Raw genomic sequence first — 56,369 nt, 5'->3', positions numbered from 1 at the left:
AACGAGCGCCATCAGCGCCAGGCCGATCGAGGTAGACCTGCTTCAGTTCCCGCCTTTGAGCACCCACAGAGCGACCATGGTGTTCGCGAGGGCCCGCAGGGCTCGTACTGGGGCACGAGCACCCATGCGAACCGACCCAGGGTCTCCTCGTCGGTGCCGGCGCAGCGGACGGTCGGCAACGCGGCGGCGAAGGAGCACATCTCGACACCGGCCACGGGTGCGTCGGCCGCCGGAATTCAGCCGGACGGGCACACGGCGTCGGCCGCGTGGCCCGGAGGGCAGGCAGAGCGTTCCTGCGGGTGAGTCTCGGCCCACGGGTCGGCACATGTCCGTGATGGCTGCGGCGGCGCGGCGGTGTGGCGTTCCACAGTCGGGTCGTCGGCTCAGCCCGTGGCGAGGTGCGCCCGTCGGGGCTGAATGCTACTTCCTGCGCGCTTCCTGGTGTGGCACCCGCAGGCCGACGCCCTCCCCGTCGGGCATACCGTCCCTCTTTCCCGCGACGACCGCGCAGCGCGGTCGACGCGGGAAACCCGCTCCCTTGCCCGCCACGGACCGGTGATAAGCGTCGGCCTCCCGCCCGCTTGGCGAGCCGAACCGACCGGCTCAGGGCCAGTCGACGGCGAAGGCCCGCCCGGGGTTCCGCGTGAGGATGTGATTCACCAGCTCCGCACCCAGGGTAGCGACCAGCCGGGGTCGCACCCGGCGCAGCAGGTACGGCATCCCAGGGCCGCCGTCGACCGACCGCGCCCCGGAGACAACGGTGTCCCCGCCGAGCAGCAGCTGATGCCCGAATCCCGCGTCGGCCAGCGCCTTTACCGCGTCGGGCATCCGCCAGTCCGTGGCGTGATGGGCGAGTGAGGGCCCGTCGAACGCCAGATAGCAGCCTGCCTCCGCGGCCTGGCGCTGCACCACGCCGTCGGGGGAGCGGTTGAGGTGCCCGAGGACTATCCGGTGAGGTGGGACCTCCAGCTCGTCACACAGCAGGTCGAGTACGTCGAGTGCGCCCGTGCCGTGCTCCAGGTGGACGGCTATGGGCGCCCCGGTCTCGTGGTGGGCCTCGGCCGCGGCGGCCATCGTCCAGTGTGCGTGCGCATCGAGGGCGTGGAAGCCGCCCGCGACCTTGATGAGCCCGGCGCGGACGCCCGATGCGCCGATGCCTGTGGTCAGTTCGGAGACGAAGAGGTCGGCGAGCCCGCCGCGCAGCGCGTCGAGGCACTCCGGGTCGTAGTGGGCGGCTTGGTGGAGCCCGGTCGCGCACACCACGTGCACCCCGGCCGCGCGGGACAGCGGCGGCAGGTCCGCGGTCCGCCGTCCCATGCCGTACGGCGTCCACTGGACGACGCTCGCACCGCCCGCGGCGCGGAACGCGGCCAGTTCGGAGCGTGCGGCCGGGACGTCGTCCAGCTCCTGGCCCGGGAGCTTCGGGCTGCGGAGGAAGAGGTGGTCGTGGGCGTCGCACACGCCGAGGTCTTCGGGGCGCACGTCTCCGAGGACTGTGCGGACGCGGTTCACCACTGCCGTCCGCGCGGCAGTTCGAGCCTGCCGGGCGCCGACACGTGCAGCACCTCGAAGACTTCGCCCGAGGCCTTGGGCGTGTGGTGGTCCCAGAGCGAGAAATGGACCAGCTCCCAGCGGTGCGAGTCGACGACGGCCGCGGCGAGTACGGCGCCGTCCTGCGCGGCCAGTCGCCCTGCTTCGCGCACCGCGTCCTCCATGAACTCGGACAGCGGCACGGCGTCCGGGACCCGCTGTCGCCGGCGCACCGCGACGACGGCGGGGGAGTGGGCCGCGGAGCCCTCTTCGTAGGCCAGGCCTATCCACTGCCGCACCTCGGGCCGACCGAAGTCATCGACGGGCCGCTGGAAGGCGCCTCCCCACAGGAAGGCGTTCATCCCCTCCATGGTGTTCCAGAGGTAGAACGGCGCGTACTGGTTGACCGACGAACCGTGCACCCCGCGCTCGCGCATCAGATACATCTTGAAGCCGAGGCCGTCCCAGTCGTCGAGGGCGTGCCCGAGGCGGGAAACGCGGTCGCGGATGATGGTCATGTCGTAGTCGGCGGGCAGGGTCATCTCGTACTGCATGGCGTGCATCGTGAGCTCCTTCCTCAGGCGGGGTAGTGGCCCACGTGTTCGTGCCACTCGACGGTCGAGCCGTCCTCAGCCGCTTCCACGACGGCGAGATGCGTCATGAAGGTGCCGGGAGCGGCGCCGTGCCAGTGCCGTTCGCCGGGCTCGATCCACACGGTGTCGCCCGCCCGGATCGCCGCGACGTCACCGCCCTCGCGCTGGACCAGTCCCTCGCCCTCCAGGACGTGCAGGACCTGGCCGCGCGGATGGCGGTGCCAGGCGGTGTGCGCGCCGGGGGCGAAGTGCACGCTGAACATCCGCAACCGGGACGGTGATTCAGGGGCGGCCATCTCGTCCAGCCACACCGTGCCCGTGAAGTGCTCCGCAGGGCCCTGCAGGGTGTCGGGTCGCCTTGTCGTGATGTGCATACGGGAACTCCTCAGGATGCCGGTCGAAGAAGGGAGAGCAGACCGCGTACCCCTGCGTCGAAGGCCGCGGGCGAGCCCGACGCGCGGGCCAGGACGTAGCCCCCTTGCACCGTGGCGAGGACCGTCGCGGCGATCTCCCGCGCGTCGAGGGACCGGGCGAACTGGCCCTGTTCCTGACCCTCTTCGACAATGCGGGCGAGCTGCTCACGCAGCCAGCCGATCGTCTCGTCCACCGGGGCCCGCAGATCCTCGTTCGCGACCACGTCCGGGTCCATCGTCAGGCGGCCCACAGGGCAGCCGCGCAACACGTCGCGTTCGCGCTCCAGATAGGCCCGGATCCGCTCGTACGGCGTCCCGGGGCCGTCCAGCGCGCTCTGCGCGGAGGCGCGCAGTTCCTCGGCGGTGCGGCGGATCGCGGCCAGGGCGAGGTCCGGTTTGCCCTGGAAGTGGTGGTACATGCTGCCCTGGCCCGCGCCCGCGCGCTCCAGGATCGCCTTGGGGCTGGTGCCCACATAGCCGCGTTCCCACAGCAGTTCGCGGGTGGACTCGATCAGTCGGTCCTGAGTGCTCATGCAGGCAGTGTACATACTAGTAGGTACAGAATGCGAGCCGGGCATCGGTTTGGGGACAGTGGTGTGAGAGACAGTGAATCTCTGGTCTGTTGGCTTGGGTGAGTTCGTTGATACTTTCGGTGTTCCACGGCGCGAGGCCGGTACCCGGAGAGGGTGCCGGCCTCGGTCGTGTCCGCGGTGCCGGTGGGTGGTCAGCCGCGGCGGACCCGTACGAGCCGGAAGGCGGCGTAGAGGGCGGCGGCGGCCAGGGCCAGGACGATGGAGGTCTCGATGAGCTGCGTCGGCCAGTAGTGCGAGGCGGGGTGGAAATCCGTGTACCGGGCGACGATGTTCATGTCCGCCGGGCAGTCGCCGCCGCTCTGGGCTCGCCGGAAACAGGCGTCATAGGGCAGGCGCTCGCCCGAGGCGGTGAGGTATCCCGTGTCCATCAGGAAGGCGGAGTTCGGCATCAGGTGCACGGGGTTTCCGGGGTAGGGGGCAGTGCCGGTCTCCGTGGGGAGGAACGACCACCGCAGGGCGCCCAGGGCCAGCAGGGTCAGGCCGGTGAGGAGACCGGTGACCGCCATGGCGGCGAGGGTGCGCCGTACCAGCTGGCCGACGAGGACTCCGAGAGCCACGCCGAGCAGGCAGTATCCGACGAGGACGGGGCCGGTGGCCTCGTACGCTCCGCGGTCGGCCCAGTGGAACTGGTAGGTCATGGACACCCGGACCCAGCCGAGGCGGTAGACGCCGACCAGCGCAGCCGAGCCGAGCGCCACCGCCGTCGCGGACACGAGGACCTTCGCGCCGAGCCAGGCCTTCGGGGTGAATGACTGGGTGAGGGCGAGCCGCCATGTGCCGCTCTCCAGCTCCCGGGCGGTCATCGGGCCGGCCACGAAGGCCCCGACCAGCAGCGGCAGGAACACCAAGGCCTTGCCTGCGAACTCCATGAACAGGCGCAGGGCGCTGTAGGCGTGGTTCGAGTACAGAACGCCGTCGTGGGGGTCGGAGGCCCACGCGCGCAGGGCGAGCACCGCGGCGAGGCCGGCCACCACGAGGGCGGGCACGGTCCACAGTGCGAGCCGGTGCTGGCGGACGGTGACCCAGTACGGGCCCTTCAGGGTGAGCGCGCTCATATCTGCACCTCCGCGGTGGCCGGGGAGCCCTCGGCGTCGAACGGCGGGGCGTCGGGGGAACGCAGGTGGGCGAGCAAGAGCTCCTCCAGGGAGGGGTGCGTCGTCTGCCAGGTCCCGCTGTCGACGGGGCCCCGCAGCCGCACGAGTGCGGTGAGCTGGCGGCCCGTCGTACGGGACTCGACGACGGTGTGCGCGGCGAGTTCGGCGGAGGCGGTGGCGGGGCCGGTGAGCAGCCGGTGGGCCGCACTGACCTCGTCGATGGGGCCAGAGAGGCGGATCCGGCCGCCGTCGGCGAGGAGGAGGTGGTCGCAGGCGCCCTCCAGCTCGGTGAGGATGTGCGAGGACATCATCACCGAGGTGCCGTTCTCGGCGGCGTCGGCCATCAGCGTGCCCATGAGCTGGTGCCGGGCGAGCGGGTCGAGATCGGCCATCGGCTCGTCGAGAAGGAGCACGTCGGGGCGCTTGCCGAGGGCCAGGGCCAGGGCGACGCGGGTGCGCTGGCCGCCGGAGAGCGTTCGGACCTTCGCGTGCGGGTCGAGTGCCCCGGCGTCGACGATCCGCTGCGCCGTCTCGGCGTCCCAGCGGCCGGGGTTGAGCTCCTGGCCCATGCGCAGGGTCTCGCCGATGGTGAGCTGCGGGTAGAGGGCCTTGTCCTGGCCCACGTAGGCCAGCGTCTCGCGCGACGCCGCCGTGCGCAGGGTGCCCTCAGTGGGGAGCACGAGCCCGGCCGCGAGCATCAGCAGCGTCGATTTTCCGGCACCGTTGGGGCCGACGAGGGCGCACACCCGGCCTTCGGGCAGCCGGAAGGAGCAGTCGCGCAGCGCCCAGCCTCCCCGGCGTCCGTAGCGCAGGCCGAGGCCTTCCGCCTCTATCACGGTTTGCGTCATGCGTCGCCGTCCCCCTTGAAGTGTTGTTCCAGTACGGATGTGAAGAGCGCGGCCACGTCGTCCCGTTCCAGCCCGGCGTCGCGGGCCCGCCGTGCCCAGTCGGCGAGTTCGTCGCGCAGCGGGGAGTCGGCCGGGGCGCTGCCCAGCGACTTCCGGATGAAGGTGCCCAGGCCCCGCTTCGCCTCGACGAGCCCTTCGCGTTCCAGCTCGCGATAGGCCTTGAGGACGGTGTTCGGGTTGATGGCGGTGGCCTCCACGACCTCGCGTGCGGTCGGCAGTTTGTCGCCGGGCTCCAACAGGCCCAGGCGCAGGGCCTGTTTGGTCTGCTGGACGATCTGCAGGTACGTGGCGATGCCGCTACGCCGGTCGATGCGGTATTCCAGCACGCCAACACCACCCTTTCACTAGGTAAGTAGTGAAAGGGTGGTGCAAGGGTGGGTCGCCTGTCAACTCGTCCCGCTCGGCCCGGCCACATCCACCGGTCGGCGGAAGCAGGGTTCAACCCGGCGGGCCTGTCGGCGCGAGCACCACCGTCCGCGAGGTCGGCGACCGGACGGCCCGGCTCCCCTAGGTCGCGGCCGTCGGCGCCCGACGTGGCTCTGATCGACCTTCGGACGCCGGTCATGGACGGGGGCGCGGCCACCGCCGAGATCGTCGGCGGGCCGAGCGCGACAGGGGGGCTCGTCGTCACCGCGTACGACACGGACGTGGGGATCGAACGGGCCGTGGAGGGTGGCGCGATCGGCTACCTGGTGAAGGGCACCACGCGCGATCAGCTTGTGAGAGCCATCCGCTCGGCGGCCCGCGGCGAGACGGTCCTCGCCCCGCGGGTGGCGCACCGGCTGGCGGCCAGGATGCGGCAGCCCGCCCCGGTGGTGCTGACGGCCCGTGAGCGGGACGTGCTGTCCGATGCGACATCGGCGAACGGCTGGTGATCGCGGAGGCCACGGTCGAGACCAAGGAAAACGCGGAATCGACGGGCAAGGCGTCGAACAGGGCCGACGGGTGACCTCGCTACCGTGGCTGGTGGGCGGCGGGCAAGCTGTCAGTGTCTGTCTCTAGAGTCAGCCCCATGACAGAAGACCTGGTCCAGGATTCATGGAACCGCATCGACGCGTGGCTGCGCGAGCACGCGCCTCGTACCTTCGCCACGCTTGGGCCGCCCGCCGGACATGAGGAGATAGCGGCAGCGGAGGAGGAACTGGGCGTCACCTTCCCTCCCGACCTGGTCGCGTCACTGCTCCGGCATAACGGGGCTCTGGACGGGGCGGAAGCCTTCCGGTTCAGCACGCACGACCGGCTGCTCGCAGTGAGCGAGATCGTCGGGGATACCAGGTTCATGCGCAGCATCGCCGAGGACCTGGATGAGGAGGAAGCCGAGTACTACTGGATCGACGCCTACCTGAAGTTCGGTTCCTACGGGGCTACGGCTGACGGTCTCACGATCGACTGCCGCCGTGGGCAGGACTCCTACGGTGCGATCGGACGGTTCTTCGACGAGACTGGCACCGACTTCGGACGGGCGGACTCACTGGGTGAGTATCTGGCAGAGTTGGCCGACCAGCTTGAGAGCGGCCAGGGCGGGGGTGCCGTCACGTTCAACGGCCGCCTGTTCTGGGAGTGGGTCGGGCCGCCCGGCCCGGACTGGGGCAGTGCCGACGATCCCCTTCCCGAGCCGGATGAGCAGCTGCCGGAGCTGAACCTGTCCTGCAGTGCCACCGAAGTCCTCCATGTGGGGCTCCTGAACGGGCTCGAGGAACTCGGTGCGCTGCTCGCGGTCCTGCCGCGTGACCGGGTGGCTGAGGCCGCGCGGAAGCAGCTGCGCAGATTGGCCGTCGAAACGGGCTTGAACAAGTACCCGGAGATCAAGTCGGCCCTGGACGCGCTGGAGCGGGGCGAAGCCCCACCACGGCCGGAACAGGCCGGCCCGCTGGCCCTGCGACTGCGCACGGTGATCGTCCAGGCGAACACCCACCGAGACGCTCATCGCAGGTGGGCCGCGGAGAAGATGGTGCACGGGATCTGGGGCTCTCCCTACAGGTCCGTGTGTGAGAGCGCGAGTGTCCGCAGCCACCTCACTGTCGACTGGCGTGCAGATCTGCACGCGGACCTGGGCAACCCGCCACTGCCACCCATACCTGACGATCGCTTCTGGGGGACCCTGCGCAACCCCGCCATCGACTCCAGCTGGTACGCAGCTCAATACACCCGAGACCAGGGCTGACCCCAGGCGAATCCGGCCGATTGAGCGCTTCATCTGGCGGATCCCGCCAGATGAAGGGTTCTGACCGCGCGCTTCCGTGATGCCTACGGTCGAAGGAGGATGCGGGCTCTGAGCAGAGCGAATGAGGCTCGATCGTGCACTTGCCGCTTGATCGCGGACTTCGAGCCGCACTCCGACGTGCCACCTGCTCGTACCTGAGCAAACACGAGAGCAGCCTGTCGCGCTGCTACTGGGGTTCGGAAGGTGCTGCCGTCAGCCGCCTCAGACAGTTTGTTCGCTGCTTGGGGCCACCCGCGTCGGATTACGGCCAGCGTCAAGGGTGCGCCTCCGCCTCGCGCCGAGCATTTCCGAGTACCGGCATGGCCCCCGCGCAGTCCGGTGTTCGTACTTCTCTGTTTGCACCGGCAAGTGAAGAGATATGTGCACCGAAACAGCCCCCGTTCTGTGGGTCCGCTCGGTCCCGTAACGTCTGCTCTCTCGAGTGTTGGAGAACGGTGAGGGGGATCTTTTGGAGGAGAGCGAAGCACGGAGACGTGCGGAAGAGTTCGGCCGAACCCTGACCGACCGTTGGGAGGAGTGGGCCTTCGAACTCGGCTTGTGGGCGACGCCGGCTGGCACGGGCATATATGGCTTCACCTGGTATCCCACGGCGAAAGACGAACAGGGACGCCAGACCCGGGTCGGGGGACACTGGCCGATCCTCGTCGATCAGAACACTGGCGCATGCCGGCTCGTGCAGGGGCCGAAAGAGATGTCCGCACTCAGAGGCACGTCAGGTGTTCGCACCGCCCGCTGGCGCAACGCCGGCGCCCCTCGGCAGCCCCGCCCCAACGATCTCTGAGGCGCGCGTTGGTGCTCAGCGGCTGAGTTCGGCGGCTGGATCGCTGAGCGGTCGGTGGCGGAGCTGGCCGAACCGTTCACCTTTGTGGTCGGCACGGACGGTGTGCTTCGGCTGGTGCCGCGGCGAAGCGAGCACGTTGCCTGTGCTGGTGGAGCCGTGGTTCTGAGTGCTGGCGAGATCGGCTTCGTGCGTGAGGCGGACTGGTGGGCGGTGAGCGAGGTCAGCAACCAGGCCACTGGGTACTGCCCGGACGTCACCTCCTGGTCGGAGGTCGCCCGTGCTCTCGACGATGTGGGGCTCGGGCGGCCCTCCGGCTTCACCCACGAGGTGGTGTTCCGGCGGTGTCCTGGCTGCCAGGAGCACAACATCGTGCGCGAGGACGACTCCGTCTGCGTCTTCTGCGGCAGCGATCTGCCACAGACGTGGAACGTGGATCCCACCGGTGTGACGGCCGAGGATCACAGCCACTCGTTGATGGCTGCGACGAGAACGGTCGCCTCGTAACGGAGCGCGGGCCTGTCGTATCGCGCGGTAATGGCGCGGTGCCTCGTGAGGCGGTTGATCCCGCACTCGACCGCGTGGCGCTAAAGGTAGTCGGCCGGGTCGAAATGCGGCGGCCGGCCGCCGCGGGAGCCAAGCCTGCGCGGCGGTTGAGCGTCTGGTCGGCCTTGTCTGGGATGGTGCAGAGGATTTCGCGGCGGCGCAGGCAGATGCCTCCGGGAGGCGTACGCCATACGAACACAGGGCTAGGGTCTGTGTGATGTCGTGATCATTCGGCGGTCTTGAGTAGGTCATCGATCCAGATCATTGCGGCGCGGAGGTGGAGGCCGGCGAGGTAGCTGTCCGGGGTTTTGTCGTAGCGGGTGGCGATGCCTCGCCAGGCTTTCAGTTTGTTGATCAGGCGTTCGACCGTGTTCCGTTCCTTGTAGAGGTCGGCATCGTGGACGATGGGTCGGCCGCCTCGTGCGCCCTTCTTCTTGCGGTTGGCGGCCTGGTCCCGCTTTTCCGGGATGACGGCCTTGATTCCGCGTTTACGCAGGTAGGCGCGGTTTCCTCGGGACGAGTAGGCCTTGTCCGCGGCGACTGCGTCGGGCTTGGTGCGGGGACGGCCGACCGGCAGGCGGACTTTCACTTTCGCGAGCACGGGGATGAACTGCGGGCTGTCCCCGGCCTGTCCGGCGGTCAAGACCAGCGCAAGCGGACGGCACCTGCGGTCAGCGGCGAGGTGAATCTTGCTGGTGAGGCCGCCCCGGGACCTGCCGAGCAGGGCTTCGGTCAGACGGAGCTTGCGTCTGCGCCGGATGCACCGGCGCTCTGCCTGTCCGTTCTGTTCCTCCGGTCCGCCCCTTTTTGCCGGGCCGTCTCCTGCTCCTGTGCGGCTTCTTCCAGGGCCTTCATGAGGTGCTTGCTGACGCGCATCCCCGCGGCGTCGTGGTGGGCGCGGACCGTTGTGGAGTCCACGCTGACCAGCGACAAGTCTGTTCTGCCCACCCGGGCCCCCTCGGCGATCAGGCCTTCCAGCAGGGCGGTGAACACACCGGCGTCCCGCCAGACGCGGAAGCGTCCGTAGACGGTGGCCCAGGGGCCGAACTCGGCAGGCATCTCGCGCCACTGGGCACTGGACCTAAACCGCCAGATCACCCCCTCGAACTGCTCCCGCAACCGCTCCGGGTACGGGCCGTACCTACCGATCGGCAGATACGGCTCGATGAACTTCCACTGGGCATGGGTGAGTTGCCTGCGCGTCACGCCCCCAGTCCTACCGGATCCCACCCCGCGAACAGGACAGAACCCAGAAGCTGATCACGACATCACACAGGCCCTAGGGGGTGTCTGACGGATCAGAGCCGGGCCCGGCCCGCCTGGCACCGCGGCTTGCCGCGTTGTCGTCGGTCGCCAACGCTCCGCGTTGAGTCCCTCCTCCGCCTTGCAATCCATGGCACCAGCCGACCCGGGCCGTCCGACCCTGATCCGTCAGACACCCCCTAGCCGTAGGCCAGCAGCGCGGACGCGGCGATTTGTAGCGGATGCGGCCCCTCGTTGTTGATCAGCACATAGGTAGAGGGAGGAAGCTCTTTGAGGACGTCGCTCATCATCGCCTCGGACAGCCGGGCCCCTTCGACGAAGTCCAGTACCTCGGTTTGGGCGTACGCGCGCGAGGTGTAGACGAAGGCGGCGGAGCGTCCGTCGTACGTCTGCGCGATGGCGGGGTTGTGGCTGTCGTCACCTACGGTGATGTACCAGACGCGGCTTCTGCGCAGAGTGGCCGTGAGCTGGCTGAGGACCGGCTCACCGGCGGCGTGCCGGGCGCACAGCCGGGCAATCTCGTCGTCAGGGTTTGCGGGGGGCGGGGCAGGGTCAGAGGCTGCGGACATGGGCGGGGCCGGGGCCGGGGCCGGGGCCGGGGCCGGGGCCGGGGGCGGAGGGGGTGTCTTGGTGCGTGCGGGGGCTGCCGTGGTCTCGTCGGTCTTCTTGGTCCTGTCGAGCTGGTAGGCGATCGGGGAGGCTGGGTTGATGTGGATCACGGTCTGCGGTGGGAGGGCTGCGAGCAGTTCCGCGCCGGACATCCGGGTGGTCGTGACGCCATCGGGCACGTGGCTCGGCGAGGTGAAGACTGCCGTCTCCCGGGGCGAGTGCAGGGGTGGCGTCGCGGAAGGGGATGGCCCGGCCACTGCGATGGTGGCCGACTTGAGCGCCTGCACCACCGCTGCCTGGGGCCCGTAGCCGGTCAGGGCCAGCTGGGCGGCTTCGTCCACGGGATCCGTGGGCGGCGGGAAGCGCAGCGCGACGGGCGAGGGACGATAGTGATCATTGGCGATGTACCCGGAGATCTCGCCGGCGCCGTCGATGCGGAACGCGCCCGGGATGGCGTGCCCCGGTACCTCGCCGTGCGGGTCGAAGGCGGGGTCACTGGTGTACAGATGACCTCCGGGCATGCGCCGCGCGGCGGCCCTCATTTCCTCGGTCACCGGTGGGATCGCGGCCCTGACCTCCGCGACCGTCCGCACGGCGGGCATGGACGGCCCTTCCTCCCGAGAGTCCAGGTACCGGGTGCGGACCTCCCGTGCACATGCGTCGTCCCCCATGCTGCTCAGGGCCATCGACAAGTTGTACGCGGTAGCCCTGACATCGTCGATTGCCCCCTCGAGGCGCGACCCCCGGGCATCCTTGAGGGCCAGCGCCTCTTCGAGAAGGCTCACCGCCCGCGCTGCATCGCCGAACTCGCCGTACAGCGCCCCCAGGTTGGCCAGCGCTCCCGCCAGCTCCTTTCCGGTGCGAGGTTCGCCGCGCAGGCTGCGAAGCCTGCTGAGGGCCTCCTCCAGGTAGCGGCACGCCGCCTCCACGGAGCCGGTCTCCGCGAGGACCGTCCCCAGTCGGCTGAGCGTGGCCGCGAGGTCCACGACGGCGTCGGGGTCGAGCGCGGCCAGGCCGCGCTGCATTTCGACCGCCTTCTCCAGGTGTGGGATCGCCTGGTCCGCCTGCCCGAGATCGTGCAGGACCCCTCCGTACGCGCGCAGTGTCGATGCCAGGTCATACCGGGTGCCTGGCCGGTCGTCGACTGCGAGGTGCCGCCGGTAGGCGGCGAGCGCCTCGGCGAGATGTGGCGCCGCGTGACGCGGACGTCCCATCGCCCACAGCTTGATGCCGTAGTCGGCCGTTGCGCCGGTCAGCTCCAGGTCGTGGCGGCCGGGGTTGTGCAGGGCGGCGTCGTGGTACAGCTGCAGCGCCTCCCCGGAGCAGTTGGCGGCGGCGTTGGTCTGCCCGAGGGCGTACAGCCGCTGGGCGTGCCGGTTCAGGATGCCCGCACGCTCCGCGGTGGTCAGAGGGTCGGGAGAGGACAGCGTCGACCACGCGCTCTCCGCCGCCGCGGTGCTGGCTTCAAGTGCGGCGTCGTCGCTGCCGGCCGCGGCCAGATCACTGCTCGCCTGGGACAGCCGCTGGGCGATGCGTCCGTTGGCCGCCGCTGCACCGGACTCGCGCGTCTGGCGCACCAGTGACACTGCTTCGTCCGCGGCGCGGGAGGCGCCCTGGAGGTCACCGGTCCGCCTAAGGCGGTGGGCGTACCGGGCGAGTCTCGTCAGCCGGACACTCGTCTGCCAGGGCTCTGTGGCCAGCGATGCCTCCTGTTTCGTGCGCAGGAGTCTGCCGGAGATCGCGACGGCGATCCTTGCCCGGCTGTCGTTGCCTGCTGCGGAGCTTAGGAGGAGGTCGAGTGCCTCCAGTTCCGAGACTGCCAGGCCGGATGCGGAAGCGGTCGTGTCGCCATCAGTGACCGCTGCCAGGATCTGCTGCTCGAACCGGTCCGGGGCCATGTCCAGCACGGCAGACACAAAGCCCCGGGGGTGTTCGAGGACCAGGGTGCTCACAGCTCTGCCCACACGCCGGGACGCCTCCGCCGAAGCCCTTGGTTCCTCGTCCGCTGTCGCCAGTGCTCTGAGCAGGACGCGGGCGCTGTCCCTGCCCTCGAACCAGTCGTCCGTCGCGCACAGGGTGCGGAACAGCTGCTCGGCTTCACCGTCCGAATGGCTGTCGGCTGCCAGCGTGTGCAGCACCGAGTCGGCCAGGCGGTCCGGCCCGGGGGCCCGCCATAGCGAGCTGTCGCCGCCCGGGTAGAGGACCTGAAGTTGTCTCGCCATCCTGGCGAGATCCCCGTCAGCCGCCGTCTCGACGCGCCGCAGGGTCCGCAGCGCGGCCGGTTCGTCCAGTGGGGCGTGGAGGCAGACCAGTGCGAGAAGCAGACGTGCACGCTCATGGCCAGTGGGAACACCGGCGGCGGCGAATGCGCCTGCCATGTAACGTTGTTCGTGTTCGATCAGCCCGGTGATCGGGTGGGCTTGGTGGTCCAGCGCTGTGGTCCGGCCTTCCACGGCGTCGAGGACATGCTGCAGCGCCGCAGCATACAGCTGCAGCGTGGTGTGGACGACCGCGGGTCGGCCCTCGCTGATCGAGTGCGCCGATCCGGCAGCCAGGCTCATGCCTGCCTGCTCCGCGGCCCGCAGGAAACCGCCGGTCGCCTCGCACCAGACCGTGTCCAGCTCGGCGGCACCCATCCCCTCCGTGACCGGTGGCAGCCGTGTCACCCGCCGTTCAATCCAGTGATGCCGGTGGCTGCCGACAGACAGTTCCTCCCACCACTCTCCGGTGTCCCGGGCGAGCAAGAGCAGCTTGACGGGGGGCACGTCGTGCACGGTGGGGAGTTCGGTGATGGTGTGGAGCAGTTCCTCGATCCGTGACCGATGCACTTCGGCGGAGTCGACCACGAGGAGGGCCCGTCCCGACAGCCTCGGCAGCGCGGCGACGGCAGCGAGTTGCCGGTCCCAGCGGCGGGCCGACCGGGCAAGCGAGCCGGCCATCGCCTCCGCGCCGGCGGTGTTCAGGACGTGGGCGAGTTCGAGGTCGAGGACACCGGCCGTCCAGCCCAGGTCCCTGAGCCGGGCGCAAACCTCTCGGGCCAGGGTGGTCTTGCCCTGACCAGAGGGGGCGCAGACGAGCCGTAGCGCGGTGCCCCGGCCGTCGCGTGCCCACCCGACCAGGTCCGCTTCCTCGGGTCGGCTCACCAAGGGGTGCAGTGCGGCCTCGGGGGTGAGCCAGGTCCACGGCCGGGACGTCGGGGCGCCCGGCTCAGGGCCGAACAGAAGGCGTTCGGCGTCGGCACGGGACGCGGGCGCAGCGGGTTCGGCGTGGCCGCCGTCGGCGTAGTAGATGACGATGTTACCGTCACCTGTCACCACGACGGAGTCGATGATGCGTTCGGCAGCGACCCAGCGGCCGCCCGCAGCCGAGGCGTCGGAGGTCACTCGTTGATCCGGTTGTTGTCGCCGGTGACGACAGCGCCGCCGGTCATCTTCCCGACGTTCACGGCACGCTCGCGGAGCGCTGTGACACGGGCGCCCGACTGGGCGAGCAGCGCGGCGAGCTCGGCGGCCAGGCCGGGGTCGCCTTCGAGGATGCGGCGCAACTGGCCGCGCAGGGCCGCCTGGAAATCGGGGTCCTGAGGTTCGTCCGCTACGTCGCGGACCGCGGATTCGAGTTCCTGCCGGCGGCGGGTGCTCCGCGCGAACCGCTGCAGGATTTCCCGCCCAAGCGACACGGTGGCGTCCGCTGCCTGGTCTCTGACGCGGGTGAATACGGCGGTCCCGTAGGTACTGATCGCGGTGACGACGTAAGGCGTGATCTCCGCTGCGGTCAGACTGGCATCCATATGCGATACCCCGCTCCGCTCGGTCGGCGCGAGCCCGAGCGGGCGTACGCCGGTCCTCGTAATTCCACCGTAGCGGCAGCGGCGAGAGGCGGCACGCCCCAGCGCGCCACCGCGGTCGGAGGGTCCGCGTGTCCGGTCGTTGCCCTGCCGCGTTGTCGTCACTCGGATCCTCTGGGCGTCGTCGAGGCATTGGCGGGGGGGCCGGCTCCTTTGCTGTCCAGGGCCATGAACGTGTCGGCCAAGGCCCGTCTCGTCACCCCGTTTCGTCGCCTCGGGGCGGTCAGCGCTCGGTGGTGCGGGTTCGGGGGGTGGCCCAGGAGGGACGAATCGTGGACGACCGAGGAGTTCGGATAGTCGCACCGGGGCCGGGTGGGTGTGCTGCTCGAGGACGGGAGCGTTCCCGGGCCGGTGTACTTCGACGGGAGCTCCTCGGCCGGGCACACGAGCATGTTCTGGGCTGTCTACAGCGGGCGCCTGTTCCACGGGCCGCGGGCACGGCTGTTGCGCGCGGTGTGCGCGTGCGGCTGGACGGGTGCCGAGTACCCGCTGGACTGGGAGCGGATCGGCGACAAGCCGCTGCATGAGGACGAGCCGGCGTACCTGGACGCGGAGAGCTGCTGCGATGACTGGGACCGCCACATCGAGACCGTTGAGGCCTCGACGATCGCGCTCCCGGGGGAGATCGACGACCTGCTGACACAGATGAGCCAGGCCCTGGACAGCCTCGCTGGCCAGTCGCCCGCTGCGGCGTTGAAGGCCGCAACCCGCCTGGAGATCCTCGCCCGAACACCGGCCACGACGCCGCCCGCACCGCGCACCGTTCGATTCAGCCGGACGAACTCGGTACGGCGCTCGGGATCACCGGTGGGCAGGCCGAGGATCTCCTGGGCCGCTGCCAGCGGCTGTAGAACGGACGTCCACGCGGGTGCGGCCGCCTGAGAAGCGGCCTGGGGTGCGGGCCGCCACCGGCACGGTGGCGGCCCACAGGGGCGTACGGTTGCTTGGCGCGACTTCACACAGGTCGGCGACGTCGGTGAGGTCCGAAGGGGCGGGTGGGGTAGCTCCTTCGGAGGTGTCAGCGGTCAGTAGGCGTCGTACTGGCCGAGCCAGTCGTTGATGAAATCGGCTTCCCGGCTGCTCTGGTTCCAGAAGTCGACGAGGCCGTAGGGGCCCGGCTTCGCCTGGACCAGGTTGGGCACGTCTTTGCCCGCTGTCCAGTTCAGCGTGGAGGAGACGGGCCGCGGTGGCATCGGGGGACGCTCATATCGGTAGCGCTCCCACGGGTAGGGGTCCGGGGAGACGGAGAGGAACCCCGGACCGCTGGTGGTGGTGACGGTGAGGTTCAGTACGTGGGCTTCGATCGGGCGCGGGTTGTTCATCGGCGCCAGCGGTTCGTAGAAGTATCCGCCGGCGAGGGTGAGCCAGCTGTTGGCTCCGGTGAGTGTGCGTGAGTCCTCGATGCGCCACGGGGAGGTCATACCGCCGTCGCCCAGGGTGCTGAAGGCGGCCTTCCCGCCGGCGCCGTAGTAGCCGACGACGTCGACGATGACGTCGGTTCCGGCCCAGGCACCGTTGCGGATGTTGATCTTTCCGTCGGCGCCGACCGGCACGATGACCGAATTGGCGATGGTCTGGCCCGCGGTGTAGTTCAGGCTGGACGTGGACGGCGCGGCCTGTCCGGCCGGGAAGACGGTCAGGTGGCCGGCCTCCCGAGGGTTGGTGACCGTCACGTTCAAGGCGACCGCGCTGGCCCCGGCGGGGACTCCGCTCCGGCCGGTGATCTGGACGCCGATGGCGGACTGCCCGGCAACCTGGCTCCGCGCCGCGCCCAGGCCCTCGCGGGTGTCGACGAAACGGACCGGGGCTAGGGAGGTGTAGCCGTCGTTGGCGGAGCGGTGGAAGTAGTCCGTGAGGTCCGCGATCAGGTCGACGGCGTTCCAGCCGCCGTTGTACAGCTCGACGTGGCCGTCATTGCTGACCGGCACGATCACCTGGTTCGCCACCGTCTGCCCGGCGACGTAGTGCATGTTCGAGGACTCGGGCCGCTTGGCGCCCGCCGGGTAGGCGGAGATGTGTCCGGCGGCGGTTGTGTTGGTGACCGTCAGGTTCAGGACCACGGCAGCCGTCCCCGCCGGGACCTTCCCCATGCCAGCGATCTTCACCCACGCTGACGAGTACGCGCCGACCTTGGCCTTGCCCGCGCCGATGCCGGCCCGGGTGTCGAGCAGCCGGGTGGGCGCATGCGGGGAGAAGAACGAGCCCGACGTCGAGAACGCGAGCTGCTTGACGGCCTGCACCTTGCTGACGCTGTCCACCGCGGTCACCGTGACCGTGTAGTCACCGGGCCGGGGGTAGGTGTGCTTGACGAACCTCAGGACGTCGCCGCCGTTGGCGGTGGCCGTTTCCGTCGTGCCGTCGCCCCAGGCGATGGTGACGTCGTGCGGGACAGTCGCGCTCTGGTAGAGGTTGACGTTCAGGGCTCAGACTACAGATCGCCACGGACGTGCCACACCGCTGCCTCTCCCCGGCCACGAGGGTCAGGATTCGCACTGGACGGTCCTGGACGCAGCGGCTCCTGCGTCGGGGCGGCGACTGGTTCACCGGGAGGACGGAGCTCCGGGAGAGGGGCCGTACACGCGGGCGAGCTGAAGCGAGTCCGTACGGGCGCCGGGGCAGGCTGGGCGCCGGGTCCCGGCGCAGGCTGCAGTGGCGTTTCGCCGGTGAAAGGTGCGCCCCGGGAGGGTGAACCGGTCCGCGCGCTCCTGTTGCTGACGGTGTTGCAGCGGCTACAACCTCCCCATGATGATCATGATGCGGGCCGTCGTGGCGGCCGCTGCTCTCGCTCTGTCCCTTCCGACCTCGGCGTATGCCGCCGAACAGCCCGAGCCGGCGGCTGTGCCGCAGGTCCTGCCGATGGGGGCGGCGGTTTCCGCGCTTCCGCTCGATGTCGAGGACCGGACCGGCTACCAGCGCACGAGCTTCAAGCACTGGAACGCCGGCGACATCCCCACGGACGGCTGCAACACGAGGGCCGAGGTTTTGCTGTCCGAGGCGGTGGAGTACCCGGAGATCGGGCCGGGCTGCACGCTGACGGGGGTGTGTGGGTCTCGTACGAGACCACGGTCACCGACGCCTCCAAGGTAGTGGTCTGGTCGAGGCGCGCCAGCTCCGCCTGCTCCCGCTGGGCATCGCCCCGCCCGAACCCACGCGTAACCGCGCCCCGCAACCCGTCCCACGCATCGGTACCGACAGCCTGCACCACCGCGGTGCCGCCAGCCACAGCCGGCGCTACCAGGGTCTCCAGCATCGTCCGGCCTCCTCATCTGAGTGGCCTCTCTAAAACCGTATTGCCGCAGAAAAGGACCGCAGGCAGCGCCTTGTATCGGGACAGCCAGCCTCCTGCTTATCGTCCAACGCCTTCCACTAGTGGGCACCCGCAACTGCCACGCGGCGACGAACTCCACCACCTTGCTCGTTTGCGGCTGGTGACGATCCTGCTGGCTAATTCCGTTGCTGGTCGGTCGTGACGCTCGTTGGTCATGTAGCGGTCGTGCTCTTCCGTCTGCGGTCGCGGGGTGGGGTCTGGGGTGTCGATGCGGGCGCAGCCGTGGCCGCAGGTGCCGGAAACGACCGGGCGGGCAGCGCGGGCCGCGGCGGCGAAAGGGCCGTATCCGTTGGCGATGCGGGTCCGCGACGAGCTCGGCGAGTTGTTCGCGGATGTCGAGTTCGCCCATGAGTTCGGGGCACGAGGTCGGCAAGGGTGGTCGCCGGGGCAGCTGGCACTGGTGACGGTGCTGCAGTTCGCCGAAAACCTCACCGACCGGGCTGCGGCGCATCGGGTGCGGTTCGGGATGGACTTCAAGTACGCGCTGGGCCTGGACCTGGACGATCCAGGTTTCGACGCCTCGGTCCTGTCCGAGTTCCGCACTCGTCTGGTGGCGCACAACCTCGAGGAACGGGCCTTGGACCTGCTGCTGGCCGCATTGAAGAGCAAGGGCCTGGTGAAGGCCGGCGGGCATCAGCGGACGGACTCCACTCGCGTGCTTGCCGCGGTGCGCGACCTGAACCGCCTGGAGTTGGCTGGCGAAACCCTACGTGCCGCCCTGGAGGCTCTGGCCTGCGCGGCACCCGGCTGGCTATGCGAGGTGGTACCGATCCCACAGTGGACAGAGCGGTACGGGCCGCGAATCGACTCGTGGCAGCTGCCCTCTTCCCAAGCCAAGCGCACCGAGATGGCACTGGCCTACGGCCAGGACGGCTTCGCGCTTCTGGAAGCTGCGTATGCCGCAGACGCTCCGGTGTGGCTGCGAGAACTTCCCGCAGTGCAGATCCTGCGGATGGTGTGGGTGCAGAACTACACGCGAACGGTCACCGAGACCGGGCCGGAGGTGCAGCGGCGGGAGAGCGAGGATCTCCCGCCGAGCAGACTGCGTCTGACCTCACCGTATGACCTGGACGCGCTACGGCCTCAAACAGGGCTCATGGTGGACCGGCTACAAGGTTCACATCAGCGAGACCTGCGACCCGGAGGAGGAGATCCTCCCGGCTGTCGGCGGGACTGCTCTCGCCTCCGGATCGGGTGAGGTCGGCCCACTGCACATCATTACCAACATCGCGACCACCGACGCGACTGTGACGGACACGGAGATGACCGAGTCGATCCACCACATGCTCGCCGCCCGCGACCTGCTGCCCGCCGAGCATTATCTGGACTCCGGCTACCCCTCCGCCGAGCTGATCGTCGGCATGAAGGAGGGCTTTGGCGTCACCCTGGTCACCCCGGTCCTGTTGGACAGCTCACCCCAGGCCCGCTCCGGTGCCGGCTTCGGTCGCACCGCCTTCGCCATCGACTGGGACAACCGGCAGGCCACCTGCCCGCGCGGACACACCAGCACCTGGTGGAGTCCCGCCGTCCAACGCGGTACCAAGGCCATCGTGGTCAAGTTCGACAAGGAGACTTGCCAGCCATGCCCGGTCCGAGACAAGTGCACGCGGGCCAAAAACGGCGGCCGCACACTCTCCCTGCGCGCCCGCGAGCAGCAACAGGTCCTCGATGAGGCCCGCACCCAGCAGACCAGCCAAGAATGGCGGGCCAAGTACGCCACCCGCGCCGGCGTCGAGGGCACCATCCACCAGGCCATGGCCGTCACCGGCATGAGACGCGCCCGCTACCGCGGCCTGAAGAAGACTCACCTGGAACACGCGTTCTCAGCGGTCGCGCTCAACCTCATCCGTCTCGACGCCTGGTGGAACGGCCGTCCCCTCGACCGAACCCGCACCAGCCACCTCGCCCGACTCGACCAGCAGGACTTCAACCTCACCGCTTGATCACGGCCCTGCTTGCAGAGAGACTGCGACCCATGAGGTTCACAGGGTTGGCCGTTGACACACAGACCACCGGCGTCGAAGCGGACCTCTCCATGCAACGGCAGGCTCACCAGTGAGTACCAACCTGCCCCACTTCCGCTACCACCCCGACCCCGTCGCAAGCGAGTCCATCCGCGAGAGTGCCGAGACCTGCGCCTGCTGCAACCGCAACACCGGATGGATCTACACCGCTACTTTCTTCACGGCCCAGGATGTCAGCGGGAGGTTCTGCCCCTGGTGCATCGCAGACGGCAGTGCCGCTGAACGATTCGAAGGTGAATTCACCGACGCATACGGGCTCGACGGCGTCAGCGAGGAGACCCTGGTGCAGGTCACCCGCCGCACCCCCGGTTTCCACGCCTGGCAGGATCCGCACTGGCTTGTCCACTGCAACGACGCGGCCGCCTTCATCGGCGAGGTCGGATACACCGAACTGGCAGCCCACCCCGAGGCCCTCGACCAGCTTCGACTCGACCTTCGGATGAGTGGTTGGCACGACGCGTCCCAGCTCGACACCTTCCTGACCCACCTCGGGCAGGGGGCGAGCGCCATGCTCTTCCGCTGCACCGTCTGCGGCACCCATCTCGCCTACGCCGACGCTTCATAGCCACGGCTCAACTCAGCAGGTGCCCTTTTCCTTCAAAGGATCCGCACCCACCGGAATTGGCCAGCAGGATCGGTGACGATCCTGCTGCCCGATTCCGTCGGCTTCGAGACGGAGGTGGTGATGGCCCAGGCCATGGTCCGCCAGGCCATCGCGGACCGGATTCCGTTCCGGTGGGTGACCGGGGACGCCGACTACAGCTTCAGCAATGGCTGACGGTCCGAGCTAGAGCGGGCCGACAAATGGAAACGTCGTTCCCGCGGGAATGGAGCCCACGGACCGCGCGTCTACGACCGGGCCCCGGTCGAGGGCCGTCCCGGGGACCACTGAGGAACGCCAACCTTGTGGTGATCGCTCGCCGCAGCGTCCGTCGGCCGACGAGATCTCGTACTACATCGCGCGCTGCCCCCGACACCACACTGGACGAGCTCATACGAATCGCTGGCAGCCGGTGGGCGCCAGCCGAGGCGGGAGGTCGATGGTCACGACAACGGGAGGCAGCGCGCCCCAGCAGGCCGTGAGACGGCGTCGGAAATGCGCTACCGGTCACCTGGCTCCGTAGCAGCGCTTTTGTCCTCAGCGAACCCGGCTTCCGAGGATGCCCAGACCCGCCAGCACCTCTTCCCGGCGTCGGGCGGTGCCGCCCGGCGTCATGAACAACGGCGCGGCGCCGACGGCCACGGTGACTCCCGAACTGCTGTCAAAACGCTGCTCCTCGACAGGTTCTGGCTCAGGTTCTGTGGTCTGGCCACGTTGAGTGACGGCGGGAGTGTCGAGTCGGGTCCGCGAGGTTGCCCGAAAATGGCTCTCCGTTCGGGTGGTTGGGCTGACAGTTCGGAGCCGTGGACGACCTGAAGGTTCGGCTGAAGGACATCTTGTTCCCGTCGATCGCGGACGTGGTGGTGCTGTCGTTGGACGTGGACATCTCGATAGTGCGCGTTGATGTCCGGTGCACGAAGGCAGGCGCATCATGTCCGTTGTGCGGGACGTGGTCGGACCGTGTTCATGGCTCCTACCTGCGCTTTCCTGCTGAGGTGCCGAGCGGCGGCAGAAACGTGGTCCTCCGGCTGCGGGTCCGGCGGTTCACTTGCCCGAATTCCTCTTGCGGGCGCCGGACGTTCGTCGAACAGATAACGGGGCTGACGCGTCGCCACGGCCAGCGGACGGAACGTCTTCGCTCGACACTGTCCGATATCGGGCTGGCACTGGCCGGCAGGGCGGGCGCCCGCATGACCCGAGTCCTCGGCGCGGCGTTAGCCGGAGCACGGTCCTGCGACTGGTCGACGCACTACCGAACCGGAGCCGCCCGCCCCGCGGGTGGTCGGTGTCGACGAGTACGCGACCCGCAAGGGGCGGCATTACGGGACTGTCCTGGTGGATGTCGAGACCCGGCGGCCGGTCGACATGCTGCCCGACCGGGAAGCGGCCAGCCTCGCAGCCTGGCTCGCGAAGCGGCCCGGCATCGAGGTCGTCTGCCGGGACCGGGCGCCATTCTTCGCCGAGGGCGCCACCGCTGGCGCACCCCAAGCGGTCCAGGTCGCAGACCGGTGGCACCTCTGGCACAACCTTAGCGAGGCCGCCGAGCGAAGCGTCTCCCGGCACCGCCGCTGCCTGTGCGTTCTCGCTCCCGCTGCCGCGCAAGTCGAGGCCGATTCGGCTCCGGAAGCCGAGCCCGCGACCTCGCCGCGGGCGACCAGCAGCCGCTTCGCGGATCGCACCAGGTCCCGGCATGCTCCGAGCGCCAGGGCGAACGCCTGCCGCACTGGCTCGCCGCCGTCCGACAAGACGACCTTCCCAGCCTCCACACCCTCGCCGCAGGACTCGAACGCGACAGGGACGCCGTCATCGCCGGCCTGACCCTGCCCTGGAACTCCGGCGTTGTCGAAGGACACGTCAACCGGATCAAGATGCTCAAGCGCCAGATGTTCGGCCGCGCGGGCTTCCGGCTCCTCCGGAAGCGGGTTCTTCTCGCCTGACGTTGACCACACTGGTCGTAGGCTGCTGGGCAGCGAGTCCGTCCGAGTCTTGGAGGCATGCCGACGTGACGGCGACACTGAGCCTGTGGAAGCAGAACCTTGGCGCCTTGCCAGAGTCGCTATGGCAGCGGACCGAACTGCACGTGCTGATCCTCGCGGATAACGCGCTGACGCGGATCTCACCCCAGATTGCGCGACTACGACATTTGCACACGCTGGACCTGGGCCACAACGAGCTCGCCTCGGTCCCAGATGAGCTGACTGAACTACCGCTCACCAAGTACCTGTACCTGCACGACAACCAGCTGAAAGAGCTTCCCCGATCGCTCGGCCGGCTCACCGCCCTCCGATACCTCAACCTCGGGGGCAACCACCTCACCAGTCTCCCGGACACCATCGGCAAAATGATCGGACTGGTGGAGCTTCGGGTCGAGCACAATCGACTCGTCGCACTCCCGGAATCGATCGGCCGACTGCACCAGCTCCGTGAGCTATGGCTGCGGGGCAACGCACTCACGTGCCTACCAGAATCCGTCAGCGACCTGGCCGAACTGCGCCACGTTGACCTACGAGAGAACGCCCTGCCGGACGTCCCAGAGGCGCTGGCGGGACTCTCACGGCTCCGCCATCTCGACCTGCGGAGCAACAGACTGCACACCCTGCCGAGCTGGCTGCCCGAGCTCCCCTCACTCGAGAAATTGGACCTCCGCTGGAACAACATCGAGCCCGCGCCACGCCTGCTCGACCTCGTTGCACAACGGGGATGCATCGTCTGGACGTAGGGAACGTCCTTGGTGAGGTACGCACACTCAGAGTTACCGCACCACAGAAGCTGAGCCAGAACCTGTCGAAGAGCAGCGTTTCGACAGCAGTTCGGGAGTCACCCGGCCGTCGGCGCCGAGCCGTTGTTCACGGCAACGGGAGGCACCGACCATCGCCGGGCCGTCGTGCTGATGGTCTGGGCGTCGCCATGGTTGAGGTAGAGGAATCTTGGTGGGATTGATCACGGTCGGCTAGCGCACAGGCACCGGCCGCCCAGGCGTTGAGCGGGTCCTCTGGACCGTGGACCCGTGACCCGTACGCCGTCGGACGAGACCTCTGGGCGACACGGCGACTTCGGGGCATTCCTCCCCGTATTGGGCATGGCCGCGTGCTAGGGATAGTAAGCCAAGATGACCGAAATAGGAGGTACTCGAACGTGTATGCAACTCTTCTCCGCGTGACGACCGCGCTGGGTGCCGCGGCGGTACTGGCTGTCTCCGGCGCCGGCGCGGCCAGCGCCGACGACACGGGGCCGGGCCATTCCGTGGGCAGCTCAGGCTTCGGGAACTCGGGCGTCGGCAACGCGGGGGTCCTCAACGACGGCGTCGGCAACGCGGGGGTCCTCAACGACGGCGTCGGCAACGCGGGCCTCGCCAACTGGGGTCTAGGCAACGCGGGCCTTGCCAACACGGGCATCGGCAGCCACGGCATCGGAAACTCCGGCCTCGGCAGCTCCGGCATCGGCAACTGAGGCGGGCTCGCCGCCCCGTACCACCAAGTCGCACGACGCGCCCGGCTGACGTCGGGCCGGTCCACCCGGGCCACCCGTTCCATGAGCGGCAGGCCCGGGTGTCTGGCGCGGAGCAGCTGGCCGGCGAGGACAGCGGATCGCGCGAACAGAATCGGCTTCACCTGATTGCACGAGCGCCTGGACGCCACCGCCCCCGGCGGCCCGCTGGCCGCCGCCCGCGAGCCTGGCTGCATTGAGGGCCGCCGGGGGCGCGGCTTCAACGCCGTCCCGCCGCCCCTGTGGCTCGCTGCCTTCCGTCCTCGTGAACATCGACATCCCGCCTCGGCGGGTGCCTCCCGAAGCCATGAAGAACGGGCTTCGCTACCCGTGAATAGAGCCACGAGCACGACGTCCGGCTGGAACTCGGACACGATCGACCGCGCCTGAGCGACGCCGAGCGGCACCCGGGCCATGTCCTTCACGTTTGCCGCCGACAGCATCTTGAGAGGGTTCGCCGAGCGACGGATCTTCCCTGTTGCCACCGTCTTGAACGCGATCCCCTCCGCCGGAGCGACCCGCGCCTCGAGCCCGTCCTCTGCCCCGATCCACAGGACGTCCAGCGTGCTGCCTGCGGCCGTGAGACGCCCTTGCAAGGTACGCATCGCGGTCAGGGCCGGGTAAGTGTGACCACCGGTTCCTCGGCCCGTCACGAGCAGCCGGAAGGAGTGAGGAAGCGAGGAAATGTCCACCAAAGTTCCCCACCCGTGACCTGAACAACGACCGACCTGCCCAACCGTCACGGCAAGCACCGTTGCAGTACTAAGCCGTGGCGACGAGCATCGACGTGACATCGATCAGCACGTACTGCACGTTGGCGATCTTGTGGCGAGGTCCTGTCGCCTCGCTGACTGGCGAGCGCACCGCGGGCGACCGCGCGGGCAATATGCTTCGTCAGCTGGCCAGGATCACGGAGGCGACCGTCCGCCATCCCGCGTCGGTACGGGCGGCCAGGTAGAGCACACGGACACGCTGGAACTCCCGCCCCTGGCTGTCCTGGCGCGCCCAGGTCACCTCGATTTGCGCGGCCCGCTCGTTGAGCACGCGTACCACCGGGTCGAGGGCCTTGCTGCCCCCGTAGCCGGCGTCGCGCAGTGCGCGCAGCTCGTGTGCGAGTCCCTGGGAGAGCGCCTCGGCGGAGGTGAGAGCGGTGTGGGCCGTGCCCGTGGTCATGCTGATCGGCACCGAGAAGTAGTCGAGGAGCGACGCGGGATCGGTGCTCCCCTTTGCTGCCAGTCCGATGAACGTCTCGACGTAGCTGTCGAACCATGCCTGTGCTTCGTTCGCGACGGCGGCCAAATCGGTGTGCGTCATGATTTCGTGACCCTTCTTGCAGAGATTTCATGTGCGGGCTTCTTGGAGGGGAGTGCGCTATGCCGTCGTGTCACCGGTTCGCCAACGCGTTGGTGCCGGTCAGCTGGGCGGACAGGGTCCACAGGCGTGCGGCCTGTTCGGCGTCGACCGCGTAGGGCCGTACTCCGGGTGCGTCGTCCTGGGAGAGCGGGGCGATGTCGCAGTCGTTCAGGTAGACGCCGCCGGTGTGGGCCAGTTGCGGGGAGGCGGCCGCCCAGACCTGGGTAGCGGCACCCTGTTCGGGGGTCTTGAAACTGGGGGCCGTGTTGCCCTGGTCGTCGATCCAGCCGAAGGCGACCATCTCCTCGCGGGTCATGTGCCGCTGGAGCGGGGTCATGACGGCACCGGGGGCGACGGCGAAGGCCCGCACCTGGTGCTCGCGGCCGAGCGCGTCGAGGTGGACGGCAAACAGCGCGATCGCGGTTTTGGACTGTCCGTAGGCGACGGCCTTGTCATAGTCGTTTGCGAACATGACGTCGTCCCAGCGGATCGGCGAATAGCGGTGTCCGGCCGAGCTGAGCGCGACCACGCGCGCGCCGCCGTCGGCTGCCAGGGCGGGCCACAGCCGGTTCGTGAGTGTGTAGTGGCCCAGGTGGTTGGTGGCGAACTGCGCCTCCCAGCCGGGTCCGAGGCGGGTCTCGGGCAGGGCCATCACGCCGGCATTGTTGATGAGGATGTCGATGCTGCGGCCGCTTGTCAGGAACTCGTCCGCGAAGGTGTGCACGCTGGCCTGGTCGCCCAGGTCGAGCCGGCGCACCTCGACCCCGTCCACTGCGGTGAAGGCTTCCGCGGCCGCTTCCGGGCGGCGGACGGCTGCGAGGACAGTCGCGCCGGCGCCCCGCAGGGCGCGTGTGGTCTCCAGCCCCAGTCCGGAACTACCGCCGGTCACGACTGCGAGCTTTCCGGTGAGGTCGAGGCCGGCCAGGACCTCGGCCGTGGTGCTGCGGGCCCCGAAGCCGGAACCGATGGGCTGCTGTGCTGTCATGATCGCCATTCCTTGCGCGTGGAGCGTCACCGTCAACGCCGTAACCGGGGAGTTCCCCGGTTAGTCATGACGGTAAGCGGGGAACTCCCCGGTTGTCCAGTTAGACTGGTCCCCTATGAAGGGAGCAGCCTTGACCACCAAGCCGAGCGTGTTGCGCGCCGATGCCCGCCGTAACCGGGAGCGCATCCTCGAAGCGGCCGTACGCGCCTTCTCCGAGAAGGGCCCGGACGTCGCGATCGACACGATCGCCAAGGCCGCGGGCGTCGGCTCGGCCACGCTCTACCGCCACTTCCCCACGCGCGAGGCGCTCGTCGAGGCGGCCTACCGCAACGAGCTGGCCCGCGTCTGCGACAGCGCCGCGACGCTGCTGGCCGACAACCCGCCCGACCGGGCGATCCGCCTGTGGATGGACGACTTCATCGACTACCTGGCTGCCAAGCAGGGCATGGCGGACGCGCTGCGGGCCGCGGTCGCATCCGGTGCGGACCCCTTCGCCGAGACCCTCGACAAGCTCGCCACCGCGCTGGGCACCCTGCTGCACGCCGGCGCCGACGCCGGTCTCCTGCGCCCGGGCATCGACCCCTTCGATGTCGGCTTCAGCCTGGCCGGCATCGGGCTGATCACCAGCGCTCCCGACCAGCGCGAACGGGCCGGGCGCCTCCTCGACTTGCTCCTCGACGGCCTCCGGTACGGAGCGGACGGATCGGCGTCCAGCTCGTGACCCGGCTTTGGCCGCAATCCTCGCCGGCTTTGTGACGTCAGCGGTCCAGCAGCCCCGACCGCGTTGCGGAGCGCGAGCCACTGACATGGGTCAGGAAATGCGAAACAGGGACTGAGAGGGCGGTTTAGCGCTTCATTGAGGTCTTTTAAGCTGGTATGGGATTGCGGCCGGTCGGGGCTGCTGGGGTTGGTGTGGTTCATGATGCGAAAGTGGCTGCCAGGCGGGCCTCTTGGCCTGCCTCCTCCTGTTTCATCCCAAGGCGCCGGGCTTCGCGCTGTGTGCTTCGGGCGCCGGTCCGCGCGCCTGCGCCGACTGGGTAGCCCGGAATCATGGCTGAACGCCGCCGATATCCGAGTGATCTGTCTGATGCCCGGTGGGAACTGGTCGAGCCGGTCCTGACCGCCTGGCGGTCCGAGCGCCGCGGCCGCGGCCTGGACATCGGCCGGCCGCCCGACCACGATCTTGCGGTGCTCTACGTGAACCGGACCGGCATCCCCTGGCGCTACCTGCCGACTACCCGCACTGGAACACCGTCTACGCCTACTTCGCCCGCTGGCAGGAAGAAGGCGTCTTCGACCACCTCAACACCCTCCTACGACGCCAAGTCCGCAGGCAGGAGGGCCGCGAGGAGGAACCGACCGCCTGCGTCATCGACTCCCAGAGCATCAAAACCTCCCCAAACGTGCCCGCCTGCGAGCAGGGCATCGACGCCGGCAAGAAGACATCCGATGCGAAGAACGCGTCAACGGCAAGGGCAAGATGGGGATCTCGTGGCGTCGGGAAGGCCACGGCCTCGTTGAACGGGACACGGTGAGAGAGACAGTGGTGCAGGCAGCGGATCATCCGGTTGAAGAGGTTCCTCTGAGCGGCCGTGTGGCGGTCGCCGGCCTCACGGCGCGGTCGTAGTGGGCCCGTGCTCCGTCCGAATGGGCCATCGCTGAGAAGGCCCACATGTAGCCGACGCCGGCCAGTCTCTGGTTTTTGACTCTGCGGGCCGAGACGGACACGCTTCTGCCGGAGGCTCTGGTGACGGGGGCGGATCCCGCATACGCCTTCAGGCCTCTTGCGTCGACGAACCGGGTCCGGTCGTCGCCGATCTCGGCTAGGGTCCGTCTTCAAATTGATCTTGCCCAGAGCAGGAGTGATGCGAGTGTGACCGCTGCGTCGTAGGAGGTGGCGGTCTTCTCGTAGCGGGTGGCGATGCCGCGGAAGCCTTTGAGCCGGTTGAAGCAGCGTTCGACGGTGTTGCGGCGGCGGTAGGTCTCGCGGTCGAAGCCTGTGGGTCGGCCGCCTCGTCGGCCTCGGTTCCGGCGGTGCTTCTTCTGGTCGCTCTTCTCCGGGATCGTGTGTCCGATCCCGCGTTTGCGCAGGCAGGCGCGGAATCCGCGTGAGCTGTAGGCCTTGTCGGCGATCACGTGACCGTGTCGGCAGCGGGGCCGTCCGAGGCCGGTGCGGGGTACTCGGATGCGTTCGAGCAGGGGGCGTGCGCAGATGCTGTCGTGTCGTTGGCCGGGGGTCAGGAGGACGGCCAGTGGGCGGCCGCGGCCGTCGCAGGCGAGGTGGATTTTGGTGGTCAGGCCTCCTCGGGATCGGCCGAGGGCGTGATCGTCCGGTTCGTCCGTGCGGTGCTTCCCCCTTTTCGGCCGGTGGCGGCGGCGTGCTGGTGGGCGCGGACGATAGTGGAGTCGATCTGGACCAGCCAGTCGATGTCGCCGGCGGCATCGGCCCGGGCCTGGATCTGTTGCAGGGCCCGGGTGAACACGCCGTCGATGGCATAGCGGCGGAAGCGGGTGTAGACCGACTTCCATGGGCCGTAACGTTCCGGCAGGTCACGCCAGGAAACCCCGGTCCGGATCTTGTAGACCATCCCGTTGACGACCCGGCGGTCCTCCGCCCGAGGCCGGCCTCTGCTGGCGTTCGGTATCAGCGGAGCCAGTAACTCCCACTCGGAGTCGGTCAGTTCATGACGGCGAATCACGACACCATGATCCACCATCGAACGCTCTTTTGAAGACGGACTCTAGTGCCCGTCCGTTACGAACCCTGAGCGACGTCGGTTGTCGGCGCAGTCGGGGGTGTGGAAGCTAGCCCAGTCCATGCGGGCGATTGAGTCGCGCAGTTTGTCGACTGCCGGGATGCGGTGGAAGACGCCGGCTGGCAGTCCGTCGAGTACATCCCCACACCCTCGCCTTCACCGAAGTCGTCGACCACTACCTCGAGGCCGACGCCTTCTGGGTGACTCGCTTGCCGACGGAATGAACCTCACCGCCCAGGACATCACCGCACACCACGCCACCCACCGCACAGGCGTCCTGATCCTCTCCCGCCACGCGGGAGTCGCCCAGCACCTGGGCACCGCGGCCGTATGACCTGGCGGACACCCTGCGAGCCGCGCTCGCCATGTCGGTGGACAAGCAGGCTAGCCATCTCGCCCGTCTGGCGGCCCTGCTGGACACCCCGGCCCCCCGCCGGCTGGGCGCGCACGGTCATCTCTGTGCTCCCTTTGTGGTGGCAGTCCCGCCTGCCACTACGCCAATGGGTGGGACGACGATGCGGCTGCCGACGTCCAGGAACCCGAGGGCAGCTCCCGCTCGAGGCATTGTCAAATCCTGTGGACTGACCCGACAGCCCAATGGCCGATCGATCAAGCAAGCGGCTTTCGGTAACGGACGTACTCGTTCTGCTGCCGGAACCCCACACTCTCGTAAAGGTCGTAGGACCGGTGCGGATTTGCCGTGCCCGTGAACAGCCGGGCGGCCGTTGCACCCTGCTCGCGAAGGCTCCGCAGCCCGTCCAGCAGCAGAACCCGGCCGATTCCGAGGCGTCGCTGGTCCCTCCGGACACTCAGCTCTTCCACCTCGCCCACGGCGTGGTCGTGATGGCAGATGGAGCAGAGGGCGACGCCGACCATGTCCTTCCCGTTCCAGGCAGCCCTCCAGCATGCCGGGTCGGCGGTGTCGACGAAGTCCTGGAAAGGCCATCTCTGAGTGAAGCCGGTGTCCGCGTACGAATCGACGACCGTCCTCCAGGCTGCACGGTAGTGGCTTGTCCCGATCGGCCCTGTCCGTATCCCGGCCGGCAGTTCGCTGCCCTCGGGCACCTGCTGCAGATCGTCTAGTTCCAGCTCGACCAGGCTGAAGACACGTCGGTAGCCGGCTGCGCGCAGAAGTGCCGTGGCGTCCTGCTCGGAGGCCATGGCGTTCGCGCCGATCACTGCCGTCCGCGCCGTTCCGTGCTGTTTGACGAGCTGGCGGATCCGCGCTTCGGCCCAGCTCAGCATGGCTGAGCCGATGCCCTGGCCACGACGCTCGGGCAAGAGGTAGCCGCGGTGCAGGTACAGCCACGTATCGTCCCGCTCTTGCCACCACCGGATCGTCGAGTAGCCGACGACGCTCCCTTCGAGCACTACCAGGATCTGGTTCTTGGACGGCTCCTCCAACTTGGCAGAAGCTTCGGCGATCTCGGCCGCTGTCGGGAGCCCTTCCACTACCGAATGGACATCGACCCGGTCCCGTTCAACACACCCCAGCCGCACCGCGGCCATGGCGCCGTGGTCTTCGTCGCCGCGATACGGCCGGAACCCGAAGCCGACTGGAAGGTCCTGTCCTGCCGTGCCATTCAACATGACCGGATGTTCTCGAACTTCGAAGCAGGTCCGCCACCCTATTCACGCTGCGGTCGTCTTCGGCCGTTCAACGAGCTGGCCGCGTTCAAAGCGGGCCCCGGCGCGGTCGAGGGCAACGAGGTGGGGTGCATTCACGGCGCGCCTGCGGGCCTGGGCGGACTCGACGAGCTTGAAGACCATCGCCAGGGCGGCGGCCCGGGATCCGGCGCCCCTGGTGACCTTGGTCCGCAGACGGACGGTCGCGAAGGTCGACTCGATGGGGTTGGTTGTCCGCAGGTAGATCCACTGCTCGGCGGGGAAGTCGTAGAACGCCAACAGCTCATCCTCGTCATCGACGATCTTCTTGACGGCCTTGGGGAACTTCGCGCCGTACTGCTTGACGAACGCCTTGACCGCGGCGGCCGCGTGCTCCTTGTCCTCGGCGTTGTAGATGTCCTGGATGGCCTTCTTCGCCGCGGGCTGAGCTGACTTCGGGAGGCTGTCGAGACAGTTGGCCGTTTTGTGAACCCAGCACCTTTGGTGGCGGGTTTCGGGGAAGACCTCGTTCAACGCGTTCCAGAAGCCCAGGGCTCCGTCGCCGACGGCGAGGACGGGAGCGCGCATGCCACGCCGCTGGCAGTCCCGCAGCAGGCTCGCCCAGGACTCCGAGGACTCACGGTAACCGTCGGCCATCGCGATCAGCTCCTTGGTTCCGTCCGCGCGCACGCCCATGACGACCAGGACCGCGGCCTTCGCCTCCTCCAGCCGTATGCGCAGGTGGATACCGTCGGCCCAGACGTAGACGTAGTCCGTGGCGGACAGGTCGCGCTCGCTGAACGCCTTGTGGTCGGCCTGCCACTGGGCGGTCAGCCTAGCGATGGTGGCCGGCGACAGGCCGGCCGAGGAGCCGAGGAACTGCTCGAGCGCGGGCACGAAGTCCCCGCTGGACAGGCCGTGGAGATAGAGGAGCGGCAGCACCTCGCTGACCTTCGGGGACTTGCGGCACCACGGCGGCAGGATCACCGAGGAGAACCGCTTGCGCTCGCCGGTTGCCTCGTTGATGCGCTTGTCTTTGATGCGTGGGGCCTTCACCTCGATCACCCCGGCCGCGGTCGCGACCTTCCTGGGCTGGTGATGGCCGTTGCGGACCACCAGGCGATGCCCGCCCGCTGCCCCCGCCGCCTGCCGAGCGTCGTCGTTGCCACCCCGGACGACCGTGGATGTCCGACAGCGCTCATCCGACAGCCGTAGACTTCCCGAGCTGCGGGGGCGTGACGGGGAGCGGGGCCAGGGGGCGTGGGTATGGGAGCGAGTGATGGTGCGGGCGGCGAGTCCGCCCTGATATCCGCGGTCCGGGCTGGAGACGCGGCCCTGGTGAAGAGCCTTCTCCGTGAGGACAGCGATCCCGACATGCGGGACGCCGCGTTTTGCCTGGCGATCCGGACCTATGCCGGGGGCCTTGCCCAACTGCTGCTCCAGTACGGTGCTGATCCCGGCCAGTGTGAACCAGATGAGTTGCTGTCACTGCGAGAGGCGGTCGATTCGGGCTCGCCCGCGTTGGTTGAGGCACTCCTGGACCACAGGATCCGGGACAGGTACCCCGCGTCTGAGCTTTCGCAGATGCGGGATCTCGCGCGCTGCTGGCACGAGGCGGGCGTCGAAGCAGAACTGCGGTGCCGCACGGGTTCTCAGGATGCCCTTGTCCGGATCCGGGTCGAGGACGACGAGTACTACAGCGTGAGCGAGTTCACCCTCGGCGGCGTGACCGTCCGCGATGGCCATGGGGCGATCCTCACGGATCTGGATGAGCTGCTCGGCGTCCGTACCGAGTTCGAGGAACTGATGGCACGCGCGTTGGACCATGACCAGGACCACACGGCGTGGGGAAGGGCCACCATCTTGCTGGCCGGGCGGCGCGATCAGGCGACCTGGTCGGCGGCCGCGGCGCTGCGTGTGCATGCGGACCCGTCCCGCAGGCTGTTCGGCGCCGAGGTGCTGCGGCTGACGCATCTTTTCGATGACAGCGACGAGGACGCGTTCGCGGGTCCGGCCGTGGACATCTTCACGGACTGGTCGGCCAAGGAGGCGGACCTCGCCGTGCTCACCGAGGTCCTGGTCGCGCTGGGAGAACACGCCGATCCGCGCGCTGACGCGGCGCTTGTGGCCCACGCCGGCCACTGCGATCCTCGGGTGCGGGGCGCGGTGGCGCGCGGGGTCGGCACGTGGTCTGAATCGCCTGCCTTCTCCGATGAGGTTCGTGCGGCACTGCTGGTGCTGATGCTGGACGTGGACACGGCTGTACGGCGGGACGCTTGCCTCACCGTCGGCGAGGGTAGGGGCCGTGCCCCCGTCCTCGCGGATGCCCTGGCTGCCCGGCTGGACGACACGGACCGCCAGGTCCAGGTCGTCGCCGTGCACGGGCTGGCCCTGCACGACGATGAACGCTGTGTGCAGGCAGCACGCCGTCTTGGTCCGGCGCAACCCGGCTTCCTGAATGAGGAGAGCTACCTCGACTCGGTGTGGCGCTACGAGTGGCGCCGCGACGGCCGCTGAATCCCGACCGGGGCTCTCAGGCTCAAGTACCCGGGAATACCGCACATTGCCAACGCTGCTCCCCGCCAGCTGGGGCCTCGGAGCGGACGGCAGCCCAGTGGGAGGCGTACGCCAACGACCAGGGTCAACAGGCGTCGCGCGGCGCTGAAAGCAGCGGGTGATCAGGTCCTGGTAGTTGCCTTCAGGTCGATGTGAGCATTGAGCGCTCGGCCATGGGCGGGGTGGAGAAAGTCATCGTTCGCGATGACGGAGAGGGCTTCGCCCCCGGGGGTGGCGCGCAATGCCTTCGAGCGGTGACGGTGTGAGGTCGCGGGAGATCTGGGACAGGTTGGCTCCAGGACATGCTGGATGTCATCAGTAGTTGCTGGACAACTTTCAGCGGCGAGTGCGCGTCACGGTCGGTACTCGTTTGACTGGTTTGTCTGTGGTGCGGGGGTGGGTGGCCAGCTCGGTGTAGCCGTCGAGGACGCGGAGGCAGGTGTCCTCGATGATGATCGTGACGGTCTTGCCGGCGTGAGCGCGTCCGATCTACAGGCGCTGGCCGCCGACCATGACGCGTCCGTCGGGTGGGACCTTCCGCTGGGCCCGCAGGGGTTGGGCGGAGGGTGGGATGCCCCGACGATCGGCCCGCCTCGGGATGCGCGCAACGACGCGGGCTGATCTGGACGCCGGTCGGGCAGTGCCGGGTTCCACGGTGGGGGAGTTGGCGGTAGGCGACCCCGTCAGAGGTCCTGGATACGCCGGAAGGGGCGGTCGGCCTCCAGCTCGAACGCGACCTCGAGCAGCTTCCGTTCACCGCCGGGACGCCCGGAGAACATGACGCCGACGGGCAGCCCGTCCTCTGTGGCACTCGCCGTGGGCACTGAGATGGAGGGTGTGCCGACGACGTTGTCGACCGGTGTGAACGCCACGTACGCGAGGATCCGTTCGATCAGGGTCGGGTAGGGAACGGCCGGGCTGAGATGGCCGATCGGCGGCGTGGTGTGGGCGAGTACGGGAGACAGCACGAGGTCGAGCCCGCGGAACGAGGCCGCATACGTCTCCCTCGTACGCTTCAGCCTCCGCAGCACGCCGGGAGTGCGCCGCCAGTGCCGCAGATACTCCTCGCGCAGCCCTCGGCTGAGGCTGTCCATGCGGCGCCGGTCGAAGTCCGCACCGACGGTCCGGCCGGTGACGCCGATGAGGAAGGACAGCATCCCCCAGTACGTGAGGAAGTCGTCCGTGAAACTCGGATCGACGGCCAACTCCACGGGCTCCACAGTGTGGCCGAGCCGTTCGAGCGCCGTCACGGTCTGCGTGACCGCCGCGCGGGTCGTGGTGTCGGAGCGGACACCGTTCGGCGAGTCCAGCAGGAACCCGATGCGCAGCCGTTGCTCCGAAGGCCCTTCGACGCGGCCCAGGGGCGGCAGCTTCGGGCTCCGCCGGTACGCCTCGGCGGCGGCGAGGAACGCGGCGGCGTCCCGCACGGAACGGCTCACGATTCCGTCGCAGACGAGGTCGAGCGGCAGTTGACGGCTCTGGGCATTCGCGACGACCCGGCCACGGGTCGGTTTGAGGCCGACCAGTCCGCAGCACGCGGCCGGTATCCGGATCGAGCCACCGCCGTCGTTGGCGTGCGCGATCGGCACCGCTCCGGCGGCGACGAGCGCGGCGCTGCCGCCCGACGAACCACCCGCCGAGTAGCCCGTGTGCCACGGGTTGCGAACCGGTTCGGCACCCTCGTACTCGGTGGTCGGGCTGAACCCGAACTCGGGCAGGCGGGTTTTGCCCAGCACCGTGACGCCGCTGCTCAGGAACTGTCGGGTGAACGGCGCGTGCCGCCGCGCCGCCCTCGGACGGAAGGCCGCGCTGCCGTGGCCCGTGGGGAGACCGCGGTAGTCGGTGTTGTCCTTGACGAAGGTCGGCACCCCCGCGAAGACACCGCCCGTTCCGGCAGCGCGCGCAGGGATGTCGACGTGCGCCTGGACCGCGCCAAGTCGTGCCTCGACCGCCCGTACCCGCTTCCCCGCGTCGCGGGCGGCCTCGGCGGCGGAGACCTCGCCCCGCCGGATCGCCGCGGCGAGACCGACGGCGTCGTGCTCTCCGAGGGCGTCATCCGAAAAGGCGTGCACGATGGCCCGTTCGTCGAAAGTCGTCACCGCTGTCTCAGCCCCCGGCCTGCCTCGTGGATGGTCACCGCCATCATTCCTTACCACCGGGTAACACGCGAGGGGTTCGCTCCTCGATCGTTGCACCGCGCTCCCCGGAGAGGCTCCGCAGCAGGCCGGCCGTCCATGCCCGCGATGTCGGCGTTTCATCCCCACCTCCGTGCCACGGCCGCCTCGGCGTCGGCGTTCGACTCGTCGTCAGCCCAGGCGACATGGCCGTCGGGCCGGATCAGCGCGGCCGTCACGCCCTTCCAGTCGGTGTGCGGCACGACCGACGTCGCACGGTGCAGGGTGACGCCCTCTACGGCGCGCACTGTTCCGGTCAGGTCCAGCAGCAGATGACGGCCTGCGTGTAGCAGGGCGAACAGGCTGGTGTCGCCGTCTAGGGCCAGGTCGGGGGCGCGGGTGCCGATGAGGTGGTGACCGTCCCCGGCCGGGTAGGCGACGGACAGCCCGGACACCCTTTCGGCAAGGGTGCGGGAGAGGGTAGGCACGCCGGCGATGAGATCGCTCAGCAAGGCTCTCAGGGCCTGCCCCTCGGGGGTGTAGCCGGTCATCAGCGCGGTCTGCGCGCGGGTGGACGCGAGCAGCTCGGCGCCGACCGGGTGACGTTCGTCGTGGTAGGTGTCTAGGAGGGTGTCGGGTGCGGCGCCCGTGGCGACGGCGGCCAGTTTCCAGCCGAGGTTGGCGGCGTCCTGGAGGCCGACGTTGAGGCCGACGCCACCTGTCGGGAAGTGCATGTGCGCGGCGTCGCCGGCGAGCAGCACCCGTCCCTTGCGGTAGTGCTCGGCTTGTCGGGTGGCATTGCCGAACCGCGAGAGCCAGCGCGGGTCGCGCATACCGAAGTCGCCGCCGGTGATGGCCACGACCTTGGCCCGCAGCTCGTCCAGGGCCAGCTCCCCGGGCCGGTCGGGGCGGGTGCTGGCCGGATCGCCGCCGACGATCCGGTGCACACCGCCCGGCAGGGGTACCACCATGAGGCCGCCCTTGGGTCCGGAGGTGTTGACCACGCCCGGAGGCGGGTCGTCCAGGACGACGTCACCGAGCCAGCCCCAGACGGTGGCAGCGGTGCCGGGGAAGGCGATCCCGGTGTTCTCGCGCACGATGCTGCGCGTGCCGTCGCAGCCGACGACGTACTCGGCCCGCATGGGGGACCGTCCGGCGACCTCGACAGTCACGCCTGACGCGTCCTGGGTCAGGTCGATGACCTCGTGACCCCGTCGCACCTGGACTCCGGCGGCGAGTGCGTGCTCCTCCAGCAGTGCCTCCGTACGGGCCTGCGGCAGCGCCAGGGTGAACGGGAACGGCGTGTCGAGCACGCCGAAGTCCATGCGGTCGTCCAGACCGCCGAAGTGGCCGTCCGGGATGGGGCGGCCCTCGGCCAGGAAGCGTTCGACGATGCCACGGCACGCCAGCAGTTCCAGGGTGCGGGGGTGGATGGTGAGGGCTCTGGAGTGCGGGTTCGGTTCCGTCCTGGCTTCCAGCACGGTGACTTCGGCCCCGCCCAGGCGCAGTTCGGCTGCCAGCCAGAGGCCGACGGGCCCTGCTCCGATGATGACGATCACAGGTCTCCTCCTTGGTCACTGACCAAGAAGTAGACTTGGTCAGTGACCAAAAAGCAAGAGGGCGTTGTGCGGGCGGCATTGGAGCTGCTGGACGACCGGGGCGCAGAGGCGGTGTCGATCCGCGGTGTCGCCGACCGGCTTGGTGTGCGAATGAACACCGTGCTCTGGCACGCCAAGTCCAAGGCCCGCCTGCTGGAACTCATGGCCGACGCGATCGTGGCCGAGGTGTCCCTGGCGGATCTGCCCGGCCAGTGGCAGGAGCGGGTGCGCGAGCTGGCCCGCCGCTACCGGCGGGCCCTGCTGTCCCACCGCGACGGCGCGGTGATCGTGGCCGGCACCCACGCCGCGGAGCCAGGGACCCTGAGTTTCGCCGACACGATGGTCGAAGCGTTGCTGTCCGGCGGGCTCGACGAGCGGGCGGCCGCCTGGACCTGCTGGACGATCGTCTACTTCGTCCTGGGGCTGGCCCAGGAAGAAGAGGCGGCCGCGCGCGCCGACGGTGACGATCTGGTCGATGCCCTGGCGCCCGGCGGCTACCCCGCGCTCAGCCGCGTGGTCGCCCATCTGCGCGACGCCTCATTCGACGAGCGCTTCGAGTACGGCCTCGGCCTGATGACCCGACAGTGACCGGCCGCGCGCACCACGGGCAGAAGTTGTTCAGCAATTCCGACAGCACCCTGAGCCATCGCAGTTCGATTTTCAGGTTCTGGGGGTGGGCACGCAACTAGTGCTGCATCAGCCAACGTTTGCCCTGCCTGTACGGTCAGGGCATGGATGCCAGTCGCCAGCCGACTCTTGATGAGATCGAAGACCGCTTCGTAGCGATTGCCGAAGGTCGGTTGACCCGGGACGAGGTCGACCGCTGGGCCGGGCGATGGGTGACTGACAACGGGCTCGATTGGGACGACGTCTCCTGGTGGGCGCTGAGTCTCCTCCACGGAATTGATCTTCCAGTGGACGAGAGCGGCGGCTACCTGCACGACGACGAGCAGGTAAGCGAATGGCTTGCCGAGCTGAGGAATCGCCGGACGATGTGACGCAGTCGAAGCCGTCTGCCGGTTCGGGTTACTGCCAGGCTGTGTGCATGGCTGAACGGGTGCGGGTTCGTGAGATCGGTGACGACGAGGGCCGGCGGTTACTGCGGATCGTTCGGAGAGGCACCGGCTCGGTCGTGATGTGGCGGCGCGCGCAGATGGTGCTGCTGTCCGCGCAGGGCATACCGGTGGCGAGGATCGCCGAGGTGTCGTTCACCAGCGATGACCGGGTCCGGGATGTGATCCACAACTTCAACGCTGACGGCTTCGAGTCGCTGTATCCGAAGTACAAGGGCGGCCGCCCCAAGACGTTCACGCTGCCCGAGCGGCGTGAGATCAAGAAGATCGCGAAGCCGAAGCCGACCGAGCACGCCCTGCCGTTCTCCACCTGGAGCCTGACCAAGCTGGCGAACTTCCTTGTTGCCGAGGGGGTGGTCGACGACATCAGCCACGAGGGCCTGCGCATCCTGCTCCGCGAGGAAGGCGTCTCGTTTCAACGCCTGAAGACCTGGAAAGCCTCCCGCGATCCGGACTACGCGGCCAAGAAGGCCCGCGTCGAGCACCTCTACGCGATCGCCGACGGCGAGGTCGTACCCGAGGATGGCGAGCCTGAAGTCATCTTCTGCCTGGACGAGTTCGGCCCACTGAACCTGATGCCCCACCCGGGCCGGCAATGGGCCGAGCGCGGCGGCAAGCACAAAACCCCCGACCGTGAACCACGCCGGCGACGGCGGGCGACCTACAACCGCTACGGCGGAGTGCGGCATCTGTTCGCTGCCCTGGACCTGGCCAAAGACAAGCTCTACGGCCACATCAAACCGGTCAAGAAGCGGACGCAGTTCCTGGAGTTCTGCCGCTACCTGCGCAGCCTCCACCCGGACAACGTCCGCATCGCGATCGTCTGCGACAACTTCTCCCCGCATCTGACCACGAAGAGGTGCCAGCGGGTCGGCACCTGGGCGGCCGCGAACAACGTCGAGATCGCCTACACCCCGACGAACTCCTCCTGGCTCAACCGCATCGAGGCCCAGTTCACGGCCCTGCGCTACTTCACCCTCGACGGCACCGACCATGCCGACCACAAGGAACAGGGCAGCATGATCCGCCGCTACATCAACTGGCGAAACCGCCATGCCGACGACCGGCGCCTACGCACCGTCGTCGACAGGGCGAACGTTGCCTGAGGCGGCACTAGCTTGAAAGAGGCGCGGGATCGTGGCGTACGCGGAGGGCGTGTAGGTCGACGACGAGATCGGCGACGCCAACCGGGCGTGGGTGGCGGCGCACCACCCAGGGGACACGCTGCTCCGCCGGGTGGACGCCCGGGTCGGGCTGGCGGCGGACGACTACCTGGCGGTGGCGGCGTGGTTGCGGGATCGGACGGGTGGGTAGCGAGGGAAAGGGGGTGCGAAGTGGCGCAGAAGGTAGGCGGGTGCATCGCGGTCGGGGGGTCGGTGGCCGCGGTCGTCGGCGCGGGCGTGCTGCTGTGGAACTGGGCGGACGGGGCGCCGTGGACGGCCTGGCCGCTCGTCCTGCTCGGGGCGGGCCTGGTGACGGCGCTGGTCGGGCTCAGGCTCCGGCCGGGTCTGGACCGGTGGGCCGACGCGCTGGCCGCTGGCGGGCTGACGGTGTTGGTGCTGGCCGGGGTCGTGACCACGGGCGGCACGGTGGAGCAGGTCCTGCTCCGGGCGCGGACGACGGAACCGGTATCGATCGAGCTCAGCGGTTGCCGGGTGACCGGCCAGCGCTGGGACGAGGGTGCGGGGCCGGAGGACGAGGTCGAGTGCCGGTACGTCTGGTCGGTCGGTGGACGCACCTTCGACGAGGTGCGCCCGGCGGACAAGGTGCACCCGGACGGGCACCGGATCCGGCTGTGGGCGTCGCCGGAGGGTGGGGAGCTGGACGAGCACTCGTGGCAGACGGTCGCGGCGATGGGGCTGTCCGCGGCGGTGGTGGACGGGCTGGCGCTCCTGGCCGGTGCGGGGGCGTGGCGCCGGGTGTCGAGGCGGCGGGCCGAGCGAAGGGACGTGGCGGCCGAGCCGGTGCTCACCGCAGGCCCGGCGGGCACTGGCCGCGATCGCTGAGGCACGGGGCCAGTTCGGGGCCGCGAGGCACGGCGGTCAGGGTGAAACGCCCATCGCCCCATTGCCGCAGCTCAATTCCAACGAGCCAGACGGCAGCATCCGCGTCTGCGGTCCTGAAGGTCGGGCTCGGGGATGGGGCCTGATCTGCGGTAGTCCCTACTACCGCGGGGGTTTGGTGTGCTCTTTGATCGTGACCGCGAGGGCTGCTGTGATGATGATCGCGATTCCGAGGAGGAGGAGCATGCCGGCTGCTTGGCCGAGCATGCGGATCGTTGCCCAGATGAGTTCTTCCTTCGTGACCGTCACGACAGGCTCCTTTGTCCGGAGTGAGCGTTGCCTCTCGGTCTCCGCGTGGCGGGCGTGTGGCTGCTCTTTACCGTACTGGTCCCGGCTTGCCAGCACTCGAGGTTGGGCGACCGCATGGCGGTTCTGGCGATCTGCGGGACCGGCACCGAGACGTCTTCTCGATGCCGATGCCAGTGCGCCTGTAACACTGGTCGCCGAGCCCCGCACGGACGGCGGGGGGTCGTGCGCGGCGGCACGGCTGACGGCGCCCGCCTGCTGTCAGGCTTCGGTGGCTGGGGGCCTGCTGATGCGGCGTCGACGGATGCTCACCGCGCTCGGGGTTGGGACAGTCGGGCGGACAGCCCAGCGGCACGGCACAGCCCGGGCCGGCCCGTCCGCGGACGTCCAGGCCGAACTCCACGTTCGTGGCATCCGGTCATCTTCGCTGCCGTCAGGACAGCTTCCACACCCGGATGGTGGAGTCGTCGCTCCCGCTGGCGAGGGTGTCGCCCTTCGGGCTGAACGCGACCGAGGTCACGGCGCTGGTGTGTCCGTTGAGAGTCGCGCGGTGGACGCGGGAAGCGACGTCCCACAGCCGGACGGTACGGCCGCCGCCGCTGGCGAGGGTCCTGCCGTCCGGACTGAACGCCACCGACCGGATGCTGCTGTTGTGCCCGGTCAGGTTGCCGGCGGTGGCGCCGGTGCGGGTGGCCGCGTCCCAGAGGCGGATGGTGCCGTCGGCGCTGCCGCTCGCCAGGATCTTGCCGGCGGGGCTGAACGCCAGCGAGGCGACGGCCTTGGTGTGACCGGTGAGTGTGGCGGTGGTGGAGCGGTTGCCGAGGTCCCAGAGGCGGATGATGCCGTCGGCGCTGCCGCTGGCGAGGGTGCCGTCGGGGCTGAACGCCAGGGACAGCACCGGCTTGGCGTGGCCGGTGAGGGTGGCGACGGCGACGGGGGAGCGGGTCACCACGTCCCAGAGACGGACGGTGCCGTCGTCGGCCCCACTGGCCACGGTCTTGCCGTCCGGGCCGAACGCCACCGCGCGCACCTGCCCCGTGTGTCCCGCCAGGACGCCGACGGACTCCAGGCTGAAGACGTCGTACAGGCGGAGGGCCCTGTCGCTCCCGCCGACGAGGACCGAGCCGTCGGGGCTGTAGGCCACGCAGGTCACGGCGGCGTCGTGGCCGGGGAAGGGGCTGAGGCCGGTCTCGCCGAGGAAGTTCCACAACCGGACCGTGCGGTCGTTGCCGCCGCTGGCGAGGAACCTGCTGTCCGGGCTGAACGCCACCGATTCCACCGAGCCGGCGTGCTTCTTGATCTCGTACGCGGTGCGCACCCCGCCCGTACCGGGCCCGCCGCTCCCGGCTTCGGAGTCGCCGCCGCCGATCTTGTCGCCTGCCTTCTTGTCGCCCGTGCCGCCGTCCTTCTCACCGCCGGTCAGCCGCACGACGGCGTACGTCCCGCCCGAGATCCCCGCCAGCGCGCCGAGCGCCCCGAGCAGGACGTTCCGGCGGCTGGGCCCCGGGTCGGCCGGGGCCGCCCGGGCGGTCGCCCCCAGGTCCATGGTGGGTACGTCGCGCACGGCGGGCTCCCGCAGCAGCGCGCGCAGCCGCTCCGCGACGGCGGTGGCGTCGGGCCGGTCGGCCGGCCCCTTGGCCAGCATCGACGCCACCAGCTCCACCAGCGCGGGCGGCAGGTCCGCCCGTACGGAGCTCAGGGCGGGCGGCTCCTCGTCCAGGTGCATCCGCATCAGCACCCAGGGCTGTGTGACCCGGGCGAAGGGGGAAGCACCGGTCAGCAGCACGTACAGCACACACCCCAGGGCGTACACGTCGCAGCGCCCGTCCACGGACTCGCCCCGCCACTGCTCGGGGGCCATGTAGGGCGGGGTGCCGAAGAGCTTGCTGGTGGCGGTCAGCCCGGTCGTGGAGTCGGCGGCGCGGGCGATGCCGAAGTCGCAGATCTTGAGGCGGCCGTCGGTGAGGAGGAAGAGGTTGCCGGGTTTCAGGTCCCGGTGCACCACCTTCTGTGCGTGCGCGGCGGCCAGCGCCTCGGCCGTCTGGAGGGCGAGATCGAGCGCCCGGGGCAGGGGGAGGCCGTCGCCGGGCGAGTCGGCCAGCAGGTCCGAGAGGTCCCGGCCTTCCAGCAGCTCCATCACGATGAAGAGGCGGCCGTCGTGGTGGCCGATGTCGTGGACGACGGTGATGCCGGGGTGCTGGAGCCGGGCCCCGATGGCGGCCTCGCGGCGGAACCGGCCGAGCTGCTCCTCCGACGCGTCGAACTCCAGCAGCACCTTCACGGCCACGGTCCGGCCCAGCTCGACGTCATGGGCCCGCCACACCTCGCCCATACCGCCGTGCCCGAGCCGCACGTCCAGCCGGTACCGTCCGGCCAGTTGCTCCCCCGGCTGCATCCCCGCCCCCTCGCCGCCCCTGTCAACTACTGCACGTGCAAGGGGTCATTGTGCCGCAAGGCTGTCGATGTCCATCAGGTGATCCTCCACCGGCGGGTGGTGCCGTCCTCGGCGGCGCTGGCGAGGAGCCGGCCGTCGCGGCTGAACGCGATGGACCGGGGGTTGCGATAGTTCTCGCCGACAACCAACGGAGTAGCCCCTGAGCTGCGGTGATCCTGGGGCTACGGATTGATTGCAGCCAGCGGAGGGGCAGGGCTTTGCCCAGGTGACGGTAGATGGGCCAAGGCGGGTAACGCCGAACTCGTTGGCGATCTGCTGGACGGCGTAGTCGCCGGAGTCGTACATCTCCCGTGGGAGAACATCGGCCCGACCGCGGTGGAGGTGTCGATGCCCTGGTCCAGGGCGACCAGGCCGACCCCGCGGGACCAGCGGTCGGCGCCTGCCCAGCCGACCTGGCGCTCGCCGTGTTCGTCGGCAGGATAGAAGGTGAGACCGGTCTCGGGGTGCCAGGTGCTCGGCGCAGCGGGCGGCGGAGTCTCGCCTGCGGGGACGGTGAATTGGAGCGCGTCGATGGGCCCGGTCACGGTAACGGCGGCGCCGTCGGTGGTGAGGCAGTCGATGCTCATCTCGACCTTCACGATGCGGCCCCCCAGGAACACGTGCTGGATGGTGGCATGTCCGCGGGCCTGGTCGCCGGTGGTGGTACGGGCGACGACCCGAGCGGTGAGCCGCTCGCCAGGGTTGGGCCCGGGGCCGTGCTCGTTGAGGAGGGTCCAGGCGTGCAGGCTCTGATGGCGGGTGGTTTCGACGGCCGGGGCCGCCGGGGCTGCGGTGGTGATGGCGGCGGTCACGACCGTCGTGAGCGCGATACCGGCGATGAGCTTACGCAGGTGGTTCCTCCGGTGGCTGATGGAATTGGCGGCGGCGGGTGTTCGCCCCCCGCTGCCTCAAAGGTCGCAGTCAGCCGTGGTCCGGACTTCGGCCGCGAGGAGGGACGGCTCTCCCCCGAGTGGGGGAGAGCCGGTCCCGGCACCATCGAGCGCGGCGAGGGCGGATCGGAAGGCGGGTCGGTGAGCGGGCCGGGCACGGTATGCAAGGCCACGCGTGATCCGAGGGTGGCTTCGACCCAAGGGTCACCCCCTGGGTTCAGGGAGGCCGCATGCCGCAGGACAGGAGGGGTCAGGAGGACTGAGGTGGCTCGGTGGCGCCGGGCACCGGGCCGACGGACTTCGGGTTGTCTTGCCAGGCGGGTTCCATGGGCGTGATGTCGACGACGGTCACCCCGTACCGGACCGCTGCCTCGCCGATCAGTTCGCCGCGGTGCTGGATGACGAACGGAACGGTGCGAGGTTCTGCGTGGACGGCGTCGTTGACTAGACGTTCTCGGTGTGCTCGTAGCGGGCCGAGGACGAGCACTGTTCGCATCCGGCTTCGGGCTTGCCCTCGTACGTCCACCGCAGGGTGACGCGGTAGGTGGTGGGGTCGTTGCCGTCGGACCCGGAGGTGAAGACCAGCTTGCCGCGGCCGGTGCGGTGGTCCGTGGCGCACATGCCGATGGTGACCATCCCGTACCCGGGGAAGCTCTCGGGAGTGGGGAGCTGGGGTACCGGGCGCGCGCAACCGGGCGCGGGGGTAGGGGTCCGTTGCCGCCGGGCCGGGGGGTCGGCGTGGCGCCTCCGCGTCCGGGCTGGACGGTGGGCTGTTGCCCGGCTGCGGGGTGATGGTCGCGCCCGGGGCGGGGGTGCCCGAGGACATGACGGTGGGGCGGGTGGTCGGCGAGGCGGTCGGCGTACGGGTGGGCTGGGCGTGGGGCCGGGGGTGTCGTCGGCGTTGACGGGCCCGGCGACGAAGGCGAGGACGGCAGCCGCGCAGGCGGTGACGGCAGCGGCCGGCATCAGTATGCGTTTTACGGTCTCCATTCGGAGGGAAGTGACCCCGCCCCAGGTGGGACGGGGCAATTCTGGTCGGAACGCGCGGACGGAAGAGTCCGGGTGAGGGAAGGTCAGCCAGGGGCTGGGCTCACGGCGGTGCAATGGGCCCAGTTCACGCCGGCCTTGGCGGGCTGAGAACGCTTCGGCGACCGTGGCATGAACGGCGAATCCTGTATCCCGAGTGGCCGTACGCGACTCCAGGGACTGGTCGAGCACCCGCTCAACACCAACCCGATCCGACTGATCGAACACAGGAACAGCCCCCCGCCCTCCCCCGATCACGCGCAAGTGGCGACCAGACGCCGTAACGATACCGCCTCAAGATCAACTGGGAGGGGAACGCGGCAAGACCCTCGCGCTGCCCGCCCCCGATGCTGGGATTTTCGGGTGCCTCTATGGCTGTTGGCCGGGTTCGTTAGGCTCGCCGGAATGGAAGCCCGCACCCCACCCGTCCTTCTCCTGTCCGCACCCCGCACCTCGACCGCCGAACTCATCGCCCAGGCAGCAGCCTGGCGTGGCTACGACGTGGCCGACCGGGCGGCGCGTGCCACAGGACGCCGGGTGCACTGGTACGGAGGCCCCCTTGCAGCCGCACGTCTTGCCGGCCCGCTGGGCCTCGGGCTGCTCGAGCCAGCCGACGATTGGCTGACGCACGTACCGCGTTCCCTCCTGCGGCGCTGCGTACGGCTCACCACCCTCGCCGAGGCCCGGGAACTGCGGGGACGGGTCTTCGTAAAGCCGCCCTCGGCCAAGATCGACCTGCTGCCCGCCGCCGTCCATGACGACGGGACCAGCCTGCCCGGTGGGCTCGACGGCTCCACGCCGGTCCTGGTGAGCGGGGTAGTGGAGTTCACTGCCGAGTACCGGCTGTTCGTCCTCGACGGCGAAGTCGTCACCGGAAGCCGCTACGCCGTCTACGGACGCCTCGACCCGGCGCCGCTGGACGCCGAAAGCCGCGCCTTCGGCCGCGCCGTCCTCGATGCCACGGCTGCCGCTCTGCCCAGCGCGGTGTGCCTGGACATCGGCCGGCTCGCCGACGGCGGCTGGGCGGTGGTCGAGGCCAACATGGCCTGGTTCGCCCAGTGTTACGCCGCCGAACCGGACCGCGTCCTTGACGTGGTGCTCCGCGCCGCCGGCCCGATCGACGCGGTCGCCGAGAGGGACCGGTCGTACCTGAGCGGCTCGGTGGGCCGTCCGGGAAGCGTCCCTCCTGCGATGTGATGCAGGTCACATCTTCGTGTTGCTGATTCACGGCGCGGCCAGGACTGAGGAGTGAACCTGTTCGCACCGGAACGCGGAGGCAAAGGTGGACGCTGACAACGACAGCTGGGACGTCTGCAAGGGGGAGCAGCACTTCGTCTTCATCGACGGAGTGCTGTTGCCGCACAATCGGCAGGCCCCCGCTCGCCCCGAGGGGCAGGACGTCTACATCACGAACGAGTCCTTTGACGGCGGTTCCCGCACACGGACCACAACGTGGGTTCGGCACCACTTCAGCGCGGATTGGGGCGTGTGGAAGCACAGCGTGCTGTTCCCGCGGGACCAGCACGAAACCATCCGGGCGGCCGAGAGTGCCTGCGCGGCCGCCCGGGGGGATACCGCCCAGGTCGCCGCCTTCGCGAGCGACCCCTGTATGTGGCCCGGCAAACGCGGTCACGGACCGAGGTGGGAACGGGCGGTCTCGACGGCCCTGCTCGACCTGTGGATCACGGCCACAAGGACAGATGCCGGGCTCACGAGCCAGGACCTGGACCGGCTGCGTGCGAATGCCCGCACGATCAAGCTCCAGCTCACGCCGCATCACCAACGCAAGATCAAGGGGCAGCGGCTGCACAGCCTTGACTACGGCTTCGGCAACGGCATGACCGCTTACGACGTGCTCAGCAGCGGCCCGGACCCTTTCGAGATGCTGTTCGGGCACCTGCCGGATGATCCGCGCATCAGCTCCGTACTCGCCCGGCTCGACCCCGCCGAACGCGCAGTCGCCGTGACGTACAGCGCCCCGGCCGCCAGATGGACATGGACGGAGGCTGCAGCGGTCGCCGCCGAGTCGTACCCCGCCGCGTTCGCGGGAGCGGACCCGCGTGCTTTCGGTGAACGAGTCCGGCGCAAGCTGCGGCGTCTCGGAGAGCAGTACAAGAAGGGGGAGCAGAAGTGACCAGTCGCCCGGAGCGCGATCAGGAGAACGGGCAGGTGCTGCTCCGGATTGGCGTGCCCAGCGCTTCTTCGTCCACCGCAGTGCTCGGCACCGGGTCGGTCTGGGCCCTCATCGGCGGCGGCCTTGTATCCACCGACTCCCCGGCGGCGTGGCCCCTTGTTGTCCTTGCCCTGGGTTCCATGGCCTATGACCTGGGAACCCGAGCTCTACGCCGTCGGCCACCGCGATAGTCGTCTACTCGAACAGTGCACGGAACACGCGTTGTCGGGAATTGGGCCGGCCGCTCACGGGCCTTTTCGACGGTCGACGCGGCGGAAGGAACAGACCGGGAATGCGGACCCGGCGCCGCTCCATCGGCTTGGGGACGTGTGCTTCGTGTCCGGCGGACCGCCCGTGGCCGGGACCCTTCAAGGGCCGGCAGCCCTGGGACGAGTCGGTTTCGGGTGGTCTGGCGGTGTGGGGGAGTGGCCGTTCCCAGGATCTGATCCGCCTTGGCCGCGGCGGGATGTGGCGGGTCCGCGTCTGCTGCGCGGGGAGGTCTGAGTCGAGCGTGTGACCCGGGACGAGGGATCGGCGTACGGGGTGGAGCGGTATGTCATCGATTTCTGGCCGAAGAATTCCACCACGCCGACATCCCCCCTGACCCCGAACCTCGAGAACAGCTCCCCAGCCCCCTTCGTCACCAACGCTGATTCACCGCTGGTCCTCACGACGTTTTCAGGCCCGCCTCGGCCGGTCCGACGGGGACGCCGTTGGACTTCCAGTGTCCGTCCGACTTGTGCGTCGGACGACGCCACTGACGGAGCTTGTCGCGGGAGATCCGGCCGAGGTTGCCGCCGAATCGGCTGGAGCCCCGGCCGACCCACATGCGGCCCGCCAGCCAGGACGTGGCGCGGCCGGCGCGGATGCCACCGTCCATGCCCCTCGCGGCGCGTGCGACACGGACGATGCGGTAGGCCCGGTAGGCCCAGACCGCAGCGCCGGCGCCCGGCACGAAGAAGCTGGCCGCGGTCAGTGCGATGTCCCACTTGTGGCGCTTGGTCCAGCCCCAGAGCTTGCTGCCCCAGGACTTGCCGTCGAGGTCGAACTCGTTGACCGGGTCGCCCGGGTAGCCGTATGCGTTGTCACCGCCGCCGTAGACCGGGTCGAGCGACTGGTCGGCGCTGTCACCGACGCCTACAAGGGCCGCCCTCCCCGGGACGACGCCACCGTCCTGTGCCTGGACTGGCACGGCGCCCACACCGCCAGCGGCACCCCCGCCTGAGCCGCCCCATTCCCGGCCGGGCAGCTTCGAGTACGGGGCCGGCCCCGACCCGGGGGAGGTGGTCGGGGCCCAGCGGGCGCCACAGTCAAGAGGCTGCGCGCGAGGTGTGGTCAGTGGCGGAAGGTGTCCTCGACGTCTTCCTTGGCCTGGCGGGCGCTGCCCTTGGCCTGGTCGGAGTGGCCGTCGGCGGTCATCCGCTGGTTGCCGGTCATGCGGCCCATGACTTCCCTGGCCTTGCCCTTGGCCTGCTCGGCGTGGGCCTTGGTGCGGGCTTACATGCGGTACATGCGTAGTCGTAGTCGTTTACGTAAATCTGCGGATGTCCCATGTCGCCCTCAGCGGCACCATGGCGACATGACCACACCAGAAGCGTTGCCCCCGGGCCTCAACTGGGTGACGGCCGACAGGGCCGCCGCTCTCTGGATGGTCAGACGTAGGTTCGTACCCCAGGTGGCCTCCACCCACGGGGTGGGGACCAAGGAGCAGAAGAGTTACGGAACCTTAGGTGAGAGCACCTTCACCGTGTACTCCTACGCCGAGGTTCAGCGGGTGGTGGCGGAGCTCGAATCCGGTGAGGTGGTCCTAGACCCGTCGTGGCGGGTCGACACCAAGGAGGGGATAAGGGGTGCCCGGCGTGACACTCTGGCCACCTGCGGCTGCGTGGTGCTGATGCTCGCGGTGGTCATCGCCGTCGCTGTGCTGTCGAGCTGAGCCCGGACGCCGCGGGGCATGCCGATGGGCCTGAGAGTCTCACCACCGGCAGATCCACCCGGAGACGCAACGTTGCTAGGTGAGAACGCAGCCTTTGTCGTATTGAAGGCCGCCAGTATGGCTGCGGGATCCGACGCGTTCACGGCTGTGCAAGTGGCGCTGCAGGCTGCGGCATGCCCGCATTCGGGCAAGGACGCGGAACGGCTGGTGGAGGAGATTGAGGAGTACCTGAGACATCCGGATCGCATGACGGACGGAAGGCGGTTTTGATGCGGACCCTTCATTCGCCATGCCCGCAGATGGGAGACGTCCTATAGGCAGATCCATCATGAGTGCCTGATGTAGGCACATTGACTCGTTGAGGCAGCGGCCGCCCCCGGGGGACAAGGGGGCGGCCGTTTGCCGTCCCCGCCCCCGATAACGGCGCCGACGAAGCGCGGGCCGGGGACGGCGTCCGGACAGGCAAGCCGCTCAGCCGCACGCGGGCGCGCTGCGGCAGGTCAGCTCACGCTCATCCCCCGCTCCGGCCACTCACCCCGCTCCGTGTACAGCGCGTTGAGCTTCCGCGACGCCTTCAGGAAGGTGTAGTCGACCTGTCCGTCTTGGACCGTCGAGGTGCAGGACGCCTTGTCCATGGTCAGCCGTCGCTCGAAACGCTCGGGGTCGTCACCGAATTCGTACTCCACCAGATCTTCGGTCTCCGAGACCTTCCGAAAATACACGATCGCGGCCATTTACCATTCCCCTTCGATGTCTTCGCGCTTGTCCAGCGGTCCGGATTCCTGCCAGTTGTGCGTCTCGTTCGCGACCCGGTGCGCCTCCTGGTAGGTGGAGCCCGGGTTCTCGCGGAGGTACGTGAGCTCGGCCAGCTCGTGTTCCAGAAGCAGCCGGTCCTCCGGCAGTCCGTTTCCTGAGCGCAACCGGATCCAGGCGTCTGCGATCTCCGCATCCGCGTCGAACTTCCGCATCACGACACCTCCCGTTTCGTAGTCCACGATGGGATGTTCCGTGTCGAACACGTGCTTCTTCACCGCGGCGATCTCCTCCGGGGTGAATCCGGTGGAGCCGTTGTCCCGGGCCAGCCCCTGCGTGTGACCGCTGATCGAGTCGATGTCCCGGTCGCTCTTCATGAAGTCCGCGTACGCGTCCTCCGCCCACTTGGTCTGGGCCGGGTCGTCGAGGAGCTGCCGGGGCCGCCTCCTGCCACCGGTCAGCCATTCATCGGTGTGCCGCAGGCCCGTACTGGCGGCTCCTTCCAGCCCTTCCCGCAGGGCGAGTCTCGTCCCCGCCCGGGCACCGCCCATGCCCTTGGTCCCGAGGAGATCCGGTACGAACCGGCCCAGGCCCTCGCTGAAGTCGCCCTTCAGCGTCTCGATCAGCCCCGCGGGGATGCGTTCGGGGTGGGCGGCCGTGGAGACCAGACCGGCCAGGGTCATGCTGAGGTTCTGCTGGTACTCGGCCGGGTGGGTCAGGTTGTACGGGTCCATCGGGTTCAGGCCGCGCACGAAGTTGACCAGGCCTGCCGTGCCCTTGATTACGCCGCCGACGAAGTGGTTGAGCTCCACCGCCTGGCCGGCGAAGTGGTCGGAGATCCCGGCCAGGGCCTGGTCCGTCGCCGAGGGCTCCTTCGGGGCGTGTTCCAGGGCCGCGTCCAGTGCCTTGGCCGCGTTCGCCGCGGCCTCGTCACGCTGCTTGCGAGCCTCGTTCAGGATCTCGTGGGCCCGCGTCCCGTCGGCCTTGCCCACGTCGACCGGCTTCTGCGGCACCGGTCCAGGGTCCTTGCCGGCATCAGCCGCTGCGGTGTACGCGTGGGCCTTGGCGGCGTAGTCCTCGTGGGCCTCCTTCGCGGCCTTTACCGCCGCCTTGTACAGGTCGATGGCCTGCTGCGCCTGCTTCTGCGCCCACTCCACCGTCTCCGCGTACCGGTTCAGCGCGCCCGCCGCCGCCTCGCAGGCGTCGGAGGCGTGCAGCCAGTCCTTGGGATGCATCGCGAACTTCTTGCGGAACGCGTCGGCGGCCTGCCCCTTCCAGTGGCCCGAGTCCAGTGCTCGCATGCCCTGGCCGACCCGGTCGAAGGCCCCCTGGAAGTCGGTCAGGTGCTTCGCCGACTCCCGGATCTTCGCCGGCTTGCCGTGGACCAGCTCGTTCGCCTGCTCGCTCTGGCCGAGCTGCTGCTCGCCGACCGAAGCACCGAGGTCCGAGGCGACGTCATCGCCCCAGTCCTCGACCTTGTCCGCCCAGCCGTCCGCCCCGATGTACTCCAGCCCCGTGCCGATCCCGTCGGTGGCCTTGTCGACGCCCTGCCCGACGACCTTCTTCGCGCCCTCCCAGCCGTCGTCCAGCTTCTCCAGACCCTTGTCCAGAAGACCGCCCCAGTCCGCCATCAGCGCTCACCGCCCGATGGCTGGGGCTGCGGCGCCGGACCGACCCAGTCGTCGACCGCCGCGTCCACCTCGTCCCGCAGCCCGGCCGCGTCGATGATCTGGTTGCTGAGGAGAATGTCCGAGCTGTTCACGTCCCGCACGGCGCCCTGCCAGGCCTCCTTGCTGTTCTCCCGCGCCCGGTCGAAGGACTCGTCGCTGTAGTCCGCGTCCCGGACCTGCGTGTACACGTTGTTGGAGAGGACGCCGCCCCAGTCCTTGTCGATGATCTCCTGCTCCGACGCGTACGGATTGCCCATCGCGGAGTTCGTCAGCACCTTAAAGCTGCCCTGAATGTACTGGTCCTGCTCGTGCATCACACCCGCCGACAGACCGACGTCGAACGCGAACTGGTTACCCTGCTGCACCAGCGCGCGCACACCCCACTCCCAGCGCTCGCAGAAAGTCTTCATCGACGCCGTCAGGCCCTCGTTCCCGCTCTCCATCCCCGACAGCGCCAGATCCGAGAAGCCCCGGCCCATGCTGGCCGAACCGACCATCCCGAGCTCTTTCAGCTCGCCCAGCGTGTCCGTGATGCCCTGCGCTATCTGTGCCAGCGCCTGCTTCGAGACATCGATGTCCGCTCCGTCCCCGCTCACGCCTTCTCCCTCCGTCCGTCCCCGTCGAGCGCGGCACCGTCCGGCACCAGCCCCCGCACCGGCGGGAAGACGATCCCGTCCGGCCCCGCCGCGTCCAGCGCCACCCCGCACGGGAAGTCCAGCGCCGGGATCACCTCGTCCAGCAGCCGTTCCCCGACGATCCGCCGGTACGGCCACTCCCGCTCCGCCTCACCGCGCGCGTCGGCGAACCGGGCCAGCGTCTCCAGGCCCGAGAACGCGCAGATCCAGTCCAGCCCGCCCAGCTCCGCCGTCCACAGACCGCCGCGTTCGTCCAAGGGCACCAGCACGACGCGGCTGCGGAAGTCCGCCAGCCGCTCCAGTACCGCCTTACGGGCCGCGGCCGCGTTCACCGCGGCGGGTTCGGGCTCAGGCACCCGCGCGACCGGCTCCGCCGGCGCCCCCGAGTTCACCCGTGCCGTCGCGGCGGCCCGCAGCTGCCCCCACTCCTCGTCGAAACCCACCCCAAGGCCTTCCTGCCGACACCGAGCCGCACTTCACGGCTCGTTGCAGTCGAACGTGATTCTGCCTGAGGCGCTGATGTGCACCAACTTCACCTTCCGGAAGGCACAGGACGAGACGGGACCTAGGGTCCGTCTTCAAATTGATCTTGCCCGGAGCAGGAGTGATGCGAGTGTGACCGCTGCTTCGTAGGAGGTGGCGGTCTTCTCGTAGCGGGTGGCGATGCCGCGGAAGCCTTTGAGCCGGTTGAAGCAGCGTTCGACGGTGTTGCGGCGGCGGTAGGTCTCGCGGTCGAAGCCTGTGGGTCGGCCGCCTCGTCGGCCTCGGTTCCGGCGGTGCTTCTTCTGGTCGCTCTTCTCCGGGATCGTGTGTCCGATCCCGCGTTTGCGCAGGCAGGCGCGGAATCCGCGTGAGCTGTAGGCCTTGTCGGCGATCACGTGACCGTGTCGGCAGCGGAGCCGTCCGAGGCCGGTGCGGGGTACTCGGATGCGTTCGAGCAGGGGGCGTGCGCAGATGCTGTCGTGTCGTTGGCCGGGGGTCAGGAGGACGGCCAGTGGGCGGCCGCGGCCGTCGCAGGCGAGGTGGATTTTGGTGGTCAGGCCTCCTCGGGATCGGCCGAGGGCGTGATCGTCCGGTTCGTCCGTGCGGTGCTTCCCCCTTTTCGGCCGGTGGCGGCGGCGTGCTGGTGGGCGCGGACGATGGTGGAGTCGATCTGGACCAGCCAGTCGATGTCGCCGGCGGCATCGGCCCGGGCCTGGATCTGTTGCAGGGCCCGGGTGAACACGCCGTCGATGGCATAGCGGCGGAAGCGGGTGTAGACCGACTTCCATGGGCCGTAACGTTCCGGCAGGTCACGCCAGGAAACCCCGGTCCGGATCTTGTAGACCATCCCGTTGACGACCCGGCGGTCCTCCGCCCGAGGCCGGCCTCTGCTGGCGTTCGGTATCAGCGGAGCCAGTTGAGCCTTTTCAGCGTGGCCCCTGATCGGGTGATGCGGCGATCCCATCAGCCGGTACGGCCGCCGGCGTTCACCGGCTCGAACGCGTGGCCGACGAACGGGTCCTGCGCCTCGACGCCCGATTGGGCGGTACGAGGTGGGGCAGGCTGAGGGGCGTTCACGCACTCCCCTTCGGCGGCAGGAGACCGGCAGGTGTTACGTGTTCACTTCACCGCGGAAGACCTCGCCAGGACCCGGGTGGCCGCGACCATCGGCGTCGCGGCCGAGGTCTACTACAGCCTGGAGCTACTGAGAGGCAACCGGGTGCCTACGCACCTCCACACCTGGCGCTCGGCGGTGGCGGGCAGGACGGGGGCCGACACGCTCCCCTTGACATCCCTCGTCCCGACGCGCGGTCCCGGGCTTGATCTGCTGGCCCTGACGGGCGATGTGCCCTCTCTGGACCACGCCGTGGACAATCTGCTGCACGCCCCGGTGTCCCAGCTGCGCCGCGAGATCGAGTGTCTCGACTTCCGTCCCGGACAACTGCCGTGGGCCAGACGGGTGGCGGAGGGCGACCGTGACGCGCTGCGGGAGCTGGCGAAGGCCCTGCGCGCCTGCCACCGACTGACCGTCGAGCCCTACTGGGACAGAGGACGGTCCGAACTGGTCGCGCTGTCCACCCGTAGCGCGAACCTGATGCTGGAGGGAGGCGTCGATCTCCTGCTGCGCTCGATCTGTGCACCACTGGTCCGCTGGCGTCCGCCGGTGCTCGAAGCCCCCTACCCGCGCCGAGTCGATGTGCACCTCCAGGGGCGGGGACTCATCATCACGCCCACGGTCTTCTCGAAGCACCCGGTGAGTTTCCTGTGGGACCCGCTCGACACCGCTCAGCCACCCCGCCTGACCGTACCGGCCCTCCGCCGGCCACTGACCGGCACCGGAGCGGCGGAGTCGGACGGCGCGACCGTCCGGAACCTGGAGTCCCTGCTCGGCCGCACCCGAGCCGCCGCCCTACGAGTGACGGCGGAAGGCTGCACGACGAGCGAACTGGCCCGCCGCCTCAACGTCACGGCCGCCGCGGCCAGCCAGCACGCGACCGTGCTGCGCGACACGGGCCTCATCACCACCAGCCGCCGCGGCAGCTCCATACTCCACCTCATCACCCCGCTCGGGCTGGCCCTGCTGTGGACGGGCGCCCTGACGCAACCGTGACGGCGCGAGGACGCCGCGAACGAACGTCGCCTCCCCTGTCACACACCACCGAACAAGCGCACCGAGGTGTGTGAGGTACTGCCGCACTCACCGCCCTGGCAGCCCCTTTAAGCGGTGGCTTAAAGGATGGGCAACGGATGGTCGACCTGCCCAGGATGTGAGGCGACAACCGACTCGTCCCGTCTGGAGGACCACTTGAAGCCCCAACTCGCCGCCGCTGTCGGCTCCGCCGTTCTGACCGCGGCCACCGTACTGGGAACGCCGGCCGCGGGCGCGCAGACTGCGGCGTACCCGACCACGCCCATCACAGGCGTCTCGTATGGCGCCAGCTACATCAGCGGCACTCTGACCTGGTACAACCGTACGGTCGGGGTCGACGGAGCACTCCGGGCCGTCGGCTGCCGCAGGGCGTGGGTCGGCGCGTACGACGCCTCGGGTATCCGCCTCGGCGCCAAGAGCACCAGTACCAAGTGCGACGTGACGTATTCGCTCAACGACTTCCCGGCAGTCCCCGCAGACGTGCCCGGCGGGGCCGCGTACGTCGTCGTCTGCCTTGACGACGCCACCGCGTCCCCACTCGATTGCGAGACGTTCTACCGGCCCTGACCACTCCGACCGCTCGATAAGTGACCTTGCGCCGACACACATACCCGGCCCCGGGGCGGCATGACACGCGCCGCCCCGGAAGCTGATCCCGTCGCCCGACGAGGCAGAGCTACGAGCCATCAACCGTCGAGCCTCCGTAGATGACCGGGACGACGGCAGGCGTGGGATGTTCGGCTGTGTGACCGTGGGAGCAATGGGGCTTCGGTCCTACTCGAAGTCGGCTGCCCCTGCGGCGAGCGAGGCCGCCGAGTGCGTTGACGAGGCCGCCAGGCAGAGCAACCCGTCGCCCGGGGCGCATCGGGCCGCCGTCGCGGATTCACCCGATCGGTGGCTGTTCCGAAAGGGAATCAATGAGGTCTTTCAGCGTTTGCCGCTCCAGCGTGAGGACGGCTGCGGCGATTGACGTCATGCGATTCGGGCTGCACCGGGATCTGCGGAAGATGCGCCAGGACTTCAGTCGTGCGACACCGCGCTCGACCGGTGCCCGTGCCGCGGACAGTGCACGGTTGACGGTTTGCTGGGTCGGTGTGAGCTCGCGGCCTGGTGGGCGTCTGAGGGGTGTCGTCACCCACGAGCCGGCTCCCATGTAAGCCCGATCAGCGAGGACTGGGACGCCTTGGCGCTCGCAGATCCGCATGATCCGGTGGTCACGCGCCGCCGTCAGGTCGTGGGCACGGCCGGGCAGTGCGGGCGAGATCCACAGCAGCCGCCCGGCTGGATCGGTCACCAGCTGCACGTTCACCCCGTGGCGGCGGTGCTTGTGGGAGTAGTCGGCGCGGCCGTCGCCGATCCGGTCGCACTCGGCGAGCGTCCCGTCCAGCAGGACGTAGTCGGGGTCGGCTTCGCGCAGGGCACGCAGCAGGCCGGGTGCGCGGTCGGCGAGCAGATTGATGACGGCAGCCGTGTAAGCATGGGCGGTGCCGACAGATATGCCGAAGCCGACCGCGATCTGCGTGAGGGTGTCGTGCCGGCGCAGGTACACCAGCCCGACCAGCGCACGCTGGTGCGGCGGGAGCTTGCAGCGGCGGTCACCCTCGCGGGTGACGATGAGCATCGTGACCCACTCGACCAGGGCGTGAGGCAGGTCTAGTGCGGCAGAATACGGAACCAACGCTGCTCCTGTGCCTGTGGGTTGAGACTTCGAACACCTCCCCCAACAGCACGGGAGCCTCGTGCGTTGCGGGCACCGATCCCGTCACCCGATCAGTGGCCATGCTGAAAACGCTCAGTAACTCCCACTCGGAGTCGGTCAGTTCATGACGGCGAATCACGACACCATGATCCACCATCGAACGCTCTTTTGAAGACGGACTCTAGCTGGCCGGAGTCGCAAAGCCGCCGAGCCGGAGGCTCGACCGGTAACGCGTGAGTCCGGGAAATGGAGGTGACCTGCGTCGATGCGTTCCTCGGCCTCCTCCTCGCCGGCGTCGCCGCCGACATTGTCGACCTGTCGGTCCTGCAGACCGCTGC

Annotated in this window: 53 protein-coding genes and 8 pseudogenes (1 of these 61 only partly in view); 29 read left to right on the top strand and 32 right to left on the bottom strand. The window is 69.2% G+C overall.

The features are described 5' to 3' along the window. Positions 1-603: 603 nt before the first annotated feature. From AB5J51_RS01495 to AB5J51_RS01465, 7 genes are all read right to left on the bottom strand, one after another. Entirely contained in the window at positions 604-1,515 is a 912-nt protein-coding gene (locus tag AB5J51_RS01495) for a phosphotriesterase (protein WP_369776471.1), read from the bottom strand. Then, entirely contained in the window at positions 1,509-2,093 is a 585-nt protein-coding gene (locus AB5J51_RS01490; protein ID WP_369776470.1) for a DUF4865 family protein, read from the bottom strand. The genes AB5J51_RS01495 and AB5J51_RS01490 overlap by 7 nt, the downstream gene beginning before the upstream one ends. A gap of 14 nt (positions 2,094-2,107) precedes the next feature. Next, a complete protein-coding gene (locus AB5J51_RS01485) occupies positions 2,108-2,497 on the bottom strand; it encodes a cupin domain-containing protein (RefSeq protein WP_133899485.1) in 390 nt (129 codons plus the stop codon). 11 nt (positions 2,498-2,508) lie between these two features. Beyond that, positions 2,509-3,069, bottom strand: coding sequence for a TetR/AcrR family transcriptional regulator (locus tag AB5J51_RS01480; protein ID WP_240805622.1), 561 nt, complete (start codon positions 3,067-3,069; stop codon positions 2,509-2,511). A gap of 191 nt (positions 3,070-3,260) precedes the next feature. Beyond that, positions 3,261-4,184 carry an ABC transporter permease gene (locus AB5J51_RS01475; RefSeq protein WP_369776469.1) on the bottom strand — a complete coding sequence of 308 codons (924 nt, stop codon included), beginning with the start codon at positions 4,182-4,184 and terminating at the stop codon, positions 3,261-3,263. After that, complete coding sequence (locus tag AB5J51_RS01470; protein WP_136226938.1) at positions 4,181-5,071, bottom strand: ABC transporter ATP-binding protein; 891 nt, start codon at positions 5,069-5,071, stop codon at positions 4,181-4,183. The genes AB5J51_RS01475 and AB5J51_RS01470 overlap by 4 nt, the downstream gene beginning before the upstream one ends. Continuing rightward, entirely contained in the window at positions 5,068-5,457 is a 390-nt protein-coding gene (locus AB5J51_RS01465) for a GntR family transcriptional regulator (RefSeq protein WP_369776468.1), read from the bottom strand. Before AB5J51_RS01465 ends, AB5J51_RS01470 begins: the two co-directional genes overlap by 4 nt. A 201-nt stretch (positions 5,458-5,658) precedes the next feature. Between AB5J51_RS01465 and AB5J51_RS01460 the strand changes: the two are divergent. The 4 genes and pseudogenes from AB5J51_RS01460 to AB5J51_RS01445 all read left to right on the top strand — a co-directional run. Next, a pseudogene (locus AB5J51_RS01460) lies at positions 5,659-6,029 on the top strand (response regulator); the annotation flags it as partial. A 114-nt stretch (positions 6,030-6,143) separates the two neighbouring features. Further along, complete coding sequence (locus AB5J51_RS01455; protein ID WP_369776467.1) at positions 6,144-7,295, top strand: SMI1/KNR4 family protein; 1,152 nt, start codon at positions 6,144-6,146, stop codon at positions 7,293-7,295. Between the two features lie 481 nt (positions 7,296-7,776). Continuing rightward, positions 7,777-8,136, top strand: coding sequence for a hypothetical protein (locus tag AB5J51_RS01450; RefSeq protein ID WP_369776466.1), 360 nt, complete (start codon positions 7,777-7,779; stop codon positions 8,134-8,136). Between the two features lie 39 nt (positions 8,137-8,175). Beyond that, entirely contained in the window at positions 8,176-8,640 is a 465-nt protein-coding gene (locus AB5J51_RS01445; RefSeq protein ID WP_369780192.1) for a hypothetical protein, read from the top strand. A 265-nt stretch (positions 8,641-8,905) separates the two neighbouring features. Here AB5J51_RS01445 and AB5J51_RS01440 read toward each other — a convergent pair. The 3 genes and pseudogenes from AB5J51_RS01440 to AB5J51_RS01430 form a co-directional block, all read right to left on the bottom strand. Next, positions 8,906-9,885: pseudogene (locus AB5J51_RS01440) on the bottom strand (IS5 family transposase). A 236-nt stretch (positions 9,886-10,121) separates the two neighbouring features. After that, positions 10,122-13,934: a type VII secretion system-associated protein gene (locus AB5J51_RS01435; protein WP_369776465.1), complete on the bottom strand. Its 3,813-nt coding sequence runs from the start codon at positions 13,932-13,934 to the stop codon at positions 10,122-10,124. Continuing rightward, complete coding sequence (locus AB5J51_RS01430; protein WP_369776464.1) at positions 13,931-14,338, bottom strand: hypothetical protein; 408 nt, start codon at positions 14,336-14,338, stop codon at positions 13,931-13,933. The genes AB5J51_RS01435 and AB5J51_RS01430 overlap by 4 nt, the downstream gene beginning before the upstream one ends. A 369-nt stretch (positions 14,339-14,707) precedes the next feature. Here AB5J51_RS01430 and AB5J51_RS01425 point away from each other — a divergent pair, with 369 nt between their 5' ends. Next, entirely contained in the window at positions 14,708-15,277 is a 570-nt protein-coding gene (locus AB5J51_RS01425; protein ID WP_369776463.1) for a hypothetical protein, read from the top strand. 143 nt (positions 15,278-15,420) lie between these two features. Here AB5J51_RS01425 and AB5J51_RS01420 read toward each other — a convergent pair whose 3' ends face one another. Beyond that, a complete protein-coding gene (locus AB5J51_RS01420; RefSeq protein ID WP_369780191.1) occupies positions 15,421-16,713 on the bottom strand; it encodes a PKD domain-containing protein in 1,293 nt (430 codons plus the stop codon). Positions 16,714-17,137: 424 nt separating this feature from the next. On the opposite strand from AB5J51_RS01420, the gene AB5J51_RS01415 reads away from it, so the two are divergent. From AB5J51_RS01415 to AB5J51_RS01370, 10 genes and pseudogenes are all read left to right on the top strand, one after another. Beyond that, positions 17,138-17,482 (top strand): hypothetical protein, encoded by a 345-nt coding sequence (locus AB5J51_RS01415; RefSeq protein ID WP_369776462.1) that lies wholly within the window; start codon positions 17,138-17,140, stop codon positions 17,480-17,482. Between the two features lie 449 nt (positions 17,483-17,931). Beyond that, positions 17,932-18,921: a transposase gene (locus AB5J51_RS01410; RefSeq protein WP_369780190.1), complete on the top strand. Its 990-nt coding sequence runs from the start codon at positions 17,932-17,934 to the stop codon at positions 18,919-18,921. A gap of 64 nt (positions 18,922-18,985) precedes the next feature. Then, complete coding sequence (locus AB5J51_RS01405; protein ID WP_369776461.1) at positions 18,986-19,666, top strand: transposase; 681 nt, start codon at positions 18,986-18,988, stop codon at positions 19,664-19,666. A gap of 112 nt (positions 19,667-19,778) precedes the next feature. After that, complete coding sequence (locus tag AB5J51_RS01400; RefSeq protein ID WP_369776460.1) at positions 19,779-20,312, top strand: CbrC family protein; 534 nt, start codon at positions 19,779-19,781, stop codon at positions 20,310-20,312. A gap of 84 nt (positions 20,313-20,396) precedes the next feature. Continuing rightward, positions 20,397-20,776, top strand: a pseudogene (locus tag AB5J51_RS01395) (IS701 family transposase); the annotation flags it as partial. Between the two features lie 375 nt (positions 20,777-21,151). Continuing rightward, a pseudogene (locus AB5J51_RS01390) lies at positions 21,152-21,394 on the top strand (transposase family protein); the annotation flags it as partial. Between the two features lie 232 nt (positions 21,395-21,626). Next, positions 21,627-22,166 (top strand): transposase, encoded by a 540-nt coding sequence (locus AB5J51_RS01385; RefSeq protein WP_369780189.1) that lies wholly within the window; start codon positions 21,627-21,629, stop codon positions 22,164-22,166. Continuing rightward, positions 22,064-22,285, top strand: coding sequence for a transposase (locus AB5J51_RS01380; protein ID WP_369780188.1), 222 nt, complete (start codon positions 22,064-22,066; stop codon positions 22,283-22,285). Before AB5J51_RS01385 ends, AB5J51_RS01380 begins: the two co-directional genes overlap by 103 nt. A gap of 65 nt (positions 22,286-22,350) precedes the next feature. Further along, entirely contained in the window at positions 22,351-23,067 is a 717-nt protein-coding gene (locus AB5J51_RS01375; RefSeq protein ID WP_369776459.1) for a leucine-rich repeat domain-containing protein, read from the top strand. 437 nt (positions 23,068-23,504) lie between these two features. Further along, positions 23,505-23,798 carry a hypothetical protein gene (locus AB5J51_RS01370; RefSeq protein ID WP_369776458.1) on the top strand — a complete coding sequence of 98 codons (294 nt, stop codon included), beginning with the start codon at positions 23,505-23,507 and terminating at the stop codon, positions 23,796-23,798. A gap of 350 nt (positions 23,799-24,148) precedes the next feature. Here AB5J51_RS01370 and AB5J51_RS01365 read toward each other — a convergent pair. The 3 genes and pseudogenes from AB5J51_RS01365 to AB5J51_RS01355 all read right to left on the bottom strand — a co-directional run. Next, positions 24,149-24,529: pseudogene (locus AB5J51_RS01365) on the bottom strand (glycosyltransferase); the annotation flags it as partial. 199 nt (positions 24,530-24,728) lie between these two features. Then, positions 24,729-25,148 (bottom strand): hypothetical protein, encoded by a 420-nt coding sequence (locus AB5J51_RS01360; protein ID WP_369776457.1) that lies wholly within the window; start codon positions 25,146-25,148, stop codon positions 24,729-24,731. A 70-nt stretch (positions 25,149-25,218) separates the two neighbouring features. Beyond that, entirely contained in the window at positions 25,219-26,175 is a 957-nt protein-coding gene (locus tag AB5J51_RS01355) for an SDR family NAD(P)-dependent oxidoreductase (protein WP_369780187.1), read from the bottom strand. Between the two features lie 127 nt (positions 26,176-26,302). On the opposite strand from AB5J51_RS01355, the gene AB5J51_RS01350 reads away from it, so the two are divergent. Both AB5J51_RS01350 and AB5J51_RS01345 read left to right on the top strand, forming a co-directional pair. Then, a complete protein-coding gene (locus AB5J51_RS01350; RefSeq protein WP_136226950.1) occupies positions 26,303-26,893 on the top strand; it encodes a TetR/AcrR family transcriptional regulator in 591 nt (196 codons plus the stop codon). A 329-nt stretch (positions 26,894-27,222) separates the two neighbouring features. Further along, positions 27,223-27,635 (top strand): annotated as a pseudogene (locus tag AB5J51_RS01345) (transposase); the annotation flags it as partial. Between the two features lie 38 nt (positions 27,636-27,673). On the opposite strand, the pseudogene AB5J51_RS01340 reads toward AB5J51_RS01345, so the two are convergent. Both AB5J51_RS01340 and AB5J51_RS01335 read right to left on the bottom strand, forming a co-directional pair. Beyond that, a pseudogene (locus tag AB5J51_RS01340) lies at positions 27,674-28,005 on the bottom strand (transposase); the annotation flags it as partial. Positions 28,006-28,008: 3 nt separating this feature from the next. After that, positions 28,009-28,868, bottom strand: a protein-coding gene (locus AB5J51_RS01335) for an IS5 family transposase (RefSeq protein ID WP_369780186.1) whose coding sequence is annotated in 2 segments (ribosomal slippage) — positions 28,009-28,509 and positions 28,512-28,868 — 858 coding nt in all. Because the reading frame shifts where the segments join, the coding sequence is not laid out codon by codon here. Between the two features lie 280 nt (positions 28,869-29,148). On the opposite strand from AB5J51_RS01335, the gene AB5J51_RS01330 reads away from it, so the two are divergent. Further along, positions 29,149-29,262: a trehalose-6-phosphate synthase gene (locus AB5J51_RS01330; RefSeq protein WP_168724475.1), complete on the top strand. Its 114-nt coding sequence runs from the start codon at positions 29,149-29,151 to the stop codon at positions 29,260-29,262. Between the two features lie 275 nt (positions 29,263-29,537). Here AB5J51_RS01330 and AB5J51_RS01325 read toward each other — a convergent pair whose 3' ends face one another. Continuing rightward, positions 29,538-30,518, bottom strand: coding sequence for a GNAT family N-acetyltransferase (locus AB5J51_RS01325; protein WP_369776456.1), 981 nt, complete (start codon positions 30,516-30,518; stop codon positions 29,538-29,540). 42 nt (positions 30,519-30,560) lie between these two features. Continuing rightward, positions 30,561-31,742 (bottom strand): IS256 family transposase, encoded by a 1,182-nt coding sequence (locus AB5J51_RS01320; protein ID WP_369780185.1) that lies wholly within the window; start codon positions 31,740-31,742, stop codon positions 30,561-30,563. Positions 31,743-31,871: 129 nt separating this feature from the next. Between AB5J51_RS01320 and AB5J51_RS01315 the strand changes: the two genes are divergently transcribed. Continuing rightward, positions 31,872-33,050 carry a hypothetical protein gene (locus AB5J51_RS01315; RefSeq protein WP_369780415.1) on the top strand — a complete coding sequence of 393 codons (1,179 nt, stop codon included), beginning with the start codon at positions 31,872-31,874 and terminating at the stop codon, positions 33,048-33,050. Between the two features lie 722 nt (positions 33,051-33,772). Here AB5J51_RS01315 and AB5J51_RS01310 read toward each other — a convergent pair. Together AB5J51_RS01310 and AB5J51_RS01305 are read right to left on the bottom strand one after the other, a co-directional pair. Further along, positions 33,773-35,188, bottom strand: coding sequence for an amidase (locus AB5J51_RS01310; RefSeq protein WP_369776455.1), 1,416 nt, complete (start codon positions 35,186-35,188; stop codon positions 33,773-33,775). 155 nt (positions 35,189-35,343) lie between these two features. After that, complete coding sequence (locus AB5J51_RS01305) at positions 35,344-36,762, bottom strand: FAD-dependent monooxygenase (RefSeq protein ID WP_369776454.1); 1,419 nt, start codon at positions 36,760-36,762, stop codon at positions 35,344-35,346. 42 nt (positions 36,763-36,804) lie between these two features. Between AB5J51_RS01305 and AB5J51_RS01300 the strand changes: the two genes are divergently transcribed. The 4 genes from AB5J51_RS01300 to AB5J51_RS01285 all read left to right on the top strand — a co-directional run bounded on the left by AB5J51_RS01300 (position 36,805) and on the right by AB5J51_RS01285 (position 39,880). After that, the gene (locus AB5J51_RS01300; protein ID WP_369776453.1) at positions 36,805-37,389 is read left to right on the top strand and encodes a TetR/AcrR family transcriptional regulator C-terminal domain-containing protein; all 585 of its coding nucleotides are present in this window, start codon (positions 36,805-36,807) and stop codon (positions 37,387-37,389) included. Positions 37,390-37,532: 143 nt separating this feature from the next. Then, the gene (locus tag AB5J51_RS01295) at positions 37,533-37,799 is read left to right on the top strand and encodes a hypothetical protein (RefSeq protein ID WP_053790902.1); all 267 of its coding nucleotides are present in this window, start codon (positions 37,533-37,535) and stop codon (positions 37,797-37,799) included. Positions 37,800-37,846: 47 nt separating this feature from the next. Further along, complete coding sequence (locus tag AB5J51_RS01290) at positions 37,847-38,980, top strand: IS630 family transposase (protein WP_053790901.1); 1,134 nt, start codon at positions 37,847-37,849, stop codon at positions 38,978-38,980. 228 nt (positions 38,981-39,208) lie between these two features. Further along, a complete protein-coding gene (locus AB5J51_RS01285; protein WP_053790900.1) occupies positions 39,209-39,880 on the top strand; it encodes a hypothetical protein in 672 nt (223 codons plus the stop codon). A 159-nt stretch (positions 39,881-40,039) separates the two neighbouring features. Here AB5J51_RS01285 and AB5J51_RS01280 read toward each other — a convergent pair whose 3' ends face one another. The 4 genes from AB5J51_RS01280 to AB5J51_RS01265 form a co-directional block, all read right to left on the bottom strand. Then, complete coding sequence (locus AB5J51_RS01280) at positions 40,040-40,186, bottom strand: hypothetical protein (protein WP_159047411.1); 147 nt, start codon at positions 40,184-40,186, stop codon at positions 40,040-40,042. 430 nt (positions 40,187-40,616) lie between these two features. Then, positions 40,617-42,578, bottom strand: coding sequence for a WD40 repeat domain-containing serine/threonine protein kinase (locus AB5J51_RS01275; RefSeq protein ID WP_369776451.1), 1,962 nt, complete (start codon positions 42,576-42,578; stop codon positions 40,617-40,619). 221 nt (positions 42,579-42,799) lie between these two features. Then, a complete protein-coding gene (locus tag AB5J51_RS01270; protein ID WP_369776450.1) occupies positions 42,800-43,429 on the bottom strand; it encodes a hypothetical protein in 630 nt (209 codons plus the stop codon). Positions 43,430-43,951: 522 nt separating this feature from the next. After that, the gene (locus AB5J51_RS01265; RefSeq protein ID WP_053790897.1) at positions 43,952-44,143 is read right to left on the bottom strand and encodes a hypothetical protein; all 192 of its coding nucleotides are present in this window, start codon (positions 44,141-44,143) and stop codon (positions 43,952-43,954) included. A 795-nt stretch (positions 44,144-44,938) separates the two neighbouring features. Between AB5J51_RS01265 and AB5J51_RS01260 the strand changes: the two genes are divergently transcribed. Both AB5J51_RS01260 and AB5J51_RS01255 read left to right on the top strand, forming a co-directional pair. Next, positions 44,939-45,730, top strand: coding sequence for an ATP-grasp domain-containing protein (locus AB5J51_RS01260; protein ID WP_053784985.1), 792 nt, complete (start codon positions 44,939-44,941; stop codon positions 45,728-45,730). Positions 45,731-45,815: 85 nt separating this feature from the next. Continuing rightward, positions 45,816-46,667 (top strand): hypothetical protein, encoded by an 852-nt coding sequence (locus tag AB5J51_RS01255; RefSeq protein ID WP_053784984.1) that lies wholly within the window; start codon positions 45,816-45,818, stop codon positions 46,665-46,667. Between the two features lie 706 nt (positions 46,668-47,373). On the opposite strand, the gene AB5J51_RS01250 is transcribed toward AB5J51_RS01255, so the two are convergent. Together AB5J51_RS01250 and AB5J51_RS01245 are read right to left on the bottom strand one after the other, a co-directional pair. Further along, positions 47,374-47,898 (bottom strand): hypothetical protein, encoded by a 525-nt coding sequence (locus AB5J51_RS01250; protein ID WP_133895383.1) that lies wholly within the window; start codon positions 47,896-47,898, stop codon positions 47,374-47,376. Positions 47,899-48,041: 143 nt separating this feature from the next. Further along, a pseudogene (locus tag AB5J51_RS01245) lies at positions 48,042-48,188 on the bottom strand (CsbD family protein); the annotation flags it as partial. 97 nt (positions 48,189-48,285) lie between these two features. On the opposite strand from AB5J51_RS01245, the gene AB5J51_RS01240 reads away from it, so the two are divergent. Further along, positions 48,286-48,642, top strand: a complete 357-nt coding sequence (locus AB5J51_RS01240) for a hypothetical protein (RefSeq protein WP_159047101.1) — start codon at positions 48,286-48,288, stop codon at positions 48,640-48,642. A gap of 500 nt (positions 48,643-49,142) precedes the next feature. Here AB5J51_RS01240 and AB5J51_RS01235 read toward each other — a convergent pair whose 3' ends face one another. The 5 genes from AB5J51_RS01235 to AB5J51_RS01215 all read right to left on the bottom strand — a co-directional run bounded on the left by AB5J51_RS01235 (position 49,143) and on the right by AB5J51_RS01215 (position 53,147). Continuing rightward, complete coding sequence (locus tag AB5J51_RS01235; protein ID WP_053784981.1) at positions 49,143-49,376, bottom strand: hypothetical protein; 234 nt, start codon at positions 49,374-49,376, stop codon at positions 49,143-49,145. Further along, positions 49,377-51,026: a putative T7SS-secreted protein gene (locus AB5J51_RS01230; RefSeq protein WP_369776448.1), complete on the bottom strand. Its 1,650-nt coding sequence runs from the start codon at positions 51,024-51,026 to the stop codon at positions 49,377-49,379. It lies immediately after the preceding gene. Then, complete coding sequence (locus AB5J51_RS01225) at positions 51,026-51,661, bottom strand: hypothetical protein (protein WP_133895380.1); 636 nt, start codon at positions 51,659-51,661, stop codon at positions 51,026-51,028. The genes AB5J51_RS01230 and AB5J51_RS01225 overlap by 1 nt, the downstream gene beginning before the upstream one ends. After that, positions 51,658-52,143 carry a hypothetical protein gene (locus AB5J51_RS01220; protein WP_053784978.1) on the bottom strand — a complete coding sequence of 162 codons (486 nt, stop codon included), beginning with the start codon at positions 52,141-52,143 and terminating at the stop codon, positions 51,658-51,660. The genes AB5J51_RS01225 and AB5J51_RS01220 overlap by 4 nt, the downstream gene beginning before the upstream one ends. A gap of 135 nt (positions 52,144-52,278) precedes the next feature. Next, a protein-coding gene (locus tag AB5J51_RS01215) for an IS5 family transposase (RefSeq protein WP_369776447.1) occupies positions 52,279-53,147 on the bottom strand; the annotation gives its coding sequence in 2 pieces (ribosomal slippage) (positions 52,279-52,779 and positions 52,782-53,147; 867 coding nt in all). 144 nt (positions 53,148-53,291) lie between these two features. Between AB5J51_RS01215 and AB5J51_RS01210 the strand changes: the two genes are divergently transcribed. Then, positions 53,292-54,293, top strand: a complete 1,002-nt coding sequence (locus AB5J51_RS01210) for an ArsR/SmtB family transcription factor (protein WP_369776446.1) — start codon at positions 53,292-53,294, stop codon at positions 54,291-54,293. Between the two features lie 195 nt (positions 54,294-54,488). After that, entirely contained in the window at positions 54,489-54,899 is a 411-nt protein-coding gene (locus tag AB5J51_RS01205) for a hypothetical protein (protein WP_053785241.1), read from the top strand. 316 nt (positions 54,900-55,215) lie between these two features. Here AB5J51_RS01205 and AB5J51_RS01200 read toward each other — a convergent pair whose 3' ends face one another. Next, positions 55,216-56,010: a transposase family protein gene (locus AB5J51_RS01200; RefSeq protein WP_369776445.1), complete on the bottom strand. Its 795-nt coding sequence runs from the start codon at positions 56,008-56,010 to the stop codon at positions 55,216-55,218. Positions 56,011-56,283: 273 nt separating this feature from the next. On the opposite strand from AB5J51_RS01200, the gene AB5J51_RS01195 reads away from it, so the two are divergent. Then, positions 56,284-56,369, top strand: the 5' portion of a protein-coding gene (locus AB5J51_RS01195; protein WP_159047386.1) for a hypothetical protein. It continues 70 nt past the right edge of the window; only the first 86 of its 156 coding nucleotides appear in the window; it begins with the start codon at positions 56,284-56,286; the stop codon falls past the right edge of the window.

Source organism: Streptomyces sp. R33, assembly GCF_041200175.1.
Lineage (GTDB): Bacteria > Actinomycetota > Actinomycetes > Streptomycetales > Streptomycetaceae > Streptomyces > Streptomyces katrae_B.
This window is presented reverse-complemented; position numbering and strand designations above follow the sequence as displayed.

Excerpts from the sequence above, each read along its gene's own strand:
- AB5J51_RS01415 (WP_369776462.1), top strand. The coding sequence starts at position 17,138 with ATGATGATCATGATGCGGGCCGTCGTGGCGGCCGCTGCTCTCGCTCTG.
- AB5J51_RS01295 (WP_053790902.1), top strand. The coding sequence starts at position 37,533 with ATGGATGCCAGTCGCCAGCCGACTCTTGATGAGATCGAAGACCGCTTC.
- AB5J51_RS01235 (WP_053784981.1), bottom strand. The coding sequence starts at position 49,376 with ATGGCCGCGATCGTGTATTTTCGGAAGGTCTCGGAGACCGAAGATCTG.
- AB5J51_RS01260 (WP_053784985.1), top strand. The coding sequence starts at position 44,939 with ATGGAAGCCCGCACCCCACCCGTCCTTCTCCTGTCCGCACCCCGCACC.
- AB5J51_RS01485 (WP_133899485.1), bottom strand. The coding sequence starts at position 2,497 with ATGCACATCACGACAAGGCGACCCGACACCCTGCAGGGCCCTGCGGAG.
- AB5J51_RS01325 (WP_369776456.1), bottom strand. The coding sequence starts at position 30,518 with ATGTTGAATGGCACGGCAGGACAGGACCTTCCAGTCGGCTTCGGGTTC.
- AB5J51_RS01360 (WP_369776457.1), bottom strand. The coding sequence starts at position 25,148 with ATGACGCACACCGATTTGGCCGCCGTCGCGAACGAAGCACAGGCATGG.
- AB5J51_RS01240 (WP_159047101.1), top strand. The coding sequence starts at position 48,286 with ATGACCACACCAGAAGCGTTGCCCCCGGGCCTCAACTGGGTGACGGCC.
- AB5J51_RS01290 (WP_053790901.1), top strand. The coding sequence starts at position 37,847 with ATGGCTGAACGGGTGCGGGTTCGTGAGATCGGTGACGACGAGGGCCGG.
- AB5J51_RS01275 (WP_369776451.1), bottom strand. The coding sequence starts at position 42,578 with ATGCAGCCGGGGGAGCAACTGGCCGGACGGTACCGGCTGGACGTGCGG.
- AB5J51_RS01265 (WP_053790897.1), bottom strand. The coding sequence starts at position 44,143 with ATGGTCACCATCGGCATGTGCGCCACGGACCACCGCACCGGCCGCGGC.
- AB5J51_RS01410 (WP_369780190.1), top strand. The coding sequence starts at position 17,932 with ATGCGGGCGCAGCCGTGGCCGCAGGTGCCGGAAACGACCGGGCGGGCA.
- AB5J51_RS01430 (WP_369776464.1), bottom strand. The coding sequence starts at position 14,338 with ATGGATGCCAGTCTGACCGCAGCGGAGATCACGCCTTACGTCGTCACC.
- AB5J51_RS01405 (WP_369776461.1), top strand. The coding sequence starts at position 18,986 with ATGACCGAGTCGATCCACCACATGCTCGCCGCCCGCGACCTGCTGCCC.
- AB5J51_RS01490 (WP_369776470.1), bottom strand. The coding sequence starts at position 2,093 with ATGCACGCCATGCAGTACGAGATGACCCTGCCCGCCGACTACGACATG.
- AB5J51_RS01475 (WP_369776469.1), bottom strand. The coding sequence starts at position 4,184 with ATGAGCGCGCTCACCCTGAAGGGCCCGTACTGGGTCACCGTCCGCCAG.
- AB5J51_RS01455 (WP_369776467.1), top strand. The coding sequence starts at position 6,144 with ATGACAGAAGACCTGGTCCAGGATTCATGGAACCGCATCGACGCGTGG.
- AB5J51_RS01480 (WP_240805622.1), bottom strand. The coding sequence starts at position 3,069 with ATGAGCACTCAGGACCGACTGATCGAGTCCACCCGCGAACTGCTGTGG.
- AB5J51_RS01230 (WP_369776448.1), bottom strand. The coding sequence starts at position 51,026 with ATGGCGGACTGGGGCGGTCTTCTGGACAAGGGTCTGGAGAAGCTGGAC.
- AB5J51_RS01470 (WP_136226938.1), bottom strand. The coding sequence starts at position 5,071 with ATGACGCAAACCGTGATAGAGGCGGAAGGCCTCGGCCTGCGCTACGGA.
- AB5J51_RS01330 (WP_168724475.1), top strand. The coding sequence starts at position 29,149 with ATGAACCTCACCGCCCAGGACATCACCGCACACCACGCCACCCACCGC.